This is a genomic window from Arthrobacter sp. FB24, from assembly GCF_000196235.1.
Lineage (GTDB): Bacteria > Actinomycetota > Actinomycetes > Actinomycetales > Micrococcaceae > Arthrobacter.
On record NC_008541.1, the window covers coordinates 4,526,610 to 4,583,341 of the forward strand.

The 56,732-nt window shown below is 65.6% G+C and carries 52 protein-coding genes (2 of these 52 cut by a window edge); 19 read left to right on the top strand and 33 right to left on the bottom strand.

Translation table 11 applies throughout. The annotated features are described in order from the left end of the window. On the top strand, positions 1-483 hold the 3' end of the coding sequence (locus ARTH_RS20350) for an FAD-binding protein (protein WP_011693833.1). It extends 867 nt beyond the left edge of the window; only the last 483 of its 1,350 coding nucleotides appear in the window; its start codon lies off the left edge, out of view; the stop codon is at positions 481-483. 12 nt (positions 484-495) lie between these two features. Here ARTH_RS20350 and ARTH_RS20355 read toward each other — a convergent pair whose 3' ends face one another. Next, positions 496-1,716, bottom strand: a complete 1,221-nt coding sequence (locus ARTH_RS20355; protein WP_011693834.1) for a PucR family transcriptional regulator — start codon at positions 1,714-1,716, stop codon at positions 496-498. Positions 1,717-1,952: 236 nt separating this feature from the next. Here ARTH_RS20355 and ald point away from each other — a divergent pair, with 236 nt between their 5' ends. Beyond that, the gene (gene ald / locus ARTH_RS20360) at positions 1,953-3,071 is read left to right on the top strand and encodes an alanine dehydrogenase (protein WP_011693835.1); all 1,119 of its coding nucleotides are present in this window, start codon (positions 1,953-1,955) and stop codon (positions 3,069-3,071) included. 93 nt (positions 3,072-3,164) lie between these two features. Here ald and ARTH_RS20365 read toward each other — a convergent pair whose 3' ends face one another. The 6 genes from ARTH_RS20365 to ARTH_RS20390 form a co-directional block, all read right to left on the bottom strand. Beyond that, entirely contained in the window at positions 3,165-4,253 is a 1,089-nt protein-coding gene (locus ARTH_RS20365) for a Gfo/Idh/MocA family protein (protein WP_011693836.1), read from the bottom strand. A gap of 110 nt (positions 4,254-4,363) precedes the next feature. Then, complete coding sequence (locus tag ARTH_RS20370; protein WP_011693837.1) at positions 4,364-6,073, bottom strand: ABC transporter family substrate-binding protein; 1,710 nt, start codon at positions 6,071-6,073, stop codon at positions 4,364-4,366. 55 nt (positions 6,074-6,128) lie between these two features. Next, positions 6,129-8,399, bottom strand: a complete 2,271-nt coding sequence (locus tag ARTH_RS20375) for a dipeptide ABC transporter ATP-binding protein (protein ID WP_011693838.1) — start codon at positions 8,397-8,399, stop codon at positions 6,129-6,131. Then, on the bottom strand, positions 8,396-9,412 hold the full coding sequence (locus tag ARTH_RS20380; RefSeq protein ID WP_011693839.1) for an ABC transporter permease: 1,017 nt from the start codon (positions 9,410-9,412) through the stop codon (positions 8,396-8,398). The genes ARTH_RS20375 and ARTH_RS20380 overlap by 4 nt, the downstream gene beginning before the upstream one ends. 2 nt (positions 9,413-9,414) lie before the next feature. Then, complete coding sequence (locus ARTH_RS20385; protein WP_011693840.1) at positions 9,415-10,401, bottom strand: ABC transporter permease; 987 nt, start codon at positions 10,399-10,401, stop codon at positions 9,415-9,417. Between the two features lie 359 nt (positions 10,402-10,760). Further along, a complete protein-coding gene (locus ARTH_RS20390; RefSeq protein ID WP_011693841.1) occupies positions 10,761-11,411 on the bottom strand; it encodes a TetR/AcrR family transcriptional regulator in 651 nt (216 codons plus the stop codon). A 126-nt stretch (positions 11,412-11,537) separates the two neighbouring features. Between ARTH_RS20390 and ARTH_RS20395 the strand changes: the two genes are divergently transcribed. Further along, positions 11,538-12,104 (top strand): NAD(P)H-dependent oxidoreductase, encoded by a 567-nt coding sequence (locus ARTH_RS20395; protein ID WP_011693842.1) that lies wholly within the window; start codon positions 11,538-11,540, stop codon positions 12,102-12,104. Between the two features lie 169 nt (positions 12,105-12,273). Continuing rightward, on the top strand, positions 12,274-13,116 hold the full coding sequence (locus ARTH_RS24000) for a GerMN domain-containing protein (protein WP_011693843.1): 843 nt from the start codon (positions 12,274-12,276) through the stop codon (positions 13,114-13,116). Positions 13,117-13,161: 45 nt separating this feature from the next. Here ARTH_RS24000 and ARTH_RS20405 read toward each other — a convergent pair whose 3' ends face one another. Continuing rightward, positions 13,162-14,007 carry an isocitrate lyase/PEP mutase family protein gene (locus ARTH_RS20405; RefSeq protein WP_043430145.1) on the bottom strand — a complete coding sequence of 282 codons (846 nt, stop codon included), beginning with the start codon at positions 14,005-14,007 and terminating at the stop codon, positions 13,162-13,164. Positions 14,008-14,129: 122 nt separating this feature from the next. On the opposite strand from ARTH_RS20405, the gene ARTH_RS20410 reads away from it, so the two are divergent. Beyond that, on the top strand, positions 14,130-15,425 hold the full coding sequence (locus tag ARTH_RS20410; RefSeq protein ID WP_043431205.1) for an aminotransferase-like domain-containing protein: 1,296 nt from the start codon (positions 14,130-14,132) through the stop codon (positions 15,423-15,425). 67 nt (positions 15,426-15,492) lie between these two features. After that, positions 15,493-15,924 carry a universal stress protein gene (locus ARTH_RS20415; protein ID WP_011693846.1) on the top strand — a complete coding sequence of 144 codons (432 nt, stop codon included), beginning with the start codon at positions 15,493-15,495 and terminating at the stop codon, positions 15,922-15,924. A 6-nt stretch (positions 15,925-15,930) separates the two neighbouring features. On the opposite strand, the gene ARTH_RS20420 is transcribed toward ARTH_RS20415, so the two are convergent. Next, positions 15,931-17,523: an AMP-binding protein gene (locus ARTH_RS20420; RefSeq protein WP_011693847.1), complete on the bottom strand. Its 1,593-nt coding sequence runs from the start codon at positions 17,521-17,523 to the stop codon at positions 15,931-15,933. A 187-nt stretch (positions 17,524-17,710) separates the two neighbouring features. Between ARTH_RS20420 and ARTH_RS20425 the strand changes: the two genes are divergently transcribed. After that, positions 17,711-18,091 (top strand): hypothetical protein, encoded by a 381-nt coding sequence (locus ARTH_RS20425; protein WP_011693848.1) that lies wholly within the window; start codon positions 17,711-17,713, stop codon positions 18,089-18,091. Positions 18,092-18,194: 103 nt separating this feature from the next. Here the strand turns inward: ARTH_RS20425 and ARTH_RS20430 are convergent, their stop codons facing one another. From ARTH_RS20430 to ARTH_RS20445, 4 genes are all read right to left on the bottom strand, one after another. Further along, entirely contained in the window at positions 18,195-19,778 is a 1,584-nt protein-coding gene (locus tag ARTH_RS20430) for a dihydrolipoamide acetyltransferase family protein (RefSeq protein WP_011693849.1), read from the bottom strand. Between the two features lie 53 nt (positions 19,779-19,831). Next, positions 19,832-20,812 carry an alpha-ketoacid dehydrogenase subunit beta gene (locus ARTH_RS20435; RefSeq protein ID WP_011693850.1) on the bottom strand — a complete coding sequence of 327 codons (981 nt, stop codon included), beginning with the start codon at positions 20,810-20,812 and terminating at the stop codon, positions 19,832-19,834. After that, a complete protein-coding gene (gene pdhA / locus ARTH_RS20440; RefSeq protein WP_011693851.1) occupies positions 20,809-22,056 on the bottom strand; it encodes a pyruvate dehydrogenase (acetyl-transferring) E1 component subunit alpha in 1,248 nt (415 codons plus the stop codon). Before pdhA ends, ARTH_RS20435 begins: the two co-directional genes overlap by 4 nt. A gap of 149 nt (positions 22,057-22,205) precedes the next feature. Then, on the bottom strand, positions 22,206-23,324 hold the full coding sequence (locus ARTH_RS20445) for a histidinol-phosphate transaminase (protein ID WP_011693852.1): 1,119 nt from the start codon (positions 23,322-23,324) through the stop codon (positions 22,206-22,208). Positions 23,325-23,384: 60 nt separating this feature from the next. Here ARTH_RS20445 and ARTH_RS20450 point away from each other — a divergent pair, with 60 nt between their 5' ends. After that, positions 23,385-23,810, top strand: coding sequence for a phage holin family protein (locus ARTH_RS20450; protein ID WP_011693853.1), 426 nt, complete (start codon positions 23,385-23,387; stop codon positions 23,808-23,810). A gap of 30 nt (positions 23,811-23,840) precedes the next feature. On the opposite strand, the gene ARTH_RS20455 is transcribed toward ARTH_RS20450, so the two are convergent. Together ARTH_RS20455 and ARTH_RS20460 are read right to left on the bottom strand one after the other, a co-directional pair. Beyond that, positions 23,841-25,268, bottom strand: a complete 1,428-nt coding sequence (locus ARTH_RS20455) for a hypothetical protein (RefSeq protein ID WP_011693854.1) — start codon at positions 25,266-25,268, stop codon at positions 23,841-23,843. Beyond that, complete coding sequence (locus tag ARTH_RS20460) at positions 25,268-25,573, bottom strand: hypothetical protein (protein WP_043430146.1); 306 nt, start codon at positions 25,571-25,573, stop codon at positions 25,268-25,270. Before ARTH_RS20460 ends, ARTH_RS20455 begins: the two co-directional genes overlap by 1 nt. A 191-nt stretch (positions 25,574-25,764) precedes the next feature. On the opposite strand from ARTH_RS20460, the gene purB reads away from it, so the two are divergent. After that, complete coding sequence (gene purB, locus ARTH_RS20465) at positions 25,765-27,207, top strand: adenylosuccinate lyase (RefSeq protein ID WP_011693856.1); 1,443 nt, start codon at positions 25,765-25,767, stop codon at positions 27,205-27,207. After that, positions 27,204-27,875: a histidine phosphatase family protein gene (locus tag ARTH_RS20470; protein ID WP_011693857.1), complete on the top strand. Its 672-nt coding sequence runs from the start codon at positions 27,204-27,206 to the stop codon at positions 27,873-27,875. Before purB ends, ARTH_RS20470 begins: the two co-directional genes overlap by 4 nt. On the opposite strand, the gene ARTH_RS20475 is transcribed toward ARTH_RS20470, so the two are convergent. From ARTH_RS20475 to ARTH_RS20485, 3 genes are all read right to left on the bottom strand, one after another. Further along, on the bottom strand, positions 27,872-28,759 hold the full coding sequence (locus tag ARTH_RS20475) for a serine/threonine-protein kinase (protein ID WP_011693858.1): 888 nt from the start codon (positions 28,757-28,759) through the stop codon (positions 27,872-27,874). The two genes, ARTH_RS20470 and ARTH_RS20475, sit on opposite strands and share 4 nt — an antisense overlap. Beyond that, on the bottom strand, positions 28,756-29,022 hold the full coding sequence (locus tag ARTH_RS20480; protein ID WP_156810720.1) for a hypothetical protein: 267 nt from the start codon (positions 29,020-29,022) through the stop codon (positions 28,756-28,758). The genes ARTH_RS20475 and ARTH_RS20480 overlap by 4 nt, the downstream gene beginning before the upstream one ends. Positions 29,023-29,173: 151 nt before the next feature. Then, on the bottom strand, positions 29,174-29,680 hold the full coding sequence (locus tag ARTH_RS20485; RefSeq protein WP_011693859.1) for a MarR family winged helix-turn-helix transcriptional regulator: 507 nt from the start codon (positions 29,678-29,680) through the stop codon (positions 29,174-29,176). 153 nt (positions 29,681-29,833) lie between these two features. Here ARTH_RS20485 and ARTH_RS20490 point away from each other — a divergent pair, with 153 nt between their 5' ends. The 5 genes from ARTH_RS20490 (at position 29,834) to ARTH_RS20510 (ending at position 35,102) form a co-directional block, all read left to right on the top strand. Continuing rightward, entirely contained in the window at positions 29,834-30,337 is a 504-nt protein-coding gene (locus ARTH_RS20490; RefSeq protein ID WP_011693860.1) for a GNAT family N-acetyltransferase, read from the top strand. Positions 30,338-30,418: 81 nt separating this feature from the next. Beyond that, the gene (locus ARTH_RS20495) at positions 30,419-30,853 is read left to right on the top strand and encodes an acyl-CoA thioesterase (protein WP_011693861.1); all 435 of its coding nucleotides are present in this window, start codon (positions 30,419-30,421) and stop codon (positions 30,851-30,853) included. A gap of 212 nt (positions 30,854-31,065) precedes the next feature. Beyond that, the gene (locus ARTH_RS20500; RefSeq protein ID WP_442853005.1) at positions 31,066-32,127 is read left to right on the top strand and encodes an extracellular solute-binding protein; all 1,062 of its coding nucleotides are present in this window, start codon (positions 31,066-31,068) and stop codon (positions 32,125-32,127) included. 45 nt (positions 32,128-32,172) lie between these two features. Beyond that, on the top strand, positions 32,173-33,270 hold the full coding sequence (locus tag ARTH_RS20505) for an ABC transporter ATP-binding protein (protein ID WP_011693863.1): 1,098 nt from the start codon (positions 32,173-32,175) through the stop codon (positions 33,268-33,270). Beyond that, the gene (locus ARTH_RS20510; protein WP_011693864.1) at positions 33,267-35,102 is read left to right on the top strand and encodes an ABC transporter permease; all 1,836 of its coding nucleotides are present in this window, start codon (positions 33,267-33,269) and stop codon (positions 35,100-35,102) included. The genes ARTH_RS20505 and ARTH_RS20510 overlap by 4 nt, the downstream gene beginning before the upstream one ends. Before the next feature lie 57 nt (positions 35,103-35,159). On the opposite strand, the gene ARTH_RS20515 is transcribed toward ARTH_RS20510, so the two are convergent. The 3 genes from ARTH_RS20515 to ARTH_RS20525 form a co-directional block, all read right to left on the bottom strand. Continuing rightward, positions 35,160-36,191 (bottom strand): FAD-dependent monooxygenase, encoded by a 1,032-nt coding sequence (locus ARTH_RS20515; RefSeq protein ID WP_011693865.1) that lies wholly within the window; start codon positions 36,189-36,191, stop codon positions 35,160-35,162. A gap of 39 nt (positions 36,192-36,230) precedes the next feature. Next, positions 36,231-37,421 carry a 4-hydroxybenzoate 3-monooxygenase gene (locus ARTH_RS20520; protein ID WP_011693866.1) on the bottom strand — a complete coding sequence of 397 codons (1,191 nt, stop codon included), beginning with the start codon at positions 37,419-37,421 and terminating at the stop codon, positions 36,231-36,233. A 118-nt stretch (positions 37,422-37,539) separates the two neighbouring features. Further along, positions 37,540-38,313, bottom strand: a complete 774-nt coding sequence (locus ARTH_RS20525; RefSeq protein ID WP_011693867.1) for an IclR family transcriptional regulator — start codon at positions 38,311-38,313, stop codon at positions 37,540-37,542. 136 nt (positions 38,314-38,449) lie between these two features. On the opposite strand from ARTH_RS20525, the gene ARTH_RS20530 reads away from it, so the two are divergent. From ARTH_RS20530 to ARTH_RS20540, 3 genes are all read left to right on the top strand, one after another. Next, positions 38,450-39,715: an MFS transporter gene (locus ARTH_RS20530; protein ID WP_011693868.1), complete on the top strand. Its 1,266-nt coding sequence runs from the start codon at positions 38,450-38,452 to the stop codon at positions 39,713-39,715. A gap of 88 nt (positions 39,716-39,803) precedes the next feature. Beyond that, positions 39,804-42,143 carry a molybdopterin oxidoreductase family protein gene (locus ARTH_RS20535; protein WP_011693869.1) on the top strand — a complete coding sequence of 780 codons (2,340 nt, stop codon included), beginning with the start codon at positions 39,804-39,806 and terminating at the stop codon, positions 42,141-42,143. Beyond that, on the top strand, positions 42,140-42,601 hold the full coding sequence (locus tag ARTH_RS20540) for a hypothetical protein (protein WP_011693870.1): 462 nt from the start codon (positions 42,140-42,142) through the stop codon (positions 42,599-42,601). Before ARTH_RS20535 ends, ARTH_RS20540 begins: the two co-directional genes overlap by 4 nt. Positions 42,602-42,606: 5 nt before the next feature. On the opposite strand, the gene ARTH_RS20545 is transcribed toward ARTH_RS20540, so the two are convergent. Then, a complete protein-coding gene (locus ARTH_RS20545; RefSeq protein ID WP_011693871.1) occupies positions 42,607-43,683 on the bottom strand; it encodes an FUSC family protein in 1,077 nt (358 codons plus the stop codon). Between the two features lie 161 nt (positions 43,684-43,844). Between ARTH_RS20545 and mscL the strand changes: the two genes are divergently transcribed. After that, positions 43,845-44,303: a large conductance mechanosensitive channel protein MscL gene (gene mscL / locus ARTH_RS20550; RefSeq protein ID WP_011693872.1), complete on the top strand. Its 459-nt coding sequence runs from the start codon at positions 43,845-43,847 to the stop codon at positions 44,301-44,303. A gap of 11 nt (positions 44,304-44,314) precedes the next feature. Here the strand turns inward: mscL and ARTH_RS20555 are convergent, their stop codons facing one another. The 11 genes from ARTH_RS20555 to ARTH_RS20610 form a co-directional block, all read right to left on the bottom strand. Beyond that, positions 44,315-45,490 carry a DegT/DnrJ/EryC1/StrS family aminotransferase gene (locus ARTH_RS20555; protein ID WP_083812722.1) on the bottom strand — a complete coding sequence of 392 codons (1,176 nt, stop codon included), beginning with the start codon at positions 45,488-45,490 and terminating at the stop codon, positions 44,315-44,317. Between the two features lie 174 nt (positions 45,491-45,664). Then, a complete protein-coding gene (locus tag ARTH_RS23345) occupies positions 45,665-48,319 on the bottom strand; it encodes a WecB/TagA/CpsF family glycosyltransferase (protein WP_011693874.1) in 2,655 nt (884 codons plus the stop codon). Between the two features lie 10 nt (positions 48,320-48,329). After that, entirely contained in the window at positions 48,330-48,926 is a 597-nt protein-coding gene (locus tag ARTH_RS20570) for an acyltransferase (RefSeq protein WP_011693875.1), read from the bottom strand. After that, positions 48,923-49,384 carry a VanZ family protein gene (locus tag ARTH_RS20575; protein WP_011693876.1) on the bottom strand — a complete coding sequence of 154 codons (462 nt, stop codon included), beginning with the start codon at positions 49,382-49,384 and terminating at the stop codon, positions 48,923-48,925. Before ARTH_RS20575 ends, ARTH_RS20570 begins: the two co-directional genes overlap by 4 nt. Beyond that, positions 49,381-50,697, bottom strand: a complete 1,317-nt coding sequence (locus tag ARTH_RS20580; protein ID WP_011693877.1) for a glycosyltransferase — start codon at positions 50,695-50,697, stop codon at positions 49,381-49,383. The genes ARTH_RS20575 and ARTH_RS20580 overlap by 4 nt, the downstream gene beginning before the upstream one ends. Then, on the bottom strand, positions 50,694-52,157 hold the full coding sequence (locus ARTH_RS20585; RefSeq protein ID WP_043430147.1) for an oligosaccharide flippase family protein: 1,464 nt from the start codon (positions 52,155-52,157) through the stop codon (positions 50,694-50,696). The genes ARTH_RS20580 and ARTH_RS20585 overlap by 4 nt, the downstream gene beginning before the upstream one ends. After that, positions 52,154-53,287, bottom strand: a complete 1,134-nt coding sequence (locus ARTH_RS20590) for a DegT/DnrJ/EryC1/StrS family aminotransferase (RefSeq protein ID WP_011693879.1) — start codon at positions 53,285-53,287, stop codon at positions 52,154-52,156. The genes ARTH_RS20585 and ARTH_RS20590 overlap by 4 nt, the downstream gene beginning before the upstream one ends. Then, positions 53,284-53,952 carry an acetyltransferase gene (locus tag ARTH_RS20595; protein WP_011693880.1) on the bottom strand — a complete coding sequence of 223 codons (669 nt, stop codon included), beginning with the start codon at positions 53,950-53,952 and terminating at the stop codon, positions 53,284-53,286. The genes ARTH_RS20590 and ARTH_RS20595 overlap by 4 nt, the downstream gene beginning before the upstream one ends. Then, positions 53,945-55,120 carry a DegT/DnrJ/EryC1/StrS family aminotransferase gene (locus ARTH_RS20600; RefSeq protein ID WP_011693881.1) on the bottom strand — a complete coding sequence of 392 codons (1,176 nt, stop codon included), beginning with the start codon at positions 55,118-55,120 and terminating at the stop codon, positions 53,945-53,947. The genes ARTH_RS20595 and ARTH_RS20600 overlap by 8 nt, the downstream gene beginning before the upstream one ends. After that, entirely contained in the window at positions 55,117-56,112 is a 996-nt protein-coding gene (locus ARTH_RS20605; RefSeq protein ID WP_011693882.1) for an NAD-dependent epimerase/dehydratase family protein, read from the bottom strand. The genes ARTH_RS20600 and ARTH_RS20605 overlap by 4 nt, the downstream gene beginning before the upstream one ends. Beyond that, on the bottom strand, positions 56,109-56,732 hold the 3' portion of the coding sequence (locus ARTH_RS20610) for a Gfo/Idh/MocA family protein (RefSeq protein ID WP_011693883.1). 489 nt of this gene lie beyond the right edge of the window; the window shows 624 of its 1,113 coding nt (coding positions 490-1,113); the start codon falls outside the window, past its right edge; the stop codon is at positions 56,109-56,111. The genes ARTH_RS20605 and ARTH_RS20610 overlap by 4 nt, the downstream gene beginning before the upstream one ends.

Below are 56,732 nucleotides of genomic sequence, written 5' to 3' on the forward strand. Positions count from 1 at the left end.
GAACAGCTCGGGGTTCCGGGGTCCTGGTCCGAGCGGCTGGCGCACTTCCGCATGGCCTTCACCCCCAGCAGCGGCGAGGAACTGCAGAGCGAGTTCTTCGTCCGCCGCGAACATGCCGTGGCCGCCATCGGGGAGCTCCGCGCCCTCTCGGACCGCATCACCCCGTTGCTGCTTGTCTCGGAAATCCGCACCGTGGCGGCGGACAAGCTCTGGCTGAGCACCGCTTACGGACAGGATTCGGTGGGGTTCCATTTCACCTGGAAGCAGCGGCAGGATGAGGTGGAGAAGGTCCTCCCCGTCATGGAGGAGGCCCTGGCGCCATTCAACGCCCGGCCCCACTGGGGCAAGCTGTTCCATGCCGGCGCCGATGCCGTGGCCGAGCTGTACCCGCGCTTTTCCGACTTCAAAGACCTTGCCGAACGGATGGATCCGGAGCAAAAATTCCGCAATGAGTTCCTGGCCCGGAAGGTCTTCGGAAACTAGGTCGGCGGCCGCCTAAATCCGTGGGCGTCCTGCCCAGCGGCGGGCCTTGAGGGCCGCATGGAGTTCGAGCCGGACCATGCCCTTCAGCGGATCCACGCCAAGGACCTGCCGGATGCGGCCCAGCCGGTTGTAAATACTGCTCCGGTGCAGATGCAGCCTGGTGGCGACGTCCTGCACTGAACCGTCATTGTCATACAGGAGTTCCAGCACGGGCAGGAGCTCACCGTTCCGATCGTGGTCTTCCAGGATGCGCCAGTAGACGGAACCGGCGTCGGCCCAGGCCCCGGCGCCGCCACCGGCGGAGGCCAGCAGCTGGTAGACGCCGGTGGCCCGGCAATCCACCAGCTCGCCCAGCTGGGAATCCACTGCGGCGGCCTGCGCGGCCTGCTTGGACTGCCGGTAGGCGTCTGCCAGTTGACGCGGCTTGGCGAAGCCTTCGCTTGTTCCAAGGATGATCCGGTGCACGGGCCGCCCGGACCGCTTGGCAAGTTCCAGCTGGTAGTGGACCAGGACCTGCGCATGGGCCGCCCGCCCGGTAGATTCCCGGAACAGGACCACCGCGTGGGTTTCCGTGCCGGCACTGAAGAGCGCCGCGTCCACACCGATGGTCGCCTGCAGGGCCGAGGACCGGTGGATCAGGGTTGAGGCGATGGGGTCGGATCCCTCCGCCCAGCCGTCGGCGTCGAGCACTGTGACAAGCTGCCACGGGCCGCGGCCCTGCACCTCCTTCCAGCCGGCCACGGCGGCAACGGCATTCGCTTCACCGCGGCAGGCGCTGAGGAACTCCTGCTCCCTGCGGCGCCGGAACTCGGATTCGGCCGTGTTCGACTCGAGGAGCAGCCCGGACAGAAGTTCGAGTTCGTCCCGGACGCCAGGCAGCTGGGTGAGAATCGCCGTCGCGCTTTGGTCGTCAATGTCCTGCTGCACCCACAGGTAACCGACGCGGAAACCGCGGACCAGCAGCGGGACGCAGACGCGTCCCAGCATGCCAAGATCCTCGTTGGCGGGTACGACGACGGGACGCACCGCCGTCGCGATACCGTGCGATAGCTGCCACGCCTTCACGTCCGCCGGTACGCGTTTGCTGAGCAGGAAGTTCACCCGGACCCGGTCCGCGTGGGACTGATTGGAGCTGTAGGCGAGCAGAACGCCGTCGAGATCTTCGAGCGACAGTCCACGGCCGAGCTTTACGGCTACCTGCTCCACGAGCTGTTCCACATCCTGCTGGTGCATGGTTGCCACCTTACTGCCCGCCGCCGCCGGAACGTGAACGGACAGCAGGCGACACCTGACGCTTCACGGCTCGACAGATGTCTAGTCGACGATTTCAAAAAGCCCGGAAACAAGCGGAAGACCGCCTGCCGGCTTGGCGGCATCCTGTCAGCTACCTCACACCCGGATTTATTCTGGAAGTACCAGATTCCCCGCACGTTCGGCCCACAAAGGCCACCAACAATGGAGCCCAAGAAATGATCATCGGCGTCCCTAAAGAGATCAAGAACAACGAATTCCGCGTGGCCATCACCGCCGCCGGTGTCCACGAATTCCGCACCCACGGCCACACCGTCCTGGTGGAACGCGGCGCAGGCCTGGGCTCAGGCATCACGGACGAGGAATACGCCATCGCCGGCGCCGAGATCGTCACCGAAGCCGATGACGTCTGGGCCCGCGCCGACATGGTCATGAAGGTCAAGGAGCCCATCGCCGCGGAATACCACCGCTTCCGCAAGGGCCTGATCCTCTTCACCTACCTGCACCTGGCCGCCGAGCCCGAACTGACCCGGGAGCTCATCAACTCCGGCGTTACCGCGATCGCCTACGAGACGGTCCAGGAAGGCCGCACCCTGCCCCTTCTGGCCCCGATGTCAGAGGTTGCAGGACGCCTGTCCGTCCAGGTCGGCGCCACCTCCCTGATGGCCCCCGCCGGCGGCAAGGGCGTCCTCCTCGGCGGCGTCCCGGGCGTCCGTCCGGCCAAGGTTGTTGTCCTCGGCGCCGGCGTCGCCGGCACCAACGCCGCAGCCATGGCCCTGGGCCTCGGCGCGGACGTGACCATCCTGGACATCAACATCAACCGCCTGCGCGAACTCGACGCCCAGTACCAGGGCCGGCTGAAGACGGTCGCGTCCAACAAGTACGAAATCGAAAAGTCCGTCGTGGACGCGGACCTGGTCATCGGCTCCGTGCTGATCCCGGGCGCAAAGGCCCCCAAGCTGGTCACCAACGAGCTCGTCTCCCGGATGAAGCCCGGCTCCGTGCTCGTAGACATCGCAGTGGACCAGGGCGGCTGCTTCGAGGACACCCACCCCACCACGCACCAGGAGCCCACGTACAAGGTCCACAACACGATCTTCTACTGCGTGGCCAACATGCCCGGCGCGGTTCCGAACACGTCCACCTACGCCCTGACCAACGTGACCCTGCGCTACGGCGTGGCCCTGGCCAACCTCGGCGTCAAGGCCGCGTTTGAGAAGGACCCCGCCCTCGCGGCCGGCCTCAACATCGCCGCCGGGCAGGTCGCCCACCACTCGGTCTCCCAAGCGCATGACCTGCCGCTCGTAGCCGACTGGCACGAACTGGTCTCCGCATAGTCCTTTTAGTTGCCGTTTGAACGGCAGTCATCCAACGCGTGCTGCTCCTTCGTCGCTTTGACGCACGCTTTCTGGATGGCTGCCGTTCAAACGTTAAGCCCTACGCGTCGCCAGTTCCCGTGCTTTTTCTATTAATTTGAGGACTTCTACCGGGCCTGCCGGGTCTACCGGCAGGGGCAGCGGCGAGGCGGTGCCGCCGTCGTGGATTTTGTCCGCCAGGATCCGGTAGAACTCCGGGTACGCTCCCCGCTCGGTGGACAGCCGGTCCAGGTGGCCGTCGCGCCCCAGCGAGCCGGCCCATTCGGCGTCCTCGATACCGTATTCCTCGTCCAGGGGTCCTCCTCCGGCCACAATGTACGGTTCCTGCGGGTCGATGCCGTGCTTAGTGAAGCCGCCCGTCGAGCCCAATAGGCGGTAGCGGGGTCCTTGCTGGGCGCAAAGCATGTTCATCCAGAGGTGGCTGACCACACCGGACTCGTGCTGCAGGGCCAGGAAGACATCGTCGTCGGTCTTTTCTCCTGGCCTCCGGGCGCTAAGTTCCGCGTGCATTACCGTGGCGGGCCCAAATAGCTGCAGCGACTGGTCGATAAGGTGCGTCCCGAGGTCGAAAAGCACCCCGCCGCCGTCGTCCGCCGTGGCACCCGCTTTCCATGCCTTGGAGACTTCCGGGGACCAGCGCTCAAACCGGGACTCGAACCGGGTCACGTCGCCCAGCACGCCGCTTTCCAGCAGACCCTTCACAGTCAGATAGTCGCCGTCCCAGCGGCGGTTCTGAAAGACAGTCAGCACACGGCCCAGCCGGCCGGCGAGTTCCATCAGTTCCTGGCCTTCGGCGCTGCGCACCGCAAAAGGCTTGTCGACGACGACGTCGAGCCCCGCCTCCAGCGCGGCCTTGGCCAGCGGATAGTGCGTGGCCGGCGGTGTGCCCAGGACCAGCAGGTCAAGTTCGCCGGCGCGCGCCAGAATATCGGCAGGAGTGTCCACGAGCCGCGTGGCCGGGTAGCTGCCGGACGCGTCGGACTGCCTCCCGGCGTCGGACGTTGCAATGACGTCCAGGGAGTAGGCCGAATTGGCGGCGATCAACGGGGCGTGGAACACGCGGCCGGACAACCCGAAGCCCGCGACCGCCGTCCGGATCGCGGGCTTGCCCTGGCCGGAGCCCGAAGTTGCTTCTGTAGTCATGAAACCAACGCTACCCCCGGAGAGGAGTTGCGGGGACGGCGAAGGCCGGCACCCCCACGTGAAGAGATCACGGAGATGCCGGCCCCGGCACTAGCGCAGCGTTGCTGTTGTTACTTCTTTTCCCAGCCGAGGCTGGTCCAGTCCGGAACCTGGGACAGGCTCTTGAACAGGGACGGGCCGTAGTTTGCCAGGCCCGTGCGGACGAACGAGATCTGCGGGCCGTTCATCACAACACCCATGGAGAAGTACTTGGCCATGTGCTTCCTTTCAACCTCCATGGCCGCCTTGTTGCGCTCGGCGTTGTCCTCGATGCTGCTGAGGGCCTTGATCTCGGCGTCCAGCTCCGCGTCGCCCAACCCGTTCTCGTTGGTCTTGGAGTCGTAGAACTGCTTGACGGCGTCGGTCGCATCAGCGCCGACGGTGTAGCCGGAAACGCTCAGGAAGAAGTCGCGGCTTCCCAGTACCTTGCCGAAGTCGGCGGAGGCGCGCTGGTCGATCCCTACGTCCATGCCGCCGGCCTGGAGCTGCTTCTGCAGGGTCTGCACGAACGCCAGGGTGGTGGGGTCGTCACCGAAGTTGCTGATCTTGAAGGCGGCCGGGACTCCGTCCTTCTCCATGATGCCCGCTGCGTTGGGCTTATAGCCGGCATCGGTCAGTACCTTCTTGGCTGCTTCGGCACCGGATTCCGTGGCCGGATAGTTGTCCTGGTAGTACTTGGAGAACGGCAGCAGCATCATTGAGCCGGAGCTGGTCTCTTCCCAGTTCAGGCCGTTGAAGCGGACCTTCCGGAGTGCTTCGCGGTCCACGGCGGTGAAGATCGCCTTGCGGATGGCGACGTCGGTCATCGGAGCCTTCTGGGCGTTCAGGTTCAGGCCACCTGCGAACAGGCGCTGGCCGCGGCGGACCTCTGAATTCTTGGTGCCGTCGAGCTGCTTGTACAGCGCGATGGTGTTGGCCGAGACGCCGTCGATTTCACCGTTCTTGAACGCTGCAATCTGGGCGCTGGTCTCCAGCTGGCGGAACACCACCTTGTCCAGGACCGGCTTGGTGCCCCACCACTTGTCGTTCTGGGCCAGGGTCACGGTCTTGGCGGCGCTGTCGTACTGGTCCAGCTTGAACGGGCCGGCCATCCACTCCGGGTGCATGTCGCCGGTAAAGCCGGTGTTGAAGAGTTCCGGCGTATTCACTGCCGGGTGGATCAGGCCAGTGAAGAGGGCATCCAGCGGGAATACCGGCTGGGTGGTGGTGACCACAACTTCCTTGTCACTGGAACCGGCCTTCACGGAATCAACGAACTCGTACGCGCCGGAGCTGACGATGTCGATGTCCTTGTTTTCACCCTTGAGCATGTTCCAGGTGTTCTGGAAGGCCTTGACGTCGATCGGCGTGCCGTCGTTGTAGGTGGCTTTCTCGTTCACCTTGATGGTGATGGTCTGCTTGCCGTCCTTGACCTCGCTCTTGACGTCTTCGCAGAAGTCCTTGTTCGGCGTGGCTGTGCCGTCGAAGTCGAAGTTCCAGCAGCCCCACGTTCCCGCACCGTCGATGGGGCGGTGCAGCGCGGTGTTGTCCGCGCTGTTGCCGTTGTTGGAAAAGCCATTGAAGTCCGGACCGATGTTGCCCAGCGGAAGGGTCACGGTGCCGCCCGGTTCCAGGTCCTTGGCGTCCTTGGCATTGATGCTGATCAGCTTGGTGAGGTCGCTGCCGGAGTCCTGGCCTTTGCCTGCCTCGGGGCCGGAGGAGGTCCCGCCTCCGCCGCAGCCTGTGAGCGCAAGCGCTGCCGTTAGGGCGGCCGCCCCGCCAATCTTGGTCAGATTCTTCATGGGTTTCCCTTCATTTTTTGGTGCGAGAGTTGGTGCATTGGGGGATTTGGGCAAGTCATGGGCTTTCGTGGACAACAAGCATTTCCGCGTCGAGTTCGCCGTCCGGGAAGAAACAGGCGAACTGCTGGTCCGTCGCCAGCCGGCCGGCGTCTTGGACTGACGCCCCGGCTGTCCGGGCCGCCGGGGCAGCCTGCGAAGGGGCGGCAGTTTCCAGGGGCGGCTCGAGCGTGAGGCATTTCTCCTGCTTTACGGCAGGCAGCGCAGCAAACACCGGGCAGCGGGTGGCGAAGTTGCAGCCCTTGGGCGCATCCAGCGGCGAGGGGAGGTCCCCCTGCAGGATGATGCGTTCGCGGGTGCGTTCCAGTTGCGGGTCCGGTACCGGGATCGCGGACAGTAGTGCGCGGGTGTAGGGGTGGCGCGGGTTGTCGAAGACGCTGTTCACATCCCCGATTTCCACGATCTTTCCCAGGTACATCACGGCCACGCGGTTGGAGATGTGGCGCACCACGGAGAGGTCGTGCGCCACCATGAGGTAGCTCAGGCCGAGTTCTGCGCGGAGCTTGTCCAGGAGGTTGATGACGCCCGCCTGCACGGACACGTCCAGCGCTGACACGGGCTCGTCGAGGACCACCAGCTTGGGATTGACCGCGAGCGCGCGGGCAATCCCGATGCGCTGCCGCTGGCCGCCGGAGAACTGGTTGGGGAAGCGGTTGACGTGATCCGGCTGGAGGCCCACCAGCTCCATCAGTTCCATGATGCGTTTCCGGATCGCGGGCTTGGCCAGGCCGGCGTTTTCGAGCGGCTCGGACAGAACTTCAAAGACCGTGAAGCGCGGGTCCAGTGCGCCGGTGGGGTCCTGGAACACCATCTGGAGTTCCTTGCGCATGGCGGCCTTGGTCCGGGCATCGGAGGCCGCCTTGTTGCTCAGGCCGCCGATGGTCACCTCGCCGTCCTGGTCCTTGTGGAATTCCATGATTTCCAGCAGGGTGGTGGTCTTCCCGCAGCCGGACTCGCCGACAATCGAGAAGCACTCTCCTTCGCGGATATCGAAGCTCAGCCCGTCCACGGCCTTTACCGTGCCGATCCGCCGTTTAATGAGTGAGCCCTTCAGCAGCGGGAAGTGCTTCCGGACGTCCTTCAGTTCCAGGACGGTCCGGCGCTCCTGCCGCGGAACGGCGTCGAAGCGGGAGACCGGAACGGCCGGGGCCCGGAAGATCTCGTGGACATCCACTTCCGCGCCAAGGGAGTCCGTCTTGATGCAGGCCGCCTTGTGGGCGCCGCTGCCGGCGGGGTTCCCCGCTGCCCGCGGGCCGCTGACCGGCCACAGCTCCGGTTCCCCCTGCAGGCAGGCGTCACTCGCCAAGGGGCAGCGGGGCGCGAAGGAGCACCCGGTGGGCGTGTGGATCAGGTTGGGCGGAATGCCTTCGATGGGCACCAGCGAGGACTTTTCCGCAACGTCCACGCGGGGAACTGCGCCCAGCAGGCCCATGGTGTAGGGCATCCGCGGGCTGTAGTAGATGTCGTCCACGCTGCCGGTCTCCACCGGCTTTCCCGCGTACATCACCATGATGTCGTCCGCCATGCCGGCCACCACGCCGAGGTCGTGCGTGATCATCACGACGGCGGCTCCGGTCTCTTCCTGCGCGGTGTGCAGCACCTCCAGGACCTGCGCCTGGATGGTGACGTCCAGCGCCGTCGTCGGCTCATCCGCGATGAGCACCCGCGGGTTGTTGGCAATCGCGATGGCGATCATGACGCGCTGGCGCATGCCGCCGGAGAATTCGTGCGGAAACGCCTTCAGGCGGTCCTTCGGGCTGGGAATGCCCACCATGCGAAGAAGTTCGACGGCGCGGGCCTCCTTTGCCTGTTTGCTCATCTTCGGGTGGTGGACCGTCAGCGCCTCGATGATCTGGTGGCCCACCGTGTACACGGGCGTCAGGGAAGAGAGCGGGTCCTGGAAGACCATGGCGATGTCGTTGCCGCGGTACGCGCACATGGCCTTGTCGCTGAGGCCCAGCAGTTCCCTGCCGTTCAGCCGCACCGAGCCGGTGACCTCGGCCGTGGCGGGGAGCAGGCCCATGATGGCCAGGGAGGTGACGGATTTGCCTGAGCCGGACTCCCCCACGATGCCGAGGGTCTTGCCGGGCAGGAGGTCGAAGTCCACGCCGCGGACCGCGTGGACAACACCGTTCTCCGAATTGAACCGGACGTTGAGGTCCCGGACGGACAGGACAGCATCCGCCGGGGCATCACCCGGGGTGTGCAGCCCTGCAACGTGCAGTCGTTCCGCAGTCATTTCCGTGCTGGCGGTGGTTTCGCTGCTCATTTGCTCTTCTTTGCTGTGGTCTTGGCTGTTTTGCCCGTCTGGGCCCTGCCCTTTTTGGCGCTGCCCATTTTGGCGCTGCCCACGGAGCTTGAGCTGGGATCGAACGCATCGCGCAGCCCGTCGTTCATCATGGCCAGCGAACCCGTCAGCAGGAACATCACCACCAGAGGAACCCAGAACATCCAGGGGAAGGTGGACACCTGCGACGTGGCTTGGCCTATCAGCACGCCCAGGCTGACATCGGGGACCTTGATGCCGATGCCGATGAAGGAGAAGGCGACCTCAGCCAGGATGGCTCCGGTCACGCCGCGGGTGATGTCCAGGACCAGCAGGGATCCGATGTTGGGCACCAGGTGCCGCCAGACGATCCGTCGGGCGGGGATGCCCATGTACTGGGCGGCCTTGACGAAGTCGCGCTGCATCAGCGACATAGAGAGGGAACGGATGAGGCGGGCGGTACCCATCCAGCTGAAGACGAGCAGGACGATGATTAGCAGCAGCCAGCTGGGAAGGTTTTCCTGCAGGCCGTTGCCGCCACCGCTGGTGGCCACTGCCACCACCAGCAGGGCCGGCATCATGATCAGCGCTTCGAGGATGAACAGCATGACCTTGTCCACCTTGCCGCCGAAGTAGGCCATGGTGCAGCCGTACACGGCGGCGATCAGTACCGACACCAGTCCGACCACCAGGCCGATGAAAATGGAGATCCGGGTGCCTTCGACCGTGAGGGCGTAAAGGTCGATGCCCGCCTGGGACGTGCCCAGCAGGTGGTCGGCAGACGGCGGCATGCCGATGTTGAAGGGGTCGATGGTCTCCTTGTCCCACGGGGTGAAATAGCCGCCCACGAAGGAAAACACCGTCAGGGCGAGGAAGATGACCATGCCTGCCACGGCGGTCTTGTTGCGGAGGAAACGCCGCAGGATGATCGCGGATTTGGCGATCACGACGTCGTCGTTCTCGATCCTTGCTTCCTCGGCGACGGCGGCGGGGTCTACCGCGTTCAGGTTGGTCATGGCTACTGCACCCGCACTCTCGGGTCGACAAGGGTGGTGGCAAAGTCCGCGAGGATGGCTCCGATCGCGAAAATCACCGAGCCGTAAGCCAAAGTGGCCGTGGCCGCGTTCACGTCCTGCAAGGCGATCGCGTCGATGCTCCAGGAGCCGACGCCGTGCCAGGCGAAGATCTTCTCGGCAAAGAATCCGCCGGCGAAGATGGCCGGAATGGTGAACGCAATGCTTTGCGCCACCGGGATGAACGAGACCCGAAGGGCGTGGCGGGTGATGGCCTGGTTGCGGGTGAGGCCCTTGGCCCGGGCCGTCCGGACAAAGTCGGCGTTGACGTTGTCCAGCAGGTACTGGCGCTGGGCGATCTGGTAGGTCCCCCAGCCCACGATGGTGATGGCAAACGTGGGCACGGCGTAGTGGGCCAGCATGTCCAGGAACTGGACCCAGCCGTTGCCTTCCAGCCCGGGGGTGGAGATGCCGGTGACGAATAGAATCCGTTCGCCGACCGTTTCGTTGATGTTGATGGCACCCAGCTGGACCAGGAAGTACGCGATGGGCGCGGGCACGATGTATACGAGATAGCTGTAAGAGGTGATCGCGCGGTCGGAAAACTTGTACTGCCGGGCTGCGGTGTACACGCCCAGTGCCACGCCGATGATCAGGGTGAGGACGATGGAGGCCAGGAACAGCCGGGTAGAGATCCAGACGCGGTCGCCGAACTCGGCATTGATGAAAGCGCCGTTGGGGCTTCGGCCCCAGTCCCAGCGCGTGACCACTGCCGTCAGCCAGTCAACGTAGCGCTCCCACGGGCTCAGCGTCGGATCAAGGCCCTTGAGGCGGAAGGAGTTTGTCACCTGCTCGGGCGTCGGCCGCGGAATGCGTTCCTGCTCCAGCAGCGCCGGCTGAAGCGTGCTGACGGCGAGGAAGTACCCCGCCGTGGTGGTCAGGAAAATCATGAGCAGGTAGGTAACTGCCCTTTTGGCGAGGTAACGGAACACGTCTGCCTAGCTCAGGATCGCCGGAGCCAGTTCCGCGTCGCGCCGTGACGGCGGCGCTTCGGAGGCGTCGTTACGGGCGGGTGTCATATCAGCATTCACAGCAGTCGATCCTTCCGTCATCCCCCAACCGGCAGGGGTTCCGCCGCCGATTCGGGATCATGGCCAGCGGGTGTCTGGCCGCCCCGCGAGCCCAGTGGCTTTGTCCTGGTGGACTATGTTGCGGGTCACATTCCAGAGGAAACTACCACATATGCGGAGGCCTCCCTGGTGAGCTGGAGCGGAAACACGGGCGTCCTGTATCAGATCGTTATGAATAAATCCGGAGGATTGATTTGACCCGTGCAATCCCGGGCCATGGATTACCTTTCATTCGAAGTATTCCCTGTCCGGGTGTCGAAGCCGCCGGGACAGCTCACCACGCGCGTGACGAGTTCGCGCCAGGACTCGTTAAGTCGCTCCGGAGTCACCTGGTGCACCCGCACGGCGTACAGCAACCTTTCCGGATCCAGGGTGGAGCTGAGTGACATTGCCATAAGCCAGGGATCCGCTGTCACTCCGGCCGCCCGCAGGAGCATTTCGATGTGCCGGTGCCAGAGCACAGCGGCCGGCACGTCGAAGCGGTTGTAGGCGGAGGCGTCCGCGGCCCGGGCCAGTTCCCCGTACTCCAGGACATAGGCAATCCGCGCAGCACCGAACGCCGCAAGCCGGTCCAGTGGCGGAGCACCCGGGCCGAGGGGCGGGGGACCGAACATGAACCGGCCCTGGAACTCGGCCTCCGAGTCACTGAGCAGCGTCATCATGAGACCTGCCCGGGAGCCAAACCGCCGGAAGACAGTACCTTTACCGACGCCCGCGCGCTCGGCCAGCCGGTCCATGGTGAGGCCGTCCGCCCCGCACTCCTCGATGAGTTCACGGGCAGCCCTGAGAAGCAGTTCCCGGTTGCGGGCGGCGTCGCTGCGTTCCGCTTCCCCGCCCTGTGGCGATCCGGAGCGGATTGGGATGAGGCTCACAGATTTTATTCTAGCCCGGGGAATAATATCCGGACCGTAGTCCGTTTAGCATGATGAAGGCACTCACCAGCCTCCGCGACCAATAAGCCTGCGGACCCCTCCCGCGGCCGGAAACTAGGAGTTCACATGTCCAAGAGCACCGTACTTACGCTGGTCGGCAGCCTGCGCGCCGAATCCACCAACCAGAAGCTCGCCGAAGCCATCCAGCTGAACGCGCCCGAGCAGGTTGAGGTTGTCATCCACGAAAGCCTGGGCAACATCCCGTTCTACAACGAGGACATTGACGTCGAGGGCCGGGTTCCGGCTGCAGCCGCCGCCCTCCGCGCCGCCGCCAACGACGCCGACGTCCTGCTGCTGGTCACGCCGGAGCACAACGGAACCGTGCCCGCTTCGCTCAAGAACGCCATCGACTGGTTGTCGCGCCCCTTCGGCGCCGGCGCCCTCAACGGCAAGCCCACCGCCGTCGTCGGCACCGCCTTTGGCCAGTACGGCGGAGTCTGGGCACAGGACGAGGCCCGCAAGGCCGTCGGCATCGCCGGCGCCCGGGTCCTTGAAGATGCCAAGCTGGCTGTCCCCGGCTCGATGGTTCGCTTTGCCGAAGTCCACCCCAAGGATGACGCCGAAGTTGTGGAGCAGATCAAGGGCGTATTCGACGCCCTGGCCAACGCCGGAACAGCCGCCAAGGCTGCCTGACCACAGCCTTAACCGCACCAGACGCCCTCGGCTATCGCCGGGGGCGTTTTGCGTCACCATTCCGTGATGGAGCTGACGCAGAACCGTCACTCAGCACATATTCCGTACACAGTTGCACCGCCGTAACGTGGAGACGGGGACGTGCGAGAGCTGGAAGTGCGGTGCCTTCATGATGGTCACGCCTGGGGTCCGGGCAGCTGCGGCGGCCGCCGCGTTGATACTTCCGCTGTGGCTCGGATCCTGCTCGCTGCCCCCTACGGCGTCCCTGGCAGGTACAACCGCCCAGCCGGGCAGCGTGCCGGAACCGCAACCTCTCCCGCCGCCGTTCCCTGGCGCCGCAACAACAACAACCGCCACACTCCCGGCATCCGCCGCCTCCGGACCGGACATTGCAGTTTCCATCCCGGCGGCTAAACCCATGACGGGCGGCAGCATCATCCCGCAGGCAGGCATCAACGGCGCCGCGGCCGTCGACGGCGCCACCGCCGTATCCACAACCGGCGGCACCGTGCCCGCCACTGCAGCGTCAGGCGGCCCGGGCGCCTCCGGATCCGGCAGCCTGGCAGCTCCGAAGGAATCTGGCGCGGCCGGCCAGGCGGTGCCGCGAAGCGGTCTCGCCGGCGGGACGCCGGTGTACTTCGTGGCATTGGACGACGGCGGGAGCACCGGCGTGCGGTTCGGCTGCAACGACAGCCTGGTGGCCGTCTTCCACAGCACCGCCGCAGCGGAGGAACCGCTCCGGGCCGCCTTCGGTGTCCTGCTGGGCGGCGGCGACTCCCCGGACGGGTTGTACAACTCCCTGCACAATTCCGCGCTGGACTACGTTTCCGCCTACTTCGACGGCACCACGGTGGTGGTGAACCTGACCGGAACCATCCGGCCCGGCGGCGTTTGCGACCTCCCCCGCCTCGAAGCCCAGCTCACGCACACGGCCGTGTCTGCCGTCGGCGCGGCGCGTGCGGAAATCTACGTGGACGGACAGCGGCTGACGGACGTCCTAAGCCTCCGGTGAGCAGGAGGCTGCGGCAAATTGGGACCCTCCGAAGGGGCAGGGCAGTTAACTCCGCCGAAATAGTTCATCCATGGCCTCGTGGCTGCGGGCGCCGGCCAGTTCGGACCAGTTGCCGTCCCCGAGCACGTCGCCGGCCACCCTGGAGACGGTGGCGTACGCAGCCTTCGCGGTGTTGCCGCCGATGCTGATCCGGCGGACCCCGGCGTCGTGCAGTTCCCCCACGGAGGGCGCACCCAGGCCGGCGAGCGCATTCAGGGGCCCGGCGATCCGCCGGGACAGATCATGGAGCACGTGCAGGTCCTGCACTCCGGGCACGAAGATTCCGTTGGCCCCTGCGGCCAGGTATGCGTCCGCACGCCGAAGGGTTTCCGTAAAGGCGCTGTCCGCAAACCTGCCGGACAGGTATGTGTCGGTGCGGGCGTTGATGAACAGGTCTACGCCCGCTTCCTCCGCCGCGCGGCGGACGACGGCGATCCGGCGCGCCTGTTCTCCCACGTCAGTCAGCGGCTCGTCGCCGGAGTCCTCCAAGTTGATACCGACGGCCCCGGCGGCCAGGACACTGCGGATGGTTTCCCGCAGCTCCCCGTCGTCAAACGTGCCCCCTCTGTCCGCGTACCCGGATTCGATGTCCGCGGTAACGGGCAGTTCCGTGGAGGCAGCGATGCGGCGAAGGGCCGCAACGGCCAGCTCGCGCGGAAGATGGTTCCCGTCCGGAAAGCCCAGGCTCCATGACAGGGCGGAACTGGACGTGGCCAGCGCCGCCGCCCCTGCCTCCTCCACCAGACGGGCGGACGCCACGTCCCAGACATTCACCAGGACCAGCGGCGCCGCGCCGTCGTGGAGTGCGTGGAAGACGGCGGCAGGGGATCCCGAGCGACTGTGCGATGTCATGGGTCCATTCCATGCCCTGCGTCGCCCAAGGTAAAGCATTCCGTGACCGCGCCGGGAACTGAACCGGATTTTCTATCAACAAACGTTGCCTAATTGACAACATATGGCTGTATCCTGTGAATGTGACCCACGAAACACTCGACGCCGCCGCTGCCGATGTCCTGCCGGCCGAAGCCATTGACGCAATCGAACGCGCGGCAACGTCCGCCCACCGCCACGATGAACTTTTCTCGGAGCGCGCAGCCAATATCAAGCAGTCCGCCGTCCGCGACGTCTTTGACATCTCGCTCCGCCCGGGCCTGGTGTCACTAGCCGGTGGCAGCCCCTACCTGCAGTCCCTGCCGCTCGAACGGCTCGGCCAGACGGCAGCGAAGATCATCAGCGAACAGGGCCTGACGGCGCTCCAGTACGGCAACGGCCAGGGGACGGAAGAGCTCCGCACGCAGATCTGCGAGGTGATGGCGGCCGAGGGAATCCTCGACGCGGATCCCAGGAACGTGGTGATCACTGCCGGTTCCCAGTCTGCCCAGGACGTGGCCACGAAGGTGTTCTGCAACCCCGGGGATGTGGTGCTGGTGGAGGACCCCACCTACGTGGGCGCCCTGAACACGTTTGAGGCCTACCAGGTGGAGGTGGCCACCGTCCCCATGGACGAGCACGGCCTGGTGCCGGACCTCCTCGAAGCCCGGATCGCCGCCCTGCAGACCGCCGGGAAGAACATCAAATTCCTCTACACCATCCCCAACTTCAACAACCCCTCCGGCATCACCCTGGCGGTGGAGCGGCGGCAGGAGATCGTGGATATATGCCGCAAGGCGAATATCCTGGTGCTGGAGGACAACCCCTACGGACTCCTCCGCTTCGACGGCAAGCCCCTCGCCCCGCTGCGGGCGGCCAATCCCGACGACGTCATCTACATGGGCTCGTTCTCCAAGATCTTTGCCCCGGGGCTGCGGATTGGCTGGGCCTTGGTGCCGGCACACCTCCAGCGCCGCTATTACCTGGCGTCCGAGGCCGTGACCCTTTGCCCGTCGACGCTGAACCAGATGCTGGTCTCCGCCTATCTGCGTGACTACGACTGGAAAGGGCAGATCGAAACCTATCGCGGGCTCTACGCCGAGCGCTGCCAAGCGATGCTCGCCGCCTTGGAGGAGTACATGCCGGAGGGGCTCAGCTGGACCCGGCCCGAGGGCGGCTTCTTCGTCTGGGTAACGCTGCCCGAGGGCGTGGACACGTACCCGCTGCTGCGCAAGGCGATCGACGCCGGCGTGGTGTTCATTCCGGGAGCGGCATTCACGCATTCGGACGAACCGTCCAACAAACTGCGCCTCGCCTTTAGTGCGGTTCCGCCCGAGACCATCGCCGAGGGCGTACGGCGGCTCGCGCCGGTACTGCGGGACGCCGTCGCGGCGCTGTAGCCTGAAGCATCACTGCATGCAGCTGGGCATTTTTCATTAGGCTGACCGATCCCTTAGGAGCAGGAGCATGACCGGAATTATTGTTGTCGGTGTTGACGGCAGCGAGACCGCAATGCGGGCCGCAGAAACAGCACAGGGCCTGGCCGCGTCACTGGGCGCGACCCTCCATGTGGTCACGGCCTTTGACAGTGACCGCACAGAGGTCTACGGCAGCGGCAGCGACCGCTGGATTGTGTCCGACGCAGGGGACGCCGAAAAGGTGGCCAAAGACGTTGCCACCCGGTTGAGCACGGGCGAACTGAAGGTCACTTACTCAGCGGCACGGGGCAAACCGGCGGAAGCCCTGATCAAGGAAGCCGAGCGTTTCGACGCCCGCATGATCGTGGTGGGCAACCGCCGGATGCGCGGGCTCGGCCGGGTCCTGGGCAGCGTCGCCAACAGCGTGGCGCACAACGCCCCGTGCGACGTCTACATCGCCAAGACTGACGTGGCCGACTAGCGCTTCTCAGGCCGACTGGGCCGTCTTGAGCATCCTGCGAAGAATCTTCCCGGAGGCGGACTTGGGCACGGCCTCGATGAACTCCACCCGGCGGATCTTCTTGAAGGGTGCCACCCGGGAGGCCACGAAGTCGATGACGCCGTCTTCATCGAGCGCTTCCCCTTCCGCGCCCGGCTGACGCACGACGAAGGCCATCGGCACTTCCTGGCCGTCGGCGTCGGGTGTCCCAATCACGGCGGCATCGGCGATGCCCGGGTGCGACAGCAGCAGCGCCTCAAGTTCGGCCGGTGCGATCTGGTATCCCTTGTATTTGATGAGTTCCTTCAGCCGGTCCACGATGGTCACCACACCGTCGGCCCGGACTGTCGCGATGTCACCAGTGTGCAGGAAACCGTCCGGGTCCAGGGTGTCGGCCGTTTCCTCCGGACGGTTGAGGTATCCAAGCATGACATTCGGTCCCCGGCACAGCAGGTGGCCCGGGGCACTGGTTCCCTCCGCCGGGATGTCGATGTCCTCGCCTGTGGCAGGGTCCACCAGCCGGCATTCCATGTTGGGCACCGTGAAGCCCACCGAGCTCACCGGAACGTCCGGCGCATCCACCGGGATCAGGTGCGACACAGGACTCATCTCCGTCATCCCGTAACCCTGCAGCACACGGCAATGGAGGCGTTCGGCGAGCGTGGCGCCGAGTTCCCCGTCGAGCGGCGCGGCACCGGACAGCGTGGTGTGGACGGAGCTGAGATCGTACTCCGCAACGAGCGGGTGTTTGGACAACGCCACGGCCACCGGCGGCGCGATGAACAGGTACGTGCATTTGTGGTCCTGGATGGTGCGCAGGAACTCGGCGAGGTCGAACCGGGGCATGGTGACCAGGCAGGCCCGTTCCCGCAGTGCGAGGTTCAACAGGACAGTAAGCCCGTAGATGTGAAAGAACGGCAGCAGGGCAAGAAGCCGGTCCTGCGGCTTCACCTTCAGAAGCCCGCGGGACTGTTCCACGTTGGCCACGAGGTTGCGGTGGCTGAGCTTCACGCCTTTGGGCCGCCCGGTGGTACCGGAGGAGTACGGCAGCACGGCCACATGGGTGGCCGGGTCGAAGGAAACGGCAGGTACCGGCGCTCCGGCGGTGAGCAGGTCCTTCAGCGAGGGGTGACCCGGGGCGCCGTCGAGCACCACGAGCCGGTCCGCCGGGATCCCGGCACGCTCGGCCGCCTGCACGGCACCCGGAAGCAGGGCGGACACCGTGAACAGCCACGTTGCAGCGGCGTCCTGCAGCTGAAGCGTGATTTCATCGGCGGTATAGAGCGAGTTAATGGTGGTGATGGTGGCGCCGGCCCGGAGCAGGCCGTGGAAGACGGCAGCGAACGCCGGGACGTTGGGGCAGAGGATTGCGGCAACCCCGTGCGGACCTAGTCCCTGTGCGGAGACTGCTCCCGCCACGGCGTCGATCTGTTCCAGCAACTGGCGGTAGGAGGTTTCCGCGCCGCTGCTGCCGTCTACGACGGCGGTCCGGTCCAGATCCGCTTCCGTGAGACCCCCGAAGAGGTACTCATAAACGCTTTGGTCCGGGATGACAACATCCGAAAAGGGGCTTGAGAACACGCAACATCTCCTTTGATCCGCTCCAGCAGCTGGCGGTAATTTCCGGCGGCAGCTGGTGCAACTCTAGTTCGGCATGTCAAGGATGCAGCGTCCCCGGCTTGACCGGCGTCACTCTCCCTGGTGGGCAGCCTCACCCGATTTTCGGCGGAATCACGCGGTTTACAGCGATAAAATTGGAAGGTGCTCGATGGTGCGGACATCCGAGTACCGTCGACCTCAGGGGAACATCATTCTTACGCTTCAGCGCCGCCAGCTAGTAGGGCACGACATCCTTCTTGCCCGCCACGGGAACCACATCAGCACCATGCGTGTGGACCGCGCCAATGACCGGGTGATCGCGTTCCTCGACGACGGTTCCACGGACACCGCCCCCAACCTGATCGCTCCCGGCCTGAATCTTCCGGAGACCATCCGAAGCGTCATGCGCGATGACTGGAAGTTCTTTGCGGTGGTCACTGCGTGCGTCACCGGCTTCTCCGGCGCGATGATCGCAGCGGCTGTAGCCCTGAGCGGACTGACGTCCGATCCGGCCCTGGCCCAGATGCTCGCGAACTACCCCGCCTACTAGGCCGCCTGGCACGAAGGAACCCCGCCGCTGAATTTTCCAGCGGCGGGGTTCCTTCGTTCTTGGCGATTCCCGTCCGGGACGCCCTCATCCAGTCCGATGCGTCCTAGTCCAGCAGGAGGGCCGGCTCCTCAAGGATTGCCGCAACGTCCGCCATGAAGCGCGCCGAGAGGTCCCCGTCCACCACCCGGTGGTCGAATGAACCGCCCAGGGTGGTGATCCAACGCGGGATGACTTCGCCGTCCAGGACCCACGGCTTCTGCTTGATGGTGCCAAACGCCACGATGGCCACCTCGCCGGGATTGATGATCGGGGTGCCGGTGTCGATGCCCAGGGCACCGATGTTGGTGACCGTCAGGGTGCCGCCCTGCATCTCCGCGGGCCGGGTCTTGCCGGCGCGGGCAGTGGTGGCCAGGTCGTTGAGTGCCAGGGCCAGTTCCTTGAGCGATAGGTCCTGTGCGTTCTTGATGTTCGGCACCATCAGGCCGCGCGGGGTTGCCGCTGCGATGCCCAGGTTCATGAAGTGCTTGACGTGGATCTCGGCCGTGTCGCTGCCGTCGGCGCTGTCCACCCACGTGGCGTTGACGCTGGGGTTGCGGGCGGCGGCCCAGATCACTGCCTTGGCCAGGATCAACAGCGGGGAGACCTTGATGCCTTCGAAGTCACGCGACACCTTGAGCCGCTTGACGAACTCCATGGTGCGGCTGGCGTCGACGTCCACGAAGATGCTCACGTGCGGTGCGGCGAACGCGGACTCCACCATCGCCTTGGCCGTGGCCTTGCGGACACCCTTGACGGGAATCCGCTCGATCCGCTGGTCCTGGGGCCGGCCGGACTTGCCCCAGAAGGTGTCCGCCTTGTCCACCTCGGCGTCGCGCTGGGCCTGGTAGCTCACCAGGTCCTCCCGGGTGACTTCGCCACGCGCGCCCGTGGCGACAACGTCTGCGAGGTCGATCCCGAGGTCGCGGGCAATCTTGCGCACCGGAGGCTTCGCCAGGACCCGGTTGACCAGGCCGCTGATGGTACCGCCGAGGGTGGGACGCCCGGAAGCTTCTTCGGGAACCCCCGCGGTGTCGGGGGTGCCGGAGGCGGAAGCTGCGCCGGCGTTGATCCAGATGCCTTGGGTTTCGACCGGCTCGGCCAAAGGGGCGGGCTCAACCACCGGCGAGGTGGCCGCAGCCGGTGCCGGCAGTACCGCCGCGGACGGCGACGCCTTGCGCGGGCGGCGTTTGACGGCGTCGGCCTTGGGACCCGAGCCCACCAGGGGACCTACGGCCTTGCCGGAGGCGGGAACAGCCTGCGCGCCTGGCGTCCCGCTGTCTTGCTCGTCGTGATCCTCGAAGAGTTTCCCGTACATCGGGGCGTTCGCGGTGGGAGCTGCGGGCGTCTGTGCTGCAGCTGCGGGGGCCACCGGAACAGGCGCATCCGCAGGCGTGGGGTCGCCGGACACGGCGTCGCTCACGCTGATGATCGGAGTGCCGACGTCGACCGTGACCCCCACGGGAACGAGCAGTTCGGTGACCGTCCCCGCAAACGGCGAAGGGAGTTCCACGAGGGACTTTGCCGTTTCGATTTCGCACAGGATGTCATTGATCGCGACGCTGTCACCGGGCTTGACGTTCCACGAAACGATCTCGGCCTCGGTCAGCCCTTCGCCCACATCGGGGAGGTTGAACTTGTTTACAGTCATGGGGTCCTCGGTTTGGAAGGCGTCGTGAGCAGGCAATCTTCAGGACGCAGTTGTCAGTAGGCAAGGGCGCGGTCCAGCGCCTCGAGGATGCGGTCGATGTCCGGCAGGTAGTCCTCTTCCACCTTGGCCACGGGGTAGGGCATGTGGAAGCCGCCAACACGGATCACCGGCGCTTCGAGGGACAGGAACGCACGCTCGCTCACACGGGCCGCGATTTCGCCGCCGATGCCACCGAACGTCGGTGCCTCATGGGCCACGATCAGGCGTCCCGTCTTCTTGACGGACTCGGTAACGGTGTCGAAGTCAATGGGCGAGATGGACCGGAGGTCGATCACTTCAACGCTGTGGCCGTCCTCGGCAGCGGCACTGGCCGCAGCGAGTGCCACCGGGACCAGCGGACCGTAAGCGACCACGGTGGCGTCGGCGCCTTCGCGCAGCACGTGGGCCGTGAACGGATCCGCCGAAGCGCCGGGCGACTCCGTGTCTACGTCACCCTTGAGCCAGTAGCGCCGCTTCGGCTCAAAGACGATAACCGGGTCCTGGCAGTCGACCGCCTGCTGGATCATCCAGTAGGCGTCATGCGGGTTGGAAGGGGTGATGATGCGCAGGCCGGCCGTGTGGGCGAACAGCGCCTCCGGGGACTCGGAGTGATGTTCAATCGAGCCGATGCCGCCGCCGTACGGGATGCGGATGACCACCGGCACGGTGAGGTTTCCGTTGCTGCGGGCATGCATCTTGGCCAGCTGGGTGGTGATCTGGTTGAAGCCCGGAAAAACGAAGCCGTCGAACTGGATCTCGCAGACCGGCAGGTAGCCGCTGAGGGCAAGTCCGATCGCGGTTCCGATGATTCCGGATTCGGCCAGCGGGGTGTCCACGACGCGGTCGGCGCCGAATTCGCCGATCAGCCCGTCAGTGACGCGGTAGACGCCGCCGAGCGGGCCGATGTCCTCGCCCATGAGCAGCGTGCGGGGGTTGTTGTTCAGCGTCGCGCGCAGGCCCTCGTTGATGGCCTTGGCGATGGTCATGGTGGTCATCGGTTGGCTGCCCCGTCTTTGTCTGCCTCGTCTGTACTTGCTTCGTCAGCGAAGCCCGCGCTGTACTCCTCGAACCAGGCCAGCTCTTCGGCCACCAGCGGGTGGGCCTCGGCGTAAGTGTTCGCGAATGCCGTCCGGATGTCCGGGGTTTCGAGGTCGTGGGTCGTCTTGCGGACATAGGCGGCGAGTTCGTCGCCGTCGGCCTTGACCGTGGCGAAAAAGGCGTCATCAGCCATACCCTCGGCCCGGAGGTACTTCTCCAGCCGTTCGAGGGGGTCCTTCGCACGCCATTGCGCCTCTTCATCGGAGCCGCGGTACTTGGTGGGATCGTCCGCCGTGGTGTGGGCGCCGACCCGGTAAGTAAAGGCCTCGATCAGCACCGGGCTCTTTCCTTCACGGGCCCGTTCCAAAGCCCACTCCGTGACGGCATGCACTGCGATGACGTCATTGCCGTCCACCCGGATGCCGGGGAAACCGTATCCTTTGGCGCGGTCGGCGAGGGGGACCCGGGTTTGCACGGTGCTGGGCACCGAGATGGCCCAGTGGTTGTTCTGGCAGAAAAAGACCACCGGCGCGTTGTACGAAGAGGCGAAAACCATGGACTCGTGCACGTCGCCTTCAGAGCTGGCTCCGTCGCCGAAGTACACCATGACGGCGGCCTTCGGTTCCTGCGGCTGGTCCGGGGTGGCGTTGGCGGCCGCAAGCTTCTGGTCCCGCTGGATGCCCATGGCGTAGCCAACGGCATGCGGAGTCTGCGCCGCGAGGACCAGGGTGTAAAGGTGGAAGTTGGTGTCTTTGGGGTTCCAGCCGCCATTGGACACACCGCGGAACTGGCGCAGCAGCTCGGCCAGGTCAACGTTGCGGGTCAGGGCGACCCCGTGCTCGCGGTACGTGGGGAAGATGTAATCCTGCGGCTGGCTGGCCCGTCCGGATCCGATCTGGGCGGCCTCCTGGCCGGTCAGGGGCACCCACAGGGCCAGCTGCCCTTGGCGCTGGAGCGCGGTTGCCTCCTGGTCGAACCGCCGGATGGCTGCCATGTCCGCGTAGAACCCGCGCAGCTTTTCAGCGTCGAGCCGGTTGGCATAGGCGGAGAAGACCGGGTCCTCGCCCAAGGTGCCGTCCGGCCCCAGGAGCTGGACCATTCGGGTGGGAGGTTCACCCAGTACGGCCTCGGCTTCCGCCTCGAGCTGGTCGTCTACCCCGGTTCCGTCGAACTCGGTAGCGGGCAGATGTGTGGCGCCCATACCGTCTCCTTGCTTGCCGCACTTGAATGCGTCGCAATCTCGCTGGGATATATGCCGCATCCGGAATAGATTCCAGATGTGGCATATATATTGGCTTACTGTCCCTTACTTTATCCGCAGTAGGCGGACGCGGGGCGTTATGTTAAGCGCTAGGAACTCCGTGGCGGCTTTGTATAGTCTGCACAGAGTTTGAGGAAACGGGTGTTCGCTTCCTCCTCGCCGATACTCACCCGGACGCCTTCATTGCCGAACGCCCGCACGGACAGGGCACGTTCTCCCGCCAGTGCTGCGAAGTCCGCACTGTTTTCGCCCAGATCGAGCCACACGAAGTTGCCCTGGGCGTCCGGCACGAACCAGCCGAGCTCTCGCAACCCGGCCGTGACGCGGTCACGCTCATCCACCAGCCTTTGTACCCTTTCTACAACCTGGCTGAAGTTCTGCAGGGACGTGACGGCTGCGCGCTCGGCGATCTGGGATACGGCGAACGGCGTGGCGGCGACCCGGAGGTGCTGGGTAAGGTCCGGGTTGGAGACGCTGTACCCCACACGAAGCCCGGCCAGGCCGTGGGCCTTGGAGAATGTCCGCAGGACCACCACGTTCGGGTACTTGCGGTACATCTCGATCCCGTTCACGGCGTGCTCCGCGCGAACGAACTCCTGGTAGGCCTCGTCGATGACGATGACCACGTCCGAAGGGACCGAGCGGATGAACCGTTCGGTTTCTTCGGCTTCAAGGATGGGCCCGGTGGGGTTGTTGGGGGTGCACAGCAGGATGACTTTGGTGCGCGCGGTGACGGCTGCTGCCATGGCGTCGAGATCGTGGCGGCCGTCGGGCGTCAGCGGGATCCGCACGCTCTCAGCCCCGGCGAGCCCGACGCAGATGGGGTAGGCCTCAAAGGACCGCCAGGCGTAGATGACTTCATCGGCTTTGCCGTCGTCGTTCTGCCCGGCGAAGGTCACCAGGAGCTGGTTCAGGGCGCCGAGGCTGCCAGCACCGGTGACAATGTCTTCGGAAGGGACCTGCAGGAATTCCGCAAGCGCCCCCCGGAGCTTGCTGCTGAGCGGATCCGGGTAGCGGTTGAAGTCCGTCTGGTCCGCGATGGCCTGCAGCACTGCAGGCAGGGGCGGAAGCGGGTTCTCGTTCGAGGACAGTTTGTAGCTGGCAAGGCCCTCGACGGCGGCCGGGGGCTTGCCGGCGGCATAGCGGGGCAGCCTGTCCACGACCGGACGGGGCCTGATTCCCCCGGCGGGGTTCTCTGGTGAAGTCATGCCAACTAGCCTACTTCTCCGGTCCTGCCGCTTTCCTGCGCCGTATGAAAGCATGGGGCCATGTTCTCTTTCATCTTGCGGGTTCTCATCAACGGCTTGGCTCTGGGGATCGCGAGCTGGATCCTGCCCGGCCTGGATATCTCCACCACCGCAACGACGGAAGCCGTTGCCCAAGGTGGTGTCACACAGGGAACGGATCCGCTTGGTGTAATTCTTGCCTACCTTTTCATTGGCCTGATCTTCGGCCTGGTCAATGCACTGGTACGGCCGATCGTCAGCCTGCTGTCCCTGCCGATCACCATCCTGACGCTGGGCCTGTTCACGATCGTCATTAACGCCGCCATGCTGTTCCTGACGTCCTGGCTGAGCAGCTACACCCCCGTCCACTTCACCATTGACTCCTTCTTCTGGACTGCCGTGCTGGCTGCCATCATCATCACGGTGGTCTCCCTCGTTGCGGGCAGGATCACCGGCGTCCGGCGCTAAGCGGGCTAGCGCGCCCCAGCACCTGCCCGCCTAGCGGCCGACCCACCTGGCTGCCCCTTGGAGCGGCCTGTCCTGCTGGCGCGCCGTCGGGGCCTTCGGTTCCCGGTTTACGGCAAAGCGGGTGGCGGTCCCTGCCCCTCCCGCGCCAACAACGCCGGCGAGGACCGCCGTGTTCGCGACCAGGGACGGGTCTTTGCTGGCCGACACTGCCTTGGCGCCCTCCTCGTAGTTGCCAATGTTGTGGCCCGGCCCCAGGTTGAGATCAAAACCCGGCGGCCTGAACACCCTGTCGGTCAGCGTGACGGTGACCCTTTCCCTGGTGTCCGGGTTAGGAGTTCCGTCACTACCGGGAACCCAATCCTGGCGATGTTCGAGGTGGAGGGACGTGATTCCCGGTGCCGGCGAAATCGCGCCCACCGGTGAACCGGCCGTCAGCACATACTTCAGGTCGAATTCGGCGAGGAACGCCTTGTCACTGCTGAGGTTCATGGCATGTGCCCCGCCCTGGCTGTAGCCCACAGCCACTACCTGATCCCCTTTGACTGCACCGGCCTGGTGCAATGCCGACAGCACGGCAGCATTCAGGTATTCCGAGCCATAGCCCAGCGCCTCAGCAATCCCGGCCTCATCCAGCGGGTTCGAACCCCCTGCCGGATCCCCGGGCTGGGTTCCCGGGATGATGACGATATACGCTTTTCGGCCGTCCGCCTCCACTTGCACCACCTCGATCTTTCCGTGGCCCTCAGCGTCAAGTTCGCGAAGCCTGGCGAGGAGGCCGGCGGGCGAGGTGTCCACGACCACATCCCGGGTGAGTTCCTCGACGGCCGTGACGGGACGCGGCTTGAGGAAGGGAAGCGTGCCCTCCGCCAGCCTCCGCATCAACGGGCCAATGGCCAGGAAACCCCGGCCCGCTGCAACCTCGGCTGCCAACGCGCGAGCCAGCTCCGCAGGGGAAATTCCTATCATCAGTGCGAGTGACAAAGGCGCCGCGAGCGCCTCGGCAGCGTCGCGGCTCGGCACAAACGTGGTCTTCAGGTCCAGATAGAGCGCAGGCAGGAAGCCCCAGCCGTCGTCCGGCATGCGGACCCCCGCGGCGGCCAATGACTCTGCCGTTTCGTAGTCCCGGCGGCTCGCCCGGACCTGGCTGCTGAGGTGTTGGAGTTCTTCCCTGACGGCGCGGACCGCCTGGCCCCCTTCACCCACCGCAATCAGTGCGGCCGTGCCGCTTGTTCGGGGATCGTTCTCGTAGGGACACAGTTCTTCCCAGATCCGCCGGACCCCGATCTCAACCGCGGCGAGTTCGTCAGCCATGCCGTCAAGTTCAGCCACACCGGCCATGAGCTCTTCCAGTTGAAAGCTGATTCCTCCGACTCCGCCGCGGATCCGCATGCTGCCGTCCGTTGCCGGCTCCAGCGGTGGTAGCTGTCCGCCGCTTCCTGAGGGCGTGGCCTCTGCCATCAGTACCCTCCGCCGGGCGTCCGCTGGGATGAGACAGAAACCTGCTGTGAGTGGCGGAGGACAGCTTCATAGGCCGCCATCAGCCGCTCCCGTGCGCGACTCAGCGCGGCCGCCTGCAGCGAGATGGCGGTGCGGTACGCCTCGCCGGCCGGCGACTGCCACTCCGAGAGTTGAACCCGGCGGAAGGCGAGCAACGACGTATCGAGGCGGTGCGCAAAGCCCGCGACGCGCCAGGCCATCTGCTGCACCTCAAAGCTTCGCGAACCGCAGGTGTTGGCATCCGCTGCAGTGATGCTGCCGCTCATTCCCTTGTCCCCCTGACTTTTGTCGTTCCCCATGGTCGGTAATAACGACGCTACGGAGCGGTGCAGCGGCATGGAACTGGCGGCGTCGGCTATGTGGAAAACGGAGGGCACCCGAACCTGAGGCCCGGCGGGGAGAAGTCACACGGACAGCGCGCTTAAGGGGCAGCGCGACTTCGTGAAAGAATCAGCACATGCCTGAAACTGCCGCCACAGCTGAGACCCGTACGCCTTCCGGACGCCTGGCCCTTGCCGCCTCGCCGGACAAGATCGCCCTAGGCCCGCTGGACGGCCGGTACCAGTCCGCGGTCGCACCGTTGGTGGATTACCTGTCCGAGGCGGCCCTCAACCGGGATCGCGTGGCCGTGGAAGTCGAGTGGCTCATCCACCTGACCAGCAACAGCGTCCTCCCGGGCGCCGGCCCGCTGACGCCCGAACAGCAGGACCAGCTCCGCGCCATCGTCACGGAATTCGACTCCGCGTCGGTCACCGAGCTGGCCGACATCGAGGCCGTAACGGTTCACGACGTCAAGGCAGTCGAGTACTACATCGGCCGCAGGCTGCCGGCCATCGGCATTGAGCGGCTTACCGCCATGGTGCACTTCGGCTGCACCTCGGAAGACATCAACAACCTCTCCTACGCGCTGGGCGTCAAGGGCGCCGTGGAGGACGTGTGGCTGCCCGCCGCCAAGGCGCTGGTGGCCCAGATCAGCAGGATGGCTGACGACAACCGCAGCGTGCCCATGCTTTCCCGCACGCACGGACAGCCGGCCACGCCCACCACCCTGGGCAAGGAACTGGCCGTCATCGCGCACCGCCTGACCCGCCAGCTGGACCGGATTGCCAGGACGGAATACCTGGGCAAAATCAACGGCGCCACCGGCACCTACGCCGCCCACGTCGCTTCCGTTCCCGGCGCGGACTGGCAGCACGTGGCGAAGTCCTTCGTTGAGGGCCTGGGCCTGACCTGGAATCCGCTGACCACCCAGATCGAAAGCCACGACTGGCAGGCGGAGTTGTACGCCGACGTCGCGCGGTTCAACCGGATCCTGCACAACGTGTGCACCGACATCTGGAGCTACATCTCCATCGGCTACTTCGCGCAGATCCCGGTGGCGGGCGCCACGGGTTCCTCCACCATGCCGCACAAGGTCAACCCGATCCGCTTTGAGAACGCCGAAGCCAACCTGGAGATCTCCTCCGGCCTGCTGGACGTGCTGGGCTCCACGCTGGTCACCTCGCGCTGGCAGCGCGACCTCACCGACTCCTCCAGCCAGCGCAACATCGGCGTGGCCTTCGGGCACTCCCTGCTGGCCATCTCGAATGTGGTCAAGGGCCTGGAGCGCCTGGACGTAGCCGAGGACGTCCTGGCGGGCGACCTCGACACCAACTGGGAAGTTCTGGGCGAGGCCATCCAAATGGTGATGCGCGCCGAGGCGATTGCCGGCGTCGAAGGAATGGAAAACCCCTACGAGCGGCTCAAGGACCTGACCCGCGGACAGCGCGTGGATGCCGCCCGGATGCAGGAATTCGTCCAGGGCCTGGGCCTCTCCGCGGACGCCGAAGCCCGGCTGCTGGCCCTGACACCGGGCAAGTACACAGGCATCGCGGACCAGCTGGTGGACCACCTCAAATGAGGCTTCTGCTCATTCGCCACGGCCAGACCCCCGGCAACGTCCTGGGGCAGCTGGACACCGCTCACCCGGGACCGGGGCTGACGGAACTCGGCGAACGCCAGGCCGAGGCTCTTTCCCGCGCCCTGGCGAATGAGCGGATCCATTCCCTCTACGCCTCCACCCTGGTCCGGACCCAGATCACGGCAGCGCCGCTGGCGCGGCTCCACGGGCTGGACACTGAGGTGATTGAGGGCATCCACGAGATCGAAGCCGGTGCGCTCGAAAAGCTGACGGACCATGAATCGCACAAGCGGTACCTGGGCACCATATTTTCCTGGGCCGACGGCGACCTGGACCGCCGGATGCCTGCAGGTCCCAGCGGCCGGGACTTCTTCGACCGCTATGACGCCGCGATCGCTGCAGTGGCGGAGCGGGCAAACGGAATCGGGGATTCCGGATCCGTTGCCGTGGTCAGCCACGGGGCGGCCATCCGCGTATGGGCAGGACTGCGGGCAGGCAACATTGAGCCGGACTTTGCCGCGAAGCATGTGCTGAACAACACCGGCATTGTGGCCCTGGAGGGCGATCCTGACGACGGCTGGAAGCTCATCCACTGGGACGACAGCCCCGTGGGCGGCCTGGCTCTGGCCGATCCGACCGCGCAAGACCCCACCGGCAGACAGGCCTAGCAGTAGCTCCCCGAACGCGCCTCCACCCGTCGGCGCAGGGGATGCGGGCGCTGCAGGAGCATCGCGGCCTCTGCTGTGGCCTCCAGTGCTGTGGGGCGCTCCGCCGCATGCCTGGCTGTCATCGATCCCAGCAGCGATGCCCATTGTGAACCGAGATGCTGCGGTATGCCGGGGCTCCTCAGCGTCCTTGCGACCAGGGACTCGACGGCCGTCCCGGGAAAGGCCTTGACTCCCGTCAGGCATTCGAGCAGCACCAGCCCCAAGGCATAGATGTCGTCAGCCGGCCGGACTGTCTCGCCGTTGGCCTGCTCCGGACTCATGTACTGAACGGTGCCGGAAGACGTCCCGGGCTCCGGCTCGGTTCCGGCAGGTGCAGCGATGCCGAAGTCGATGATCCGGACAGGGCACTTGCGCAGGCGGCTCAGCAGCAGGTTCGCCGGCTTGATGTCACGGTGCACGATCCCGCGCGCATGCAGGTGCCGCAGTCCGGACAGGAGACCCACCGCCCAAGGAGCTACCTCGCTCCCAGGCACTGGCCCCCAACGGATTGTTTCCGCAAGGCTGCTGCCGTACACCAGTTCCTGGACCAGGAAGGGGTGGCCTGCCCAGCGGGAATCCGCCGCCCCGGTGCCCTTGTCAACAAATTTCACGAGCGCCGGATGGCGCAATCCCTCCATCAGGACAGCCTCAGCGGCGATACGTTCCCCGTTCCGCTTGTCCGCCAGTGCAGCCACTTTAACGGCGACCGGACGGCCGTCACGGTGGCCGGTACCACGGAACACTTGGGCGGTGGCACCGACGCCTAACCTTTCATGCAGCAGATAGCGCGTGTCCGAACCGGCATCCCATATCTCGGGAGGCTGGCCGCCGCAGTCGCTGGTCATGACATGCGGATATCGGCCAGGAGGCTGGCGGCGGGTGCCGCGTTTACCCAAGAGTCGAGCTGGAAGCCGCATCGGCACCGCCACACTTCGGGCAGGTCGGCCAGGGCTTCGCCGGCATCGTAGGAGTAGGCCGACATGGTCTGCGCGGCCGGTTTGGACCATTCCATGGCAACGCCGCAGTGCTTGGGCGGGTATCCAGCCGCGCCGGATCCGTCCGGGATACGGGCTGAATCGGTCATGGTGCCTGATGGCCCCGCAGTCATTTCGGTCCCCTGGCCCCGTCCGTCAAATCGTGTGAACGTAACCAAGCGAACCCAACTCCCTATGCCAAGCGCCAAACTACCAACGGTCAACCCTATTAATAGTAAGCATACATATAAGTAGTCAATATAACTAGCTTGTCTAACTATCTACTCAGGTGAAGGGATGGTCGTCCGGCTCGATCGCCTCGCGCATTCGCTGGAGAAAAGCGATAACGACGCCGGCTTCTTCCGCGGTCAGCTCCTCCGCCACCGCCATCATCCTGCGATGCATGGCTCCGAGGGTGGCCCGGACTTCGGTATCGGATTCGACGGTCGGTACGACGATCAACGATCGCCGGTCGGTGGGGTGCGGCTCGCGACGCACATGGCCACTGCCGACGAGGCGGTCTATCAGCGAAGTCGTGGAGGCGCTGGTAATGCCCAGGAATGTACTGAGGTCCTTGGGAACAACCGCCCTGTTCGAGGCCCGTGCGCGCAGGAGGTATCGCAGGGCGAGGATATCCGTCTCCCCCATGCCCATCGAATCCCTGGTTGCCCGGCGCGTTGCCACCTCGGCATTGCGATAATCACGCAGGGACTGCAATACGGCTGCGCCATGGTCGAACTGCCCGTCGGCGCCGTACCAATAGCCGGATCCGGCACTGCTGTTCAAAGCCATTGAGTAATACTAGCCGATCTGATATCTAGACGGACTTGATAAATCCTCACGGGCGGACATCTTGTTCTCCGGCCGCTTACCCGAAGGAAACACCGCGGTAACGGCACCCTCTTAGGCTTATTTTGCATAACCCTTCGGCGAATCGAGGCAGTGATGCAGACCAACCCCCGTCTCAACATCAGGCAGGTCACTTGGGCCAACCCCGTGGGCGCCGACCTGCGTGCGGCACAGCAGGCGGAGCTGGACGCCCGCTTCGGCACGAAGGACCACGAACCCGGCCCGCCGCCGTCGGAAGCGGATACCGCCGTGTTCCTGGTGGCCTATGAGAAGAGCTCCGGCCAGCCGGTGGGCTGCGGCGGACTGAGGATGCTGGACTCCACGACGGCCGAAATCAAGCGGCTGTACGTACTTCCCTACACCCGCGGTTCGGGGGTGGCGAGCTCCATCCTTGCAGCACTGGAGGCGCACGCGTACGGCATGGGCGTCACCTCCATCACCGCCGAAGCGGGCTCCGCCCAGCCGGACGGGAGGAACTTCTACCAAAGCTGCGGCTTTGACGAAATTCCGAACTTCGGCCCCTACATCGGCATGGAGCACTCCTACTGCTACGCCAAGAAGATCGATTCCCACAGCGCCGCCCACACTGCCATGGCCTGACTGCGGCAGCGCCTGCCGCAGTCGTGACTTGGCGCGCCGTCATACTGCGGCAGGCGCAGGCCCGTCGGCTAATCTCGCCTTATGGAATCGGCAGACATTACCTTCCGCACCCGCAAATGGGTGCGCCCTGAAGACCTCAATGCGAACGGCACGCTGTTCGGCGGGAGCCTGCTGAAATGGATCGACGAGGAAGCGGCCATCTACGCCATCCTGCAACTTGGCAACGGCCGGGCAGTCACCAAGTACATTTCCGAAATCAATTTCGTCAGCTCCGCGGTACAGGGAGACCTGATTGAGATGGGGCTGACCGCCACGCGATTCGGCCGGACATCGCTGACCATGCGCGCCGAAGTGCGGAACATGATCACCCGGCAGAGCATCCTCACCATCGAGGAAATCGTGTTCGTGAACCTCGACCCGCACGGCAAGCCCGAACCCCACGGCTATACCGAGATCACTTACGACCGCGACCGCATCCCCACCCACCACCTGACCGAGACCCTGGAACAGGACTGACCCTTCCGGGGTACTCCGGAAGTTCACGATGCGTTAAAGCCACGGGCATGCGCTGTTGGGGCGCCTGGACAAGACTCGAACGCCGGGGCCGGGTAGTTTATCGAATCGATAGCTATAAACGGCCCGAATCGGCATGAGCCGCTATAGGCTTGCCGGACAATGCTCCGGTTCCAGTTCAGAAATGGGTCTCAATCGTGCACAAACTCAAGACAATGGTTGCCGCCGTCGTCGCCATCACCCTTCTAGCCGGCTGCGGCGCCGGCAGCGCGGCTCCCGAAAGCTCCGGAAGTTCCTCCGCCGCAGGGGCGTCGGGCGACACTCTGGTGGTGTACACCAACTCCAACGGAGAGGGCCGCGGAGAGTGGCTGACGAAAAAGGCAGCGGACGCCGGCTTCAAGATTGAGATTGTGGGCGCCGGCGGCGCAGACGCGACCAACAAACTGATCGCCGAAAAGAACAACCCCATTGCGGACGTCGCCTTCGGCCTCAACAACATGTACTTCGCCCAGGTCAAAGCGGCCGGTGCGATCGAGGCCTATGAGCCTGCCTGGGCAGGCGAAGTGGATCCCTCGCTCGCAGACAGCGACGACGACAAAGCCTACTGGCCGCTGGTTAAGCAGGCCATTATGCTCGGCTACAACTCGGATAAGTTCACCCCGGAGCAGGCACCGAAGGACTGGACGGACCTGTGGTCCAAAGACGAGTTCAAAACACGCTATGAGCGGGTCACTGGTCTGGGAACCGCCACGGCGCAGCTGGTATTCGCCGGTATTCTCGCCCGCTACAAGGACGATTCCGGTGACTTGGGCATCTCCGATGAAGGCTGGAAGCAGGTGGAGCAGTACTTCAAGAACGGCAGCCCCGCCGTCGCGAAAACCGATCTCTTCGCCCGCATCGCGTCTGGCGACGTGGACATGGGTCAGATGCCGTCGTCCATCGTGGCGGAACGCGAGAAGTCCTTCAAGGTGAATGTCGAAACGGTGGTGCCGTCCGTGGGCGTCCCCCTCGCCGTGGAGCAGGTCGCCCTGGTGAAGGGAACCGACAAGAAGGAACAGGCCCAAAAGTTCATCGACTGGTTCGGCAGTGCCGACGTCCAGGGTGAGTTTGCACAGCAGTTCAACTCCATGCCGGTGAACAAGAGCGCCGCCGCCAAGGCCAAGCCGGAGGTGGTGGAGTTCTTCAACGGACTGAAGCAGCAGGAGATTGACTGGAACTTCGTCCAGGAAAACATGGGCTCGTGGGTGGAAAAGATCGAGCTCGAGTACATGACGTAACCCTGGCCGCCCCCCGCTTCCGCAGTCCCACAAGACAGGTTTCCCATGATCCGCTTGGACAACATCGAAGTTTCCTTCGGCGATTTTATTGCCATCCCGCACCTGGACCTCCACGTCCGGCCCGGTGAATTCTTCACGCTGCTGGGCCCGTCGGGGTGCGGCAAAACGACGGCACTTCGGACGTTGGCAGGCTTCATCGAGCCGTCCGCGGGGTCGGTCCATGTGGACGGCAAGAACGTCACGCGCCTGCCGAGCGACAAGCGCCAGGTGGGGATGGTTTTCCAGAACTATGCTCTGTTCCCGAGCATGAGTGTGTGGGAAAACATCGCGTTCGGCCTACGTGTGCGGAAGGAAAAGTCCGCCGAGAGCGACCGCCTGGTGCGCGACATCGCGCGCCGGGTGGAGCTCAGCGATGAACAGCTGGACAAGAACGTGGCAGAGCTGTCGGGAGGCCAGCAGCAGCGGGTTGCCGTTGCCCGCGCCCTGGTGCTTCGGCCCAAGATCCTGCTCCTCGACGAACCGCTGTCCAATCTCGACGCCAAGCTGCGCCACCAATTGCGGCAACAGCTCAAGGACCTGCAGAGCGAGTTCGGCATCACCACTGTGTACGTGACCCATGACCAGGACGAGGCCTTGGCCATGAGCGACCGCGTGGCCGTCTTCAACAAGGGGGTGGTGGAGCAGGTGGGCACTCCGCAGGACATCTACGACCGGTCGGCCACCGAATTCGTATGCAATTTCATCGGCGACAGCTCCGCCCTGACCGCGGACTTCATCAATGAACTGAACAGGCTCTCGGACGCCGGGCTCGGCACGGCAGCAAACTCCTACCTGCGGGTGGAAAAAGCCTCGCTGACGCCGCCCGCAGCCGGCAGCACCGCCGTCGGGCTTTCCGGAAAGGTGGTGTCCCGCACGTATCACGGGCTCCACAGCCGTTACGTGGTGCGCAGCCACGGCGCCGACATCCGCCTGCTGGTCAAGGAGGACGGCGGGGTGCATCCCGCGACCGGGGCCGAAACCACGATATACGTGCAGCCGGGCCACGTGCTGCAGTACCACCCCGATACCGGCGCCGCGCTTGCCTCGCAGGATCCGGCCGGTCAGGAGCAGGCAGCGCAGGATCAGGCAGCGTCCCTCCGATGAGCAGCGGCAACTCAGCCAGAAGCATGTTCCGTTCCCCGTTCATCATCATCGTGGGAACGGTCCTGACCTGGTTCATCGCGGCGTTCCTCGTCTGGCCCAACGCGAACGTGCTGATCGAAACCTTCTTCCCCGAAGGAAACTTTTCGGGCCGGGCGGCCGAAAAGCTTTTCTCCTCTCAGCGCGCCATGAAATCCCTGGGCAACAGCTTCCTGCTGGCAGTGGCACTCTCCATCACGGTGAACGTGGTGGGCATCTTCATCGTCCTGGTCACCCATTACTTCAGGATCCGCGGTTCCAGGATCCTGTTCCTGGGCTACGCCACCACGTTCATCTACGGCGGCATCGTGCTGGCGGCGGGCTACAAATTCATTTACGGCGACAAGGGAATCGTCACGGCATTCCTGCTGAACATCTTTCCCGGGATGGATCCGGGATGGTTTTCGGGATTCTTCGCCGTTTTGGCGGTGATGACCTTCGCCACCACCACCAACCACATGCTGTTCGTTGCGAACGCCCTCAAAGGCGTCGACTACCAGACCATCGAAGCGGCCAGAAACCTTGGCGCGTCAACCTGGACCATCCTTCGCCGCATCGTGCTGCCGATGCTGAAGCCCACCCTCTTCGCCGTCACCATCCTGTCCTTCCTGACCGGCCTGGGGGCACTCAGCGCGCCGCAGGTCCTGGGCGGACGCGACTTCCAGACCATCACCCCGATGATCCTCACGTTCACGAACAGCCCCACCTCCCGAGACCTGGCGGCGTTGCTCGCCGTCATCCTCGGTGTGGCCACCATCGTGATGCTCGCGGTCATGTCGCGCCTGGAAAAGGGCGGCACCTACTTTTCCGTATCCAAGGTTTCCTCGGCGCTCCAGAAGCAGAAAATCTCCAACCCGGCAGCCAACATTGCCGTCCACGCGGCCGCCTACCTGCTGTTTGCGGTGTACACCCTGCCAGTGGTCCTGATTGTGCTGTTTTCCTTCGCAGACGGCGCCGCCATCCAGACCGGACACCCCTCGCCGGGCAGTCTCACCTTCGACAATTATGTGCGCGTGCTGACCCAGCCCTCCGGCCTGAGGCCATTTGTCATCAGCGTTGTCTACAGCGCGCTAGCTGCGGTGATCGCCGTGGGCGGCCTGCTCTTCGTGGCGCGGATCCTGCAGAAACACAAGAACTGGGTAACGGCGTCGTTCGAGTACCTGCTGCACATCCCGTGGATCCTGCCGTCGGCTTTGCTGGCTTTGGGGTTGATCATCAGCTACGACCACCCGAATCCGCTGGTGGGCGGTGCCGTCCTGACCGGGACCACCGTCATCCTCCTGATCGCGTTTGTCACGGTGAAGATCCCCTTCACGTTAAGGATGCTCAAGGCGTCCTTTGCGTCGGTGAATTCATCGCTGGAGGAGGCGGCAACCATCATGGGGGCAAGAACGATTTACGTCTTCCGGCGCATCCTGCTGCCACTGGTCCTTCCCGCCGCTGCCGCCATCGCTGCCCTCAACTTCAACAGCATGCTGGACGACTACGACACCGCCATCTTCCTGGCCCACCCGCTGGTCCAGCCGCTGGGCCTTGTCATCAAGGCCAACACGGACGGCGCAGAAGGCGTGGACGGTGTTTCCAATACCTTTGTGTACACGGTGCTGCTGATGGTCATCACCGGGCTGACGATGTACCTGGTCTACGGAAGGTCGGGCGGCCGGTCTGCCATGCGTCGGCGGAAGGACGGGACACGCGGCGGATCCGGCGCCGCTGCCGACACGACTGCTCCCGCGGCATCGCCCGTTGCGGAGACAGCGGACGCCAAGGCGTCCGCGCCGAGTCCGGTGCCCTAAGCCCAGCCCCGAAAGACCGCGTCCGACGGCGGTGCGCAACCAGGCGGACGGCGCCCGCTAAGCGGTGCGGCTCAGCCGCCCGGCGACGCTGAGAATCCTGTCCCGGAACGGCTGGGCCGATTCGTCAAGCACAAGCCGGGTCATCGCGGAAGACGCCACCCGTAAGGCCTGGCTGCGAAGCACGCGCCGCTTATTGTAGGCCGCGAGCGCCTCCGGAAGCGGCCGCGAGTTGAGCAGCCCGGCGAGGGTAACCGAATCAACCAGGGCCTCGCAGGCCCCGCGTCCAAGGTTAGGCGTCATGCCGTGCGCCGCGTCTCCCACCAGCGCGGTGCCCCCGCGTGCGTAGTGCCCGAGGGCGGGCACTGTCCAGATCCGCTGGGCGAGCGTCCCTTCGGGGGCTGCCCCGGCGAGAACGCGAACGATTCCCGGAGCCTTTCCTGAAAAGCGCCGGCGGGTGAGATCCAGTGCCGCGGCGATATCGACGCCGCCGGGCCCCAGGTCCGACCGGTAGGACGCGTACCAGTAGGTCCGTTGCCGGGATGCCGGAGCGATGCCGAACAATTCACCGCGGCCCCAGTATTCGCCAGCCGTATCCCCGGCGACAGGTTCATCGATGATCCCGCGCAAGGCGAGGTAGGGACTGAGCCGTTCCAGGGACCGCGAGCCCCACCGTTGCCGGCGGACCACACTGTGGACGCCGTCGGCTCCCACCAGGAGCCCTGAGTCGGGAAACGCGGTCACCGCACCGGACACCCGGGTCACGGACTGCGGCACGGCAGAGTCCAGGAGGCGAAGCAGGTCAGCGCGTGAAACGCCGATCACGCCTGCAACCGCGGCCCGGAACCACGCCTTCCCGGACACGTCCCGCAGTGCCATGGCGTCAAAGGCGGAGCCTGCCGCCTGAATCTGCGGCAGGATCCCCACGGCGCCGAGCGCCTTCTGGGCCTCCGGCCACATGGCCAGGGACGTTTCAACTGTCGGCAGCGTGTTCCGCTGCTCGTGCACCGTGACGTGGAAGCGACCCGGATCAAGCGTCGCGGCGAGGGCCAGCCCGGCGATGCCCCCGCCCACGATTGTTATGCCGTACATTTCCCGAGTCTACGGCCGGAGCTGCTGCCGCCCTCGTGCCTAGTGGGCCCCGGGCCAGCCGGTGTAGGCCTCGGCCAGGTAGGCCCGGCCGTGGCGGGAGGAGACCACCGAGTTGAGTTCACCCAGCTGGCGGGCCCGGGAGAAGTCGTCGGCGTCCACCGGCGTGTGGAGCATCGAGGTCATCCAGTAGGAGAACTGCTGTGCCTTCCAGACGCGCTCCAGGGCGCGGTCGCTGTAGGCGTCCAACAGCACCGTTGAACCGCCCTTGTAGTAGCTTTCCAGCCCTTCGAAAAGGACCTTGACGTCGTGGATGGCCAGGTTCAAGCCCTTGGCGCCGGTGGGCGGGACGGTGTGGGCGGCGTCGCCGGCCAGGAAGAGCTTTCCGTGGCGCATGGGGGCGTGGACGAAGCTGCGGAACTTCAGCACCATCTTGTCGATGACCGGGCCTTCCTTGAGCTCGTAGCCGTTGCCGTTGACCCGGCTGCGGAAGGCGTCCCAGATGCGGTCCTCACTCCAGTTGTTCACGTCCTCGTTGGGATCGCATTGGAAGTACATCCGCTGAACGGTTTCGGTCCGCTGGCTGATCAGCGCAAAGCCGTTGTCCGAGTTGGCGTAGATCAGCTCGTCGGAGCTCCGGGGCGCCTCAGCCAGGATGCCGAACCACGCGAAGGGGTACTCGTGGAAGTACCATTTGCGGTCCGCCTCAGGGATCTGGAAGCGGCAGTGGCTGCGGGAGCCGTCCGCGCCGGTGATGAAATCGGCCTGCAGCTCATATTCCACACCGTCGGCGTCCGTGAACCAGACCTTTGGGGATCCTTCGATGTCGTGGATGGTGGTATCCGTTACGCTGTAGCGGACGTCTCCGCCGTCGGCCTCGCGGCGAGCGGCCAGGTCCATGAACACGTCGGTCTGCGGGTAGAGCCACACCGACTCCCCCACCAGGTCCTGGAAATCGATCCGGTGGCTTTCGCCGTTGAAGCGCAGTTCAATGCCGTCGTGCCGGTCACCGTCGCGCAGCACGCGGTCCGAGACGCCGCTGTCCACCAACATGTTCACGGTGCCGTGCTCCAGGATGCCGGCGCGGACTGTCTCCTGGATTTCCTGGCGGCTCCGGATTTCGATGACGGTGGATTCTATGCCGGACTTGGCGAGCAGATGCGAGAGCATCAGGCCTGCCGGTCCTGCACCCAGAATGGCCACTTGGGTGGTGAGTACTTTGCGGGCTGCCATGGTGTTTCCTCGCTTCGTTGCGGGGCCCGGCGGGAGTGCCCGGGGCCTGTTGGATCGTCTGGAAACAGTGTGCGCCCCGATGCGTGATCCGCGTTACAGTGATTCCGTTGAACGGAATTTAGGTCTGAACCCGCAGCTCTGCAGGGCTCTGCGATTCAGCGAGACGACGGCCGATGCCGCGGGCGGCTGTCTGCAGGGCCGGGACCAGCGCCTGCAGGCGCATCTCACGCAAGGGAACCACGACGCCGATCGCAGCCACCGTCCGCTTCCTCCGGTCCATCACCGGAACGGCAATGCCCCAGGTGTCCGGGTCCACCACACCGGCCAGCTGGGCGTACCCCTGGTGTGCAGCTTGGCCTAACTGGATGCGCAGTTCTTCCACCGTCAACCTGCCGGCAGGATCCGTGAAACCCGCAAGGTAGTCCGCCTGGACCGCGTGCGGCTGGTTGGCCATCAGGACCAGCCCGGCCGAGGACACGTGCACGGGCATGCGGCCGGCGACCTGCGCCCGGTTCGCCACCGAGCCGCGCCGGGAAAGCCGCTCGACGAAAAGGGCTTCCCAGCCGTCCAGCACCGCAAGGTTCACGTTCTGATTGAGCACCTGCTGAATGTCCTCCATGAACGGCATGGCGGCCTGGCGCAGTTCCAGTGTGGGCGAATTGCGGTTAACGAGCTCCCAGAGCCGGAGCCCCAGTTGCACCGAACCGCCGGCACCGACGTCCAGCAGGCCGTGTCCGGCCAGTTGGCGCACCAGCCGGTGGGCCGTGGTGAGCGGCAGCCCCGCCCGCCCGGCGAGTTCCGAAAGCGGAAGCACGTTCACACCCTCCGGAAAAGCGGCAATGACGCGGACCACGCGGTCCACCACAGAGTCCCCGGAAACCGAGTTGGCCATACTTCCCCTTCCATTGAATGGTTCGAAGTGTCCCACATAACACTGCCCAGTGGTACAAATCTCAGGGTGGGGAACCTTTGATCCCGGCTTGTTTCGCACGGAAACAGAGCGCACCAATCAACTTTTTGAGGTAGCAATGTCAACGACGTCGTTGGAAAACAAATCACGCTGGCCCGTCTGGCTCTGCTGGCTGGCCATGGTCCTGGACGGCTTTGACCTGGTAGTGCTTGGCACCGTCATCCCCACGCTCATCAAGACCCACGACCTTGGCTTCGACGCCGTGGGCGCCACCTTTGCTGCGACTATCTCCCTGGTGGGCGTGGGCCTCGGAGCGCTGTTCATTGCACCGCTTTCCGACCGATTCGGCCGACGGAACCTGCTGGTTGCCTGCGTTACGTGGTTCTCCATCTTCACCATTGCCGTGGTCTTTGCCCCCAACGTGGCAGTCTTCAGCGCCTTCAGGCTGCTGGCGGGCCTGGGGCTGGGCGCCTGCCTTCCCGCTGCTTTGGCCTACATGAACGATTACGCCCCCGCGGGATCCGCCGGCAAGTCCACCACCCGGACCATGACGGGCTACCACGCAGGCGCAGTGGCCACCGCCTTCCTGGCGCTCATGGTCATCCCTGACTGGCGCATCATGTTCGTAGTTGGCGGCCTTGCGGGCTTCGTGCTGGTCCCGTTCCTGTGGTTCAAGCTGCCGGAAACGCTGCCCGCCGTCATCTCCCTTCCGGCGCCCGGCAAGGCCGCGGCAAGAGAACCCGCTCCTGCGGTGGAAGACCGTGCCAGCTTCAAGGACCTCGGGCGGAAACCGTACCCGCTCGTGGCCGCCGGTGTGGCCGTGGCCTCGTTCATGGGCCTGCTGCTGGTGTACGGACTGAATACCTGGCTGCCGCAGCTCATGTCGTCCGCCGGCTACACGCTCAGCGCCGGGCTCTCCCTCCTGCTGGTCCTGAACGTGGGCGCCGTGGCGGGCCTGGTAGTGGCCGGTATCCTGGCGGACAAGCACGGAACCAAGAAGATCGTGCTTCTCTGGTTCGGGCTCTCCGCCGTGTTCCTGGCAGTACTTAGCGTGAAAATCCAGAACGAGCTGTTCCTGAACGCGGCCGTCTTCGTCACCGGGGTCTTCGTCTTCAGCTCACAGGTGCTGGTGTATGCCTGGGTGAGCCAGCTGTTCCCGCCGCGGCTGCGCGGCACCGCGCTGGGCTTCGCCGCAGGCGTCGGACGCCTGGGGGCCATCCTCGGTCCGGCCGTGACAGGCACCCTTGTGGCCGCCGGAATCGCTTACCCCTGGGGCTTCTATGTCTTTGCCGCCGCGGCCGTTCTCGCCGTTGCAGCCCTCGCCCTGGTCCCGCAGGCGGTCACCGCGGCGGCGGGCAAGCGGACCGCCGTCGGGCCTTCCTAAATCCCCGCACCGCGGCGGGTTATCAAGCATGCCTGACGAGTGTAGCCTAGGCAGGAAGTAAGCCTACTTATTTCCTCGAGGTGAGCTCATGGTTGACCGTATTGCCGACATCTGGGGCGCCCGCACACCTTACGCCCAGGGAGGACGATGGCCCGACCGCGTCGACATGGTGCTGCAGGCGGACATCGAGGCAGGCGAGGTCGATGAATGGGTGCAGTCCGCCTGCGTTCTCTGCAGCAACGGCTGCGGATGCGACATCGCCGTCAAGGACGGCCGGATGGTGGGCATCCGGGGACGGGCCACAGACCGGGTCAACCATGGCCGGCTTGGGCCCAAGGGCCTGTTTGGCAGCTGGCAGGGAATGCAGCACCAGGACCGCCTGACCCGGCCGCTGATCCGCGAGAATGGCCGCTTGGTTGACACGGACTGGGACACGGCCATGGAACGCATCGTGGCCCGAAGTAAGGAGCTGCTTGCCTCGAAAGGTCCGTTGAGCCATGGGTTCTACACCAGCGGACAGTTGTTCCTGGAGGAATACTACGCACTGGGCATCATCGGCAAAGCCGGAATCGGCACGCCGCACATGGACGGCAACACACGACTGTGCACCGCCACTGCGGCCGCATCGCTGAAGGAAAGCTTCGGCGCGGACGGACAGCCCGGCAGCTATGCGGACATCGACGAATGCGATGCCGTGTTCCTCTACGGACACAACATGGCAGAGACCCAGACTGTCCTCTGGAGCCGTCTCCTGGACCGCTTGTCCGGGCCAAACCCGCCGCGGCTTGTCTGTGTGGATCCCCGCGAAACGGAGGTTGCCAGGGCGGCGGAGGTCCATCTGCCCGTCAGGCCGGGCACCAACCTGGCACTCATGAACGGCCTGATCCGCGAACTGTTCGTCAACGGCTGGATTGACCAGGACTACATCGACGCGCACACCCTCAACGTCGGTCAGCTGCGCGGCGTGGTGGACAAGTGGACGCCCGAACGGGTGGCCGAAGTCTGCGGCGTGGAAGCCTCGGACGTCCGCAGGGCCGCGGCAATCTTTGGTGCCAGTGAACGGGTCCTGTCCACGGTCCTGCAGGGGTTCTACCAGTCCGCCCACGCCACAGCCTCCGCCTGCCAGGTCAACAACCTTCACCTGCTCCGCGGCCAGCTGGGCAGGCCGGGGTGCGGAATCCTGCAAATGAACGGCCAGCCAACTGCGCAGAACAACCGGGAATGCGGGGCCGACGGCGACCTCCCGGGCTTCCGGAACTGGGAGAATCCGGAACATGTGAAGGAACTCGCGCGCATCTGGAACATCGATCCGTCCGTCATCCCGGACTGGTCGCCACCTACCCACGCGATGCAGATCTTCCGCTACGCGGAGCAGGGATCCGTCGGCTTCCTCTGGATATCGGCCACCAACCCGGCCGTCTCAATGCCCCAGCTCGCCAGGATCCGTGACATATTGCGCAAGGAGAGCCTGTTCCTCGTGGTGCAGGACATCTACCTCTCCGAAACTGCGCAATATGCCGACGTCGTTCTTCCGTGCGCGGGCTGGGGAGAGAAGACCGGAACCTTCACGAATGTGGACCGCACGGTCCACCTTTCGGAGAAGGCGGTTGACCCGCCCGGCGAAGCACGCAGCGACCTGGACGTCTTCCTGGACTACGCCCGCCGCATGGATTTCAGGGACAAGGACGGCGGGCCCCTGCTGGACTGGACCGGCCCCCAAGACGGTTTTGAGGCATGGAAGGAATGCACACGCGGCCGCCCCTGCGACTACACCGGCCTGAGCTACGAGCTGCTCCGCGGCGCCAGCGGCGTCCAATGGCCATACAATGACGAACACCGGGAAGGCACCGAACGGCTGTACACCGACGGGCACTTTCCCACCGATCCGGCCTACTGCGAATCATTCGGACACGACCTGCTCACAGGCGCCACCGTAGGTTCCACGACTTACAAAGCGAGCGTCCAGTCAGGGAAGGCCTGGTTCAAGGCACTTGACTACACACCCCCGCACGAAGAACCTGATGAGGACTACCCGTTCCGGTACACCACCGGCCGTACGGTCTACCACTTCCACACCAGGACAAAAACCGGACGCAGCAAGCCGTTGAACGACGCCGCTCCCGCGCCGTGGTTGGAGATGTCCCGGGAGGACGCCGGAAAGCTCGGGGTGGCGGAGGGCGACATGGTCCGTGTGGCGTCGCGCCGGGGCACGCTGGAACTGCCGGTGCGGGTGGCGGATATCAGGCCTGGGTGCGTTTTCGCCCCGTTCCATTACGGTTATTGGGATACCGCCGGCCCCGACGAGGGCGGCCGGCCACGGGCAGCCAATGAACTGACGCTAACGGAGTGGGATCCAGTGTCCAAACAGCCCGTCTTCAAGAACGCGGCCGTGCGGCTTGAAAAGATCCCCGGGCAGGGGCCGGCATGAAACTTCCCGTCTACCTCGGCCTGCTGCAGGAAGCTGAAGCCACCTTGGCGAGCTCTTTTCGAGTGGTGGCGCACGGGCACGGCGAGGAGCCCGATGTGCGCTTCCTGCTCGAAACACTCGCCAAGCAGTGCGACGCCCACCGCGAGGCGCTGAGTCCCGTGATTGAACGCTACGGGGAGGAAACCGAAGGCGAGGAGGAACACCGGCTGACAGCTAACGGAATCCGGGAAGTCCGTTCCGGGCCCCTGGCCCTGCTCCTGGACCTGCAGGACCTGTACGTGCTGGTCAACCACATCGATGTCACCTGGATGATGGTGGCGCAGGCGGCGAAGGGTGACCGCGACGAACAGCTTCTGGACGTCGTGTCGCAGTGCGAAGGGGACACCGAGCTCCAGCTCCGGTGGCTGCGGACGCGCATGAAACAGGCCGCACCCCAGGCCCTGCTTGTTGCCGAATAGAACACCTACGCCGAGAGGGGCCGGGCGCCGCTCCGGGCCCGCATCCGCCGCCACACGGCGGGGGCAACCACTACGGCAATGCCGACGGCGGCGCCGATGACTGTCTCCACGATCCTGTCCCGCAACAGCACCTGGGGGGCAGCGGGCGCAGCCAGCAACGTGGCGCTGAGAGCCAGCGGCGTAACGAAGATCTGCGCCAGGACGTACTGGCGTGCAATGAACATCTCGGCGCCGAACTGGCACGCGGCGATCACCAGCACCATCTGCCAGGGCGCAGGATTCAGCAGCAGCACACCCGCCAGCACGATCAGGCCCAGCACGGTGCCGATGATTCTCTGGATGCCCCTGGCCACCCGGTGGCGGGTGGTGCGGCCCACCAGCGGCACAACGGCAGCCACCATGGCCCAGTAGTTGTGGCCGAAGCCCAGCCGCTGGCCCACAAGGGTGGACAGTGTGCCCGCCAGGCCAGCTGCCACGATGTAGCCCACGGCCTCGAGCCAGGCGGCGCGCTTTTCATCGGGCGTCAGCCGGGCAGGTTCGGGCATGGACCACGGCGTCCGCCGGCTCCGCACGAGGCGGGAGGAAATGCCGACCAGCAGGCAGAACACGGTGGTGAGGATGGCGACAAGCATGCATTGCCAGAGCGGCGGCTGGCTGGGAATCGACGCGACGGCAGCGAAGGCAAAGATATGGAACAACGAGCCCGCCGGCCGGTGCCGCCACAAGGCGATCACCAGCGAACACGCCCCGGCCACCACGGTGGTGGCCGCCACCTGCGCCCAGGTGCTCGCGGCGTCCGACAGCCCCAGGGCCTGGCCGGCGCGGGCGGACAGGGTTGCCAGCAATATGACGAGCAGCATGAGCGAGCCGGCGCGCACCTGGATGAAGAGCCGCTTCCGGTGCATCTCCCCGCGGCCGTAGATTCCGGTGAAGGCGCCAAAAGAGGCAAAGATTGCCAGGTCGCTGCGGCCTATCAGGACAAGGATGATCAGCGGAACAAAGACACCAACTGCGCACCGGATCGCGACCTGATGGTCCTTATTGCCGGGGGCAATCGTGAACATCTCGGCGAACAGCTTCACGGGGGTCACGCCTTTCCATACGGTGCCAGTCTGATGGCGGCAGCGTCGGCGTCCACCCCAAATCCTACGGCCTCGGGCGCGGTAACGACGGCGGCGCGAAGGCGCGGACTGGTATTGTCAATCGGTTAAATCACCGACTGAATCGAATACCGGAGGACCCCATGCTCAAAGGATTCAAGGATTTCATCCTTCGTGGCAACGTGATCGAACTGTCCATCGCCGTCGTCGTCGGCACGGCTTTCACGGCGCTGGTGGCCGCGTTCACCACGAACATCGTCAACCCGATCATCGCAGCGGCCGGCGGCGTCCAGACGGAAGGGCTGGGCTTCCACATCTGGCCCGGAAATGACAAGACGTTCGTCAACATCGGCGGCGTGCTCACCGCGTTCGTGACCTTCCTCATCACGGCGGCCGTGGTCTATTTCATCTTCGTAGCGCCCATGAACAAGATCAACTCACTGGTGAAGAGCCGGCTGGCCACGGCGGAGCCCGAGGAGGAGCCCATCCCGGCAGACACAGCGCTGCTGGCCGAGATCCGGGACCTGCTGACCCAGCTCGCCGGCAACGACCGGGAACTCACCAGCGCAGGAACGTCAACAGAACCGGAAGGACCACGCTGACTCCGAGGCAGTCAGGCGCTGGCGGCGTCGGCCCGCCGGAACCCGCCGTTCCATTTGCCCCGCCGCACCGTGGTGGGAATTCCGGCGGCAGCGAGCCGGACGGAGCGAAGTACCCGTGACTGCTCGCCCGGAGTCAGCTCGTGGTAAACCGGGAGGACGACCAGCCGGTCCGCCAGCCGTTCCGTGACTGAGAGGTCTGCCGCGCCGGTGTCCCGGTTCCTGTAGGCCGGCTCCCGGTGGACCGCCGCGATCCCGGCGCCGGCGGATATGCCGTCGCGTGACAACCGTTCCAGAAGCTCATTGCGGGCCACGGCGAAGGACGGCAGCACTTCGAGCCAGAAGGATTGAAAATTGCTGGTGCCGTAGTCGGGGTCCTTGATGAACCGGAGCCCGCCGATCCGCGCGAGCGCCAGCTGGTAGCTGGCCACGATTTCCCGGCGATGGGCGACGGCTTCCTGCAGCCGCCCGAGCTGGACCAGGCCGATGGCAGCCTGCAGGTCGGTCATGCGGTGATCGGTTCCCTCACCGCTCCCGCCCTCATCACGAAGGTCCCGGGCTGCGCTTGCCCACCCCTCATTCCGGGTGGTCAGCATTCCGCCTTCGCCGGTGGTCAGGACCTCAAACGAATCGAAGGACCACACGGTCAATTCGGCGCCGGCTCCCACCGGCTGTCCCTGGTACGTGGAGCCCACACCGCAGGAGGCGTCCTCGATGACCGTGACGCCGAGCGGGTCACACAGCTCGCGGATGGGTTCCAGGTCAACTGGCATCCCTCCCTGGTCCGCCGCGATCACCGCCCGGGTGGCCGGCGTGAGGGCCTCCTCGATGGTCCTCCGGGACACATTGCCGGTTCCCGCCTCGACATCGGCAAAGACCGTCCGGGCGCCCAGGCGACTGACGGCGTCGGCGTTCGCTGCTGAGCAGAACGAGGGCAGGACGACGTCATCCTGCGGTTCGACACCGGCCACGCTGAGCGCCAGGTGGAGCGCGGCGGTTCCGCTGGAGACTGCGACGGCGTACGGCGCCTGTTGGGCAGAGCCGAATGCCTCTTCGAACTGCCCCACGCGAGGCCCCTGAACCATCCGGCCCGAAGAAAGCACTTGCACGACGGCGTCCGCTTCCTCCTGCCCGAGCCATGGCCTCATCACGCCGATGTGGCTAACCGCACGGTCTTCGCTGATGGTCACCGGGACCTCCCGCTCGTCAAAAGGAAATAGGTATGCCCTTCCATTCAACGCGCCACCCGACGGTGCGGTCACGAGAGTAACGTACGCGCCTTTTTCCGCCGAGCACCGCCTTTACAGCGCGGAATACCCGATTGGAAACCGCGGTACTCCCCGTGGAGCAAGGCAGTACTTGGTCTACTTGCCGCCGGACACCCCCGTGTTACCTGCCGGGGCCCCTGGATGCAATCCTGCGGGTGCACGGCTGCTTTCGTCGCGTTCCCAGCCGCCAGGACCCGGGCCGGCGGCACCATGCCGGCCTGCGACAGCGAATCCCAAATAGACCGCGGCGTGGGCAGCGGAGAGCGGGCCACGAACAGAGCGCAGCACCTCCGCGAGTGTCTGCCGGGCGGTGCTGTGCTGGCCGGCGTCGCCGTTCTGTTCGGCGTTACCCCGGTATACGCGGTGAAGGACTGCCACCTGGTCCCTTGGTGTCCTGGGCGGACGGATTACAACGGGGTCGACGTCGAGCACAGCCTTTTCCGACGGCTCGAAAAGCCGGTCGACGAAGAGGTCGTCCGCTGTCAGGTCCGGGAATTCCTGGAAGCGCTTACGCCCCTGCTCCGACAAACCGTAGACGCCGCCCGCCCACAGCCGGTTCCGCGCAGAGGGCAGGCGCAGCCGCGTGCGGTAATAGGAGTGGATCAGCGGATGGGCGTCCTGGAGGTCGAATTGCACGGCCGGGCGCGCCGCCAAAGGTCCGCCGGCCTCCAGCGCCGTCAACACATCGCGCACTGCGTGCCGGCTGATTTGCACATCAGCATCCAGATAGAGCCTGGGCCACTTCGTGGCGGCTGCATCGCCGGCGTTGAGGGCAGCTGACTTGGAGGGTCGTCCGATCTCAAGCACTGTCACGCCCGCGAAGCCGCGGGCGATCGCGGCGGTGTTGTCCGAGCAGCCGTTGCACACCACAACCACTTCGATCTGGCCGGCCGCCGCCAGCGGAGCAAGCGGGGCGAGCGTCCGGGCGATCACACTGGCCTCATTGTGCGCCGGAATAATCACCGAACCGCCCGGAAAGTGGGCGGGGTCGGGATCCCTGGTGGCGCCCGGCAGGTCGGTCCAGCTGCCCTCGTCCAGAACAGTCCGGAGCACTCCCCGGCGGTCCGGTTTCCAGCACCTGAGCAGCTCGGACAGGATCACCGCACCGTGAAAGACCTTGGCGTAGGCCGACGAATGGTACTTGCGGATGTACCTCACACGGTTGACGGCCAGCAAGGCGTTGAGCCTTGGTGACGCGCCCGATCCGGCACCCGCATGGGTCATGGCTGCCGCCGGTTCGTACCAGATAGTTTCCCCCATCGTCCGCAGGCCGCGGAAGAAATCGACCTCCTCCGAATAAAGGAAGTAGGACTCGTCCCAGGCCAAGGAATCGGCCAGGCTGCGGCGGACCATCAGCGCAGCCCCGGTGGCCCAGTGCACGGTGTGCGGGTGGGCGTAGCTCTCCGGGTTGTAGTCGGTCCCGGCAAGCCAGCCCGGCCGGTCCGGGAACCGCCGTCCCAACAATGCGTCTCCCGTCGCGTTGGCCAGGCTCGGCTCGCGGTAGAGGGAGGGACTCGTTGCGCCGTTTTCGTCCAGGAGACGCGGAACGACGGCCCCGGCACGGGAGGAACGCAAGCGGTGCATCATGGTTTTCAGGCTTCCCCGTTCCACGGTGACGTCGGGGTTGAGCACCACCACGGTGGCGCTGTCCCCGGCCTGTCGCATGGCGGCATTGATCCCGCCGGAATATCCGAGGTTGCCTCCGGTTGCGAACGCGATGACGTCCGGGTGGGCGCTGCGCACCAGTGCCAGGGTGCCGTCGCTGGACGAGTTGTCGGCCACAAGCACGCGCAGCGTGAGATCCGCCGTCTCCTCCCGAAGACTCGCCAGCAGGGGGCCGACGCCTTTGGCGCTGTTGAAGGTCACGACGACGACGGCGGCATCCGCTGCGCCTTCGGGTCCGGTGAAGCGGCCGGGAGTGCGCGGAGCTGGAGGTGCCGACGGCGCCGACTCCAGCCGGGCGTGGGGTACCGTGCACGATGCTGTGCGCAGCTTGATGTAGGCCGGCGGACCGTCGACCAGGTATCGGCTGGCGAGCCGCTTGGGTTCCAGGGCCAGCCGGTAACCCCACTCCAGTCCGTGGTCGCTGGCCCATTGGGGGGCCCGGTGCACCCTACCGGCCAGGAAGTCCACGGCTGCGCCGAAGGCGAGCAGCACCGCGGCGCCGGTAAGGGCGGCATAGTGGTCGATCCAGAGTTCCTGCCTTGGCTTGCCCAGGCCCACGTAGAGAATCTGCGTGCCCGCGGCTGCAATGGCTGCCGCGATCCGTTCCGAGTCGCAGGCGGAGGCCAGTTCTTCCCGGTCCGGGGACCACATTCCCGCGACCTGGAGGCGTGGATGCTCTTCGGCGATCTTTTGGGCCAGAAGCTGCTGGTTCTCGCTGGAACCGCCAAGAAAACCCACCCTGAGTCCCAATTGCTCGGCCCGGTCCAGTAGCGGCGAGGCGAGATCGCTGCCCGCCAGCCGCGGCCAGCGATGCCCGGTCAGCCGTTGGGATTGTGACACCAGCGGTGCACCGTCGAGGAGATAGAGCCAGTCGACCGTGCTGGACGGATCGGCATGCAGCGTGCCTTCCCAGCGTCCGCCGGCCCCGAAATGGTGCAGATGGTCCAGGTTGACGGAAGCAACACCGAGGGGCGGCAAGCCACGTTGTCCGGCGCGGGCCAGAATGAGTTCCAAGGCCGGCTCGGGATCCATCAGATCGACCGGAGTGCCACCCAGGATGACTTTGTCGGCGTCCAGGTTTTCCATGTCGGCCCCCTTAATACTTGTCGGCGGGCACGAGCTGCCCATTGATTTCGAAGTAACGGCGTCCGGTAACGGGGCAGAGCCAGCTGCCGCCGTCGTCCTGCTTGAGCGGGTGGCCGGCCTCACCCACCCAGCCCATTTGCCGGGCAGGCACTCCGCCCACCACCGCATAGGCAGGGACATCCCTGGTCACGACGGCGCCGGCCGCCACGGTGGCCCACTCACCGATGGTCAGGGGGGCGATGCAGACGGCCCGTGCACCGACGGATGCGCCCTTGCCGACAGTCACACCCACGGCGACCCAGTCCTCCGATCCCTTGAGTGTTCCTTCTGGAGTGATGGCCCTCGGGTGCAGGTCGTTGGTAAGCACGGCCGCCGGGCCGATGAAGACGCCGTCGGACAGGCGCGCCGGTTCGTAGACCAGCGCGTAGTTCTGGACTTTGCAGTTGTTACCCAGCTGGACGGCCGGCCCCACGTAGGCTCCCCGGCCGATGTTGCAATTGCTGCCCAGGACGGCGTCCTCTCTGATCTGTGCCAAATGCCAGATCCGGGAGCCGTCTCCGATGCTGGCGGACTCTCCCACGTCCGCTGTGGCGGCGATCGTGATCATGTGTTCCTCCCGGGGATAGTGGTGCCGGAGACCGGCGTTGTGAGTGGTTGCCTGTGGCGGCGCCGCGCCAACACGGCTGCGAGCGCACCGAGCAGGGCACCCAGTGTGTTGCTGGCGACGTCGCGCAGGCTTGCCTGCCGCTGGTCGAGGGCGAGGAACTGGATTGCCTCAATGGCTACGGATCCCAGCAGTCCCGCCCCAGCAGCAAGCCACCAGCGGCGTGCCGGCAGCAGACCGGCTATCAGCAGTCCAAAAGGCACGAAGAGCAGGACATTGGCGGCCACCTCCACATGCCCGGACCTGATTCCCGCCGTTAAGGGCTGGTCCTGCAGGAACCGCAGGAAGCTGCGGAGGAGGCCGGAGACGGGGCGTTCCACAGGTGTGGGCCAAAAGCCGATGCACGCCAGGACGGCCAGATAGAGCAGCAGCAAGAGAACGGTTCTGCGACGAGGGGTCATGGCCGGCTCCGCCAAGGACTGGTGCCGGCCATCCTGGCAACCGGGCCGGAAACTCCGGCAGAGAATGCCTGCACCGGTTGTGCGGCTGCGACGGGGCTGGCGTTGAAATCGTCAGCAGAGCCCCGGCCGGTCAGGCGCGCCTGCAGCCGGCGGCTTTTGTAGCGGAGGAAGTGGCCGGCAGCCTCGAGTTCGCGGAAGGTCGCTCGTCGGCCGGATGACACCGCATCCAGGGCGGCCGCGTAGGTGGCCAGCTGGGCCTCCGCAGCGTGTCCTAACGAATAGCGGTGCACCACAACGCGCCTGCCGAAGTCCCCGAGTTCAGCGCGAAGACCCTCGGCCGGCAGGATCTCAAACAGTATCTGGCGGAGGGTGGACGCGCCGCCGGCCTGCCCGCTGCCCACGCCGTACCATCCCTGCCACAGGAAGGTCTCAAGTGAGGAAGGCGTCAGGAGCTCCCAGAAACCTTCTTCACCCTGGACTACGAGCGGTTTGCCGAAGGCCAGCGCGCGCAGCGCCGATCCGCCCATGCCAAGGCAAACGTCGGCCACATCGTAAGCCGCCCGGGGGTCCGCAAGTTCACCGGCCAGGACAACCGTCTGCCGGCCGGTGCGGAGATTGATCTGTGCCGCCCTCTCGGTAACTTCCGCACACTCCGGGCCATCACCGGCGATGAGCAGGCAAACCCGCATTCCGGCCGGGAGGGATGCCACCGCCTCCATGGCGCTGAGGATGCCCTCCAGCTTGAGCTCCCGGGCGAGGCGGGACACGACCGCCACAACATGCCCGGCGTCTGCGATACCCCACCTTCTCCGGAGCTCTCCCTGCGCAAGGTCAAGGCCGGGACGGTTCGCATCCACGTCGACGGGGGGCTCCAGCACGGTGACGGCCGAGCGGCCGATGCCGGCTTCGGCTTCCGCGATTTGATGGGTTCCGACCGTCAGCGGAACATGTTTGGGGATGAACGGCGCGACGGCCATGGACATGACCGTGGAAACCGCAGCCACCCGGGTCAGTCTGCGTGCCGCCAGATAGCATTCCAACGAAGGCGGCCACTCGTAACCGTGCAGGATGTCGATACACCGGCTCTCAACAAGCCCGGCCAATGCCCGGGTCACGGCCACGGAAGGCCGCCTGCCCATCTCCGGGGCAGCCACGAATTCCAGCCCCAACTCACGGACTTTTTCAACGAGCGGACCTGGCCGCCCGAACACGATGGTCTCGTGGCCCAGCCGGTGAACGGCACCGGCGAGCTCGATGGCGTTGATCTGGCTTCCCCCGATGCCGAGGTCGTGTGGGTAGACAAGGACTCTCATCGGACCAGCTCGCCAACGTCCGGCCGTGCCTCACGGCCGACTTTCCTCAGCAGCCTGACATCATTCCTGCGCCAGTACAGCAGCGCCGCGGCGGTGGAGGCAGCCAGGGCTGCGCCCACAGGGAGCTCCAGCCAAGGTGCCGGCAGCCAGCCGGCCATGCCCAGCGACAAAGCACCGACGGCGAGGGAAAACAGCCCGGGCACCCACACCACGGCGGTGACATTCCGCACGGAGACGCCTGTGCGCGAGAGCTGCCACAGGCACAGGGGCAGCAGGACGCAGCCGGAGACCAGGGCCTGCGCAAAAGCCAGGCCGGGCAGCCCGTTTAGTGCAGCACCGGCTGCCAGCGCAGGCACCAGCACCACCAGGCTTCCTGCCTGGACGACGAAGACTGTGCCGGACCTGCCCTGGACCACCATGAAGTCATAGGCCAGGTCCGAGAAAATCCGGCTGACAGCGGCAACCACCAACCAGGAGAGTGCGGCGGCGGCCGGCAGCCATTCCCTGCCATAGACAAGATCCACCAGCGGCACTGCGCTTCCGGCCAGGAACATCACCGGCGGCAGCGTCGCCGCGGCGAGAACCGCCACCACAGAGACAAGCGCCGCGTTCAAGGCTGGCTTGTCCTGCTGAAGTGTTGAAAAGGCGGCCGGTGCCACCCTGCGAAGCGGCTGGGCCAGGATACTGACAGGCCAGTTGGAGAGGTTGAACGCGAGGACGTAGAAAGCTAGTGCCGCAGGGCCCAGCATGCTTCCTGCCGTCAACTGGTCCGTGTAGCCGACCGCGAAGAAGATAATGCTGGTCCCGGCCAGCGGCAGCCCAAACCGGAGCAGAGGGCCCAGCTGGTTGCGGTCCAGCCCGAAACGATAGGGCATGGGCGAGGCCGCGAGGAACATCGCACCGGAAACGAGGCTCCCGGCCACCCTGCCCACCGCCAGCGCCATGGCGCCCATTCCCGCGAGCGCCAGGACGACCGACAGGACAGCCCCCGTCCAGACGTTGACCTGGTCGATTCCCAGCCGGGTCTTCTCCCTGAAGTCACGCTGGAGAAGGGCCGCCGGAGATGCCACCACCCCGTTGACGAAAACGCTGAAGATGAGGACCCGAACCACATCAGTGGCGTCGGGGTCCCCCATGACGGCCGTAAATGCGGGAGCCGCAAGGACGGCACCGGCGCAGAAAATGGCGCTGCCCGCCACGGAAATGGTGTTGACCGTGGGCACTATCTTCGCGGGGTCGCCCGGCCAGCGGACGATCGCCAACGAAACGCCAAGTTCATTGAAGCTGAGCACCGCCATGAGGGCCACGAGCGCCACGGCAAAGGTGCCGAAGGAGTCAGGACCCAGCACCCTAGCCAGGACTATTCCGATCCCGAGCGTGCCCACCCTGGACACGAGGGTGTTCAACAAGCTCCACGCGAAGGCGTTCGATGCCCCGGGCCGGCTGCTTCCCTGCGTCATGACCGGTCCATGGCCGCGAGCAACTGGCCTATGACATACTCCTGCTGCCGTTCGGTGATATGCGGGTAGATCGGCAGGGAGAGCATCGTTGCCGCGGCTTCTTCTGCGACGGGGAATGACCCCCGGCACAACCCCAGATGCCGGTACGCGCGGCTCAGGTGCATTGGAACCGGATAGTGGATGCCGGCGCCGATTCCTGCCCCGTTCAGCGCGGCGAGCACGCGGTCCCGGTCCAGGATCCGGATGACGTAGAGGTGCCAGACGTCGAAGTTGCCATCGGCCGAGCGGGGCAGCACAATGCCGGGTACGTCCTTGAGCATTTCCGTATAGCGGGCGGCGGCCTCCCGCCGTCGTTCGTTCCAGGCCGCAAGGCGCCGCAGCTTGGAGTTCAGCACCACTGCCTGGATGGTGTCCAGCCTCGAGTTCATGCCGATCGCGTCGTGTTCGTACTTGACGGAGCTGCCATGGGCGCCCAGCAGGCGGACCCGGGCAGCTATCGCGTCATCATTAGTCAGGACCGCCCCGGCATCCCCGGCCGCCCCGAGGTTCTTGCCCGGGTAAAAACTCGTGCCAGCAACGCTTCCCAAGGTGCCGGCGAACCGTCCGTGCCGGGACGCGCCCTGCGCCTGGGCCGCGTCTTCGACGATGACGGCGCCGCAGCCGAAAGCGGCAGCCTTTAGCTTTTCAACGAAGGCTGTCTGCCCGAACAGGTGTACGGCCACGATCGCCTGGGTCGCCGTGGTCACTGCTTCGCTGACCCGGGCTGGATCGATCAGCAGATAATCGGGGTCCACGTCCACGGGTACCGGGATGGCCCCGATCCGGCTTACGGCCTCGGCTGTGGCAATGAAGGTATTGGCCGGCAGAATGACCTCACCGCCGGGCCCGACCCCGGCCGCACGGAGGCCCAGTTCCAATGCATCGGTGCCGTTGGCGACGCCGACGCAGTGCCGGGCACCGAGGAAACCGGCGTAGGCCTGCTCGAACTCTGCGACCTCCGGACCGCCGATGAAGGAGGTCCGCGCGAAAACCTCCCGGATGCCGCTCTCGACCTCCTCGGCGATTTCCTGCTGTTGGGCGCCGAGGTCAACGAGAGGTACGGACAAGGGGAAAGTTGGTGAAAGAGTCATCGTTCGCCTCCTGAAACAGCAGCTGTGTGCATGACGCGTTCAATGGCCCGCGCCGGAACGCCGGCCCAGGTTTCTCCGGCCGGAACGTCGGCCAGGACTACGGCCCCCATCCCCACGGTGGCGCCGGCACCGATGGCCGTCCGTTCCCGCACGCAGGAGTTCATGCCCAGGTAGGCGGCCTGTCCCACCCGGACACCGCCGCCCAGCGACACGCCGGCCGCGAACGTGGCGAAATCCTCCACCGCGTCGTCGTGGGTGAGGGTTACCCCGGGCATCACCACCACGTGGTTGCCGATGGTGACGTCGGCTGTCAGGGTGACATGGCCCAGCAGGATGTTGCCGTGGCCGATCCGGCACCCTTCCGGGAGCCGGACCGAGGCGTCCACCACGGTGGCGTAGCGCCGCTCCGGGAATCCGAGTTCGGCAAGCCTGGCCACTATCCCGGCCCGCGTGTTGCCTGCGCCCACGCAGACCACCACCTTCGCGTCCGGGTAGTTGAGCGCGTGGCTGATCGGTCCCAGGATGTGCGAGCCGTCCATTGTGGTGCCCGCCCTGCCGGCATCGTCGTCGAGGATTCCCACGACGTCGAACTGGCCGCTGTCGCGCACTGTGGCGAGCACTTCGCGGGCGAGCCCGCTGGCCGCGATGAGAATAAGGTCAGCCACGGGTTCCCTCACCGCCCGCCAGGCGGATGGACCGCAGTACCCGGGCTTGTTCGCCCGGCGTCAGCTGGTGGTAGACCGGCAGGATCAGGGTGTTGTCCGTCAGCCGTTCGGTGACAGAGAGGTCGGCCTGGCCGGTATCCCTTTCCGCGTAGGCGGGCTGCCGGTGCGCGGCCATGATCCCGCGGCGGGCCGAGATGCCGTCACGTGCCAGGCGCTCCAGTAGTTCCTCCCGGCTGAGGGGGAATGACGGCAGGACCTCCACCCAGAAGGACTGGAAATTGCTGGTGCCGTAGGCCGGATCACGGACCAGCCGCAGACCTCCGACGCGGTCAAGAGCAGACTGGTAGCCCGCCACGATTTCGCGGCGGCGGGCCACGGCCTCCGCCAGCCGCCCCAGCTGGACCAGCCCCACGGCGGCCTGCATGTCCGTCATCCGGAAGTTGAACCCCGCTTCCAGGTACTCCTCCGCCGGTGCCAGGAGGGCGGCATGGCGGTCGTTGGCCGAGACACTCATGGCGTGTTCCCGCAGCCTTCGTGCCCGCCCCGCCCACTCGGGGTTCAGCGTGGTGAGCATGCCGCCCTCACCCGTGGTCAGGATCTTGCGCGGGTGGAAGGACCACGCGGCCAACTCCGCGCCGGCCCCCACGGGCCTGCCCCGATAGGTGGAGCCCGCCCCGCACGCCGCATCCTCGACCACCGTGATGCCGAGGGGGTCGCACAGCGCCCGGACGGGATCCAGGTCCACCGGCATTCCGCCCTGGTCCACCACGATCACAGCTTTCGTGGCCGGGGTCAGGGCTGCGGCAATGGTCCGTGCGGACACGTTGCCGGTCTCCTCTTCGACGTCGCAAAAAACAGTCCTCGCTCCCACGTAGCCGGCGGCGTTCGCGGTGGCAATGAAGGAGAAAGACGGCACCACCACGTCGTCTCCCGGACCGATCCCCGCCACTTTGAGCGCCAGGTGCAGGGCGGTGGTGCAGTTGGAAACGGCAACGGCGAACATCGCCTGTTGGGCGGCGGCGAAGGCTTCCTCGAACTGCGCCACGCGGGGACCCTGGGCCACCCAGCCGGAGGCAATCACTTCGGCGACGGCCTCAGCTTCTTCGATTCCAAGCCACGGCTTCATGACGTTGATCCGGCTCAGCGCCTGATCCTGGCTAATGGTCACCGCACGCCTCCGACCCGGGCGGCGGCAATTTCGCCGCGAAGCGGACGCCACCAGTCCACGAGTTCGCGGAGCCCGTCCTCAAGTCCGGTTTCGGCCGCGAAGCCAAGGTCAAGCCGGGCCGCGGAAGTATCCGCGAGGCGGCGGACAACGCCGTTGATGGCGCGGTCGGGTCCGTGTTCCACGTGCAGTTCGGAATCCATGGCCCGCAATAGCGCCTCGGCGAGTTGCAGGAGGCTTGTTTCTTCCCCGCTGGCCACGTTGTAGACCCCCTCGCGCGCGCCGCTTCCGGCGGCCAGGATGTTGGCCCGGGCAACGTCACGGGTGTGGATGAAATCCATGGTCTGCCGTCCGTCACCAAAGATCAGCGGCGGCTGCCCGTCCGCGATGCGCTCCATCCAGCGCACCAGGACCTCTGTGTAGAGGCCGTGCACATCCATCCGCGGCCCGTAGACGTTGAAGTAGCGCAGGAGGACGTAGTCCAGGCCGGTCATCGCACGGAAGCTGCGGGCCATTCCCTCGTTGAAGGACTTCGCCGCGCCGTAGAACGTGTCGTTGTTGTGGTGGTGGTGGCGTTCGCTGGTGGGAAATTCCTCCGCCATGCCGTAAACCGACGCGCTGGATGCCGCCACCAGCTTGCCCACACCGTGTTCGGCCGCCGCCTCGAAGACGTTGAACGTGCCGTCCACCAGCACTTCGAGCGCGAGCCGCGGCTCCTCGGCGCACTGGGTGATCCTGATGGCCGCCTGATGGAAGACGATGTCCTTGCCGCGGGTGAGGTCGTGGACGAGGTCGCGGTCGCGCAGGTCCCCTTCGACGAGTTCCACCCTGCCGGTGGCCACCGCGTCGTCCAGGTTGGCCCGGCGGCCCCGGACCAGGTTGTCCAGGACGGTTATCCGTTCAACGCCGGCGGTGACCAGGTGGTCGACAATAGTGGATCCGATAGTGCCGGCTCCGCCGGTGACCAGGACGTGCGCCCCCTGGAGCATGCTCATCGCCGTCCCTCCAACTGGGTTTCGTTGCCCGTGACGGCGACCGAGGCCCCATCACCGCTGAGGCTGCGGCTGACCGCTTCCAGAACGGAGAGCACCCGCAACCCGGAGGTACCGCTGGTCCGCGCAGGCCGGTGATGCCAGATGCTGCTGGCGAATTCCGCCACCATCTGGCCGAGGGCCTCGTGTTCCGGCAGCGCAGGCGCCCATGTGTCACCCAGCCGGTAGGAAATGGCGAATGCCTTCTTCTCCGCGGGCGAACGGTATTTCCGGTCCAGGCTGACGCCGCGGTCGTACACACTCAGCCGTTGCTGCGGATTCAGGTCATCCCAGACGAGGGTCCGCTGGGAACCACCCACCACCATCTGGCGGATCTTGGTAGGGCTGAGCCAATTCACGTGCACATGCGCCATGGCATCGTTCGGCAGCGCAAACGTCAGGTGCCCCACGCAGTCCCGTCCGGTTCCCAGCGGATCCGCTCCATGGGCGGCCACTTCAGCGGGACGGAGGCCGCCGGGCAGGATGAAATCGATGATGGCCAGATCGTGCGGAGCCAGGTCCCAGAACACGTCAACGTCAGGCTGCACAAGCCCGAGGTTGATGCGCACCGAGTCGATGAACAA

Coding starts and splice junctions, on each gene's coding strand:
- ARTH_RS20355 (WP_011693834.1), bottom strand. CDS start 1,716: ATGCACCAGCAGGATGTGGAACAGCTCGTGGAGCAGGTAGCCGTAAAG.
- ald (WP_011693835.1), top strand. CDS start 1,953: ATGATCATCGGCGTCCCTAAAGAGATCAAGAACAACGAATTCCGCGTG.
- ARTH_RS20365 (WP_011693836.1), bottom strand. CDS start 4,253: ATGACTACAGAAGCAACTTCGGGCTCCGGCCAGGGCAAGCCCGCGATC.
- ARTH_RS20370 (WP_011693837.1), bottom strand. CDS start 6,073: ATGAAGAATCTGACCAAGATTGGCGGGGCGGCCGCCCTAACGGCAGCG.
- ARTH_RS20375 (WP_011693838.1), bottom strand. CDS start 8,399: ATGAGCAGCGAAACCACCGCCAGCACGGAAATGACTGCGGAACGACTG.
- ARTH_RS20380 (WP_011693839.1), bottom strand. CDS start 9,412: ATGACCAACCTGAACGCGGTAGACCCCGCCGCCGTCGCCGAGGAAGCA.
- ARTH_RS20395 (WP_011693842.1), top strand. CDS start 11,538: ATGTCCAAGAGCACCGTACTTACGCTGGTCGGCAGCCTGCGCGCCGAA.
- ARTH_RS24000 (WP_011693843.1), top strand. CDS start 12,274: ATGATGGTCACGCCTGGGGTCCGGGCAGCTGCGGCGGCCGCCGCGTTG.
- ARTH_RS20405 (WP_043430145.1), bottom strand. CDS start 14,007: ATGACATCGCACAGTCGCTCGGGATCCCCTGCCGCCGTCTTCCACGCA.
- ARTH_RS20415 (WP_011693846.1), top strand. CDS start 15,493: ATGACCGGAATTATTGTTGTCGGTGTTGACGGCAGCGAGACCGCAATG.
- ARTH_RS20425 (WP_011693848.1), top strand. CDS start 17,711: ATGGTGCGGACATCCGAGTACCGTCGACCTCAGGGGAACATCATTCTT.
- ARTH_RS20430 (WP_011693849.1), bottom strand. CDS start 19,778: ATGACTGTAAACAAGTTCAACCTCCCCGATGTGGGCGAAGGGCTGACC.
- ARTH_RS20435 (WP_011693850.1), bottom strand. CDS start 20,812: ATGACCACCATGACCATCGCCAAGGCCATCAACGAGGGCCTGCGCGCG.
- pdhA (WP_011693851.1), bottom strand. CDS start 22,056: ATGGGCGCCACACATCTGCCCGCTACCGAGTTCGACGGAACCGGGGTA.
- ARTH_RS20445 (WP_011693852.1), bottom strand. CDS start 23,324: ATGACTTCACCAGAGAACCCCGCCGGGGGAATCAGGCCCCGTCCGGTC.
- ARTH_RS20450 (WP_011693853.1), top strand. CDS start 23,385: ATGTTCTCTTTCATCTTGCGGGTTCTCATCAACGGCTTGGCTCTGGGG.
- ARTH_RS20455 (WP_011693854.1), bottom strand. CDS start 25,268: ATGGCAGAGGCCACGCCCTCAGGAAGCGGCGGACAGCTACCACCGCTG.
- ARTH_RS20460 (WP_043430146.1), bottom strand. CDS start 25,573: ATGAGCGGCAGCATCACTGCAGCGGATGCCAACACCTGCGGTTCGCGA.
- purB (WP_011693856.1), top strand. CDS start 25,765: ATGCCTGAAACTGCCGCCACAGCTGAGACCCGTACGCCTTCCGGACGC.
- ARTH_RS20470 (WP_011693857.1), top strand. CDS start 27,204: ATGAGGCTTCTGCTCATTCGCCACGGCCAGACCCCCGGCAACGTCCTG.
- ARTH_RS20475 (WP_011693858.1), bottom strand. CDS start 28,759: ATGACCAGCGACTGCGGCGGCCAGCCTCCCGAGATATGGGATGCCGGT.
- ARTH_RS20480 (WP_156810720.1), bottom strand. CDS start 29,022: ATGACTGCGGGGCCATCAGGCACCATGACCGATTCAGCCCGTATCCCG.
- ARTH_RS20485 (WP_011693859.1), bottom strand. CDS start 29,680: ATGGCTTTGAACAGCAGTGCCGGATCCGGCTATTGGTACGGCGCCGAC.
- ARTH_RS20490 (WP_011693860.1), top strand. CDS start 29,834: ATGCAGACCAACCCCCGTCTCAACATCAGGCAGGTCACTTGGGCCAAC.
- ARTH_RS20495 (WP_011693861.1), top strand. CDS start 30,419: ATGGAATCGGCAGACATTACCTTCCGCACCCGCAAATGGGTGCGCCCT.
- ARTH_RS20500 (WP_442853005.1), top strand. CDS start 31,066: ATGGTTGCCGCCGTCGTCGCCATCACCCTTCTAGCCGGCTGCGGCGCC.
- ARTH_RS20505 (WP_011693863.1), top strand. CDS start 32,173: ATGATCCGCTTGGACAACATCGAAGTTTCCTTCGGCGATTTTATTGCC.
- ARTH_RS20510 (WP_011693864.1), top strand. CDS start 33,267: ATGAGCAGCGGCAACTCAGCCAGAAGCATGTTCCGTTCCCCGTTCATC.
- ARTH_RS20515 (WP_011693865.1), bottom strand. CDS start 36,191: ATGTACGGCATAACAATCGTGGGCGGGGGCATCGCCGGGCTGGCCCTC.
- ARTH_RS20520 (WP_011693866.1), bottom strand. CDS start 37,421: ATGGCAGCCCGCAAAGTACTCACCACCCAAGTGGCCATTCTGGGTGCA.
- ARTH_RS20525 (WP_011693867.1), bottom strand. CDS start 38,313: ATGGCCAACTCGGTTTCCGGGGACTCTGTGGTGGACCGCGTGGTCCGC.
- ARTH_RS20530 (WP_011693868.1), top strand. CDS start 38,450: ATGTCAACGACGTCGTTGGAAAACAAATCACGCTGGCCCGTCTGGCTC.
- ARTH_RS20535 (WP_011693869.1), top strand. CDS start 39,804: ATGGTTGACCGTATTGCCGACATCTGGGGCGCCCGCACACCTTACGCC.
- ARTH_RS20540 (WP_011693870.1), top strand. CDS start 42,140: ATGAAACTTCCCGTCTACCTCGGCCTGCTGCAGGAAGCTGAAGCCACC.
- mscL (WP_011693872.1), top strand. CDS start 43,845: ATGCTCAAAGGATTCAAGGATTTCATCCTTCGTGGCAACGTGATCGAA.
- ARTH_RS23345 (WP_011693874.1), bottom strand. CDS start 48,319: ATGGAAAACCTGGACGCCGACAAAGTCATCCTGGGTGGCACTCCGGTC.
- ARTH_RS20570 (WP_011693875.1), bottom strand. CDS start 48,926: ATGATCACGATCGCCGCCACAGCGGACGTGGGAGAGTCCGCCAGCATC.
- ARTH_RS20575 (WP_011693876.1), bottom strand. CDS start 49,384: ATGACCCCTCGTCGCAGAACCGTTCTCTTGCTGCTGCTCTATCTGGCC.
- ARTH_RS20580 (WP_011693877.1), bottom strand. CDS start 50,697: ATGAGAGTCCTTGTCTACCCACACGACCTCGGCATCGGGGGAAGCCAG.
- ARTH_RS20585 (WP_043430147.1), bottom strand. CDS start 52,157: ATGACGCAGGGAAGCAGCCGGCCCGGGGCATCGAACGCCTTCGCGTGG.
- ARTH_RS20590 (WP_011693879.1), bottom strand. CDS start 53,287: ATGACTCTTTCACCAACTTTCCCCTTGTCCGTACCTCTCGTTGACCTC.
- ARTH_RS20605 (WP_011693882.1), bottom strand. CDS start 56,112: ATGAGCATGCTCCAGGGGGCGCACGTCCTGGTCACCGGCGGAGCCGGC.